Annotated in this window: 42 protein-coding genes, 1 tRNA gene and 1 riboswitch; of the genes, 29 read left to right on the top strand and 14 right to left on the bottom strand. The window is 63.5% G+C overall.

The window, feature by feature from the left end; genetic code table 11:
• Positions 1–173 precede the first annotated feature (173 nt).
• Positions 174–1,271: a branched-chain amino acid aminotransferase gene (locus tag ACFPWW_RS09350; RefSeq protein WP_112757278.1), complete on the bottom strand. Its 1,098-nt coding sequence runs from the start codon at positions 1,269–1,271 to the stop codon at positions 174–176.
• Positions 1,272–1,569: 298 nt separating this feature from the next.
• Here ACFPWW_RS09350 and ACFPWW_RS09355 point away from each other — a divergent pair, with 298 nt between their 5' ends.
• Complete coding sequence (locus tag ACFPWW_RS09355) at positions 1,570–2,787, top strand: PLP-dependent aminotransferase family protein (RefSeq protein WP_377311468.1); 1,218 nt, start codon at positions 1,570–1,572, stop codon at positions 2,785–2,787.
• Between the two features lie 125 nt (positions 2,788–2,912).
• Here ACFPWW_RS09355 and ACFPWW_RS09360 read toward each other — a convergent pair whose 3' ends face one another.
• From ACFPWW_RS09360 to ACFPWW_RS09370, 3 genes are all read right to left on the bottom strand, one after another.
• Positions 2,913–3,956 (bottom strand): DUF2278 family protein, encoded by a 1,044-nt coding sequence (locus ACFPWW_RS09360; RefSeq protein ID WP_377311469.1) that lies wholly within the window; start codon positions 3,954–3,956, stop codon positions 2,913–2,915.
• Between the two features lie 95 nt (positions 3,957–4,051).
• Complete coding sequence (locus ACFPWW_RS09365; RefSeq protein WP_377311470.1) at positions 4,052–5,110, bottom strand: aldo/keto reductase; 1,059 nt, start codon at positions 5,108–5,110, stop codon at positions 4,052–4,054.
• 264 nt (positions 5,111–5,374) lie between these two features.
• The gene (locus tag ACFPWW_RS09370) at positions 5,375–5,716 is read right to left on the bottom strand and encodes a hypothetical protein (RefSeq protein ID WP_113414226.1); all 342 of its coding nucleotides are present in this window, start codon (positions 5,714–5,716) and stop codon (positions 5,375–5,377) included.
• 239 nt (positions 5,717–5,955) lie between these two features.
• Between ACFPWW_RS09370 and ACFPWW_RS09375 the strand changes: the two genes are divergently transcribed.
• The 10 genes from ACFPWW_RS09375 to ACFPWW_RS09420 all read left to right on the top strand — a co-directional run bounded on the left by ACFPWW_RS09375 (position 5,956) and on the right by ACFPWW_RS09420 (position 14,817).
• The gene (locus ACFPWW_RS09375) at positions 5,956–6,933 is read left to right on the top strand and encodes an ABC transporter substrate-binding protein (protein ID WP_112569605.1); all 978 of its coding nucleotides are present in this window, start codon (positions 5,956–5,958) and stop codon (positions 6,931–6,933) included.
• 7 nt (positions 6,934–6,940) lie between these two features.
• On the top strand, positions 6,941–8,635 hold the full coding sequence (locus ACFPWW_RS09380) for an ABC transporter permease (protein WP_377311471.1): 1,695 nt from the start codon (positions 6,941–6,943) through the stop codon (positions 8,633–8,635).
• On the top strand, positions 8,623–9,642 hold the full coding sequence (locus tag ACFPWW_RS09385; RefSeq protein ID WP_377311472.1) for an ABC transporter ATP-binding protein: 1,020 nt from the start codon (positions 8,623–8,625) through the stop codon (positions 9,640–9,642). Before ACFPWW_RS09380 ends, ACFPWW_RS09385 begins: the two co-directional genes overlap by 13 nt.
• A 90-nt stretch (positions 9,643–9,732) precedes the next feature.
• Positions 9,733–10,842, top strand: coding sequence for an endonuclease/exonuclease/phosphatase family protein (locus ACFPWW_RS09390; protein ID WP_112753372.1), 1,110 nt, complete (start codon positions 9,733–9,735; stop codon positions 10,840–10,842).
• A complete protein-coding gene (locus ACFPWW_RS09395; protein ID WP_377311473.1) occupies positions 10,839–11,582 on the top strand; it encodes an NUDIX hydrolase in 744 nt (247 codons plus the stop codon). Before ACFPWW_RS09390 ends, ACFPWW_RS09395 begins: the two co-directional genes overlap by 4 nt.
• A gap of 64 nt (positions 11,583–11,646) precedes the next feature.
• Positions 11,647–12,558, top strand: a complete 912-nt coding sequence (locus tag ACFPWW_RS09400; RefSeq protein ID WP_112569615.1) for a PhzF family phenazine biosynthesis protein — start codon at positions 11,647–11,649, stop codon at positions 12,556–12,558.
• Positions 12,559–12,685: 127 nt separating this feature from the next.
• Positions 12,686–12,761 (top strand) — tRNA-Lys (locus tag ACFPWW_RS09405).
• Positions 12,762–12,789: 28 nt separating this feature from the next.
• The gene (locus ACFPWW_RS09410; protein ID WP_377311474.1) at positions 12,790–13,071 is read left to right on the top strand and encodes a hypothetical protein; all 282 of its coding nucleotides are present in this window, start codon (positions 12,790–12,792) and stop codon (positions 13,069–13,071) included.
• A 159-nt stretch (positions 13,072–13,230) separates the two neighbouring features.
• Positions 13,231–13,965: an isochorismatase family cysteine hydrolase gene (locus tag ACFPWW_RS09415; protein ID WP_377311475.1), complete on the top strand. Its 735-nt coding sequence runs from the start codon at positions 13,231–13,233 to the stop codon at positions 13,963–13,965.
• Between the two features lie 234 nt (positions 13,966–14,199).
• Positions 14,200–14,817 (top strand): O-methyltransferase, encoded by a 618-nt coding sequence (locus ACFPWW_RS09420; RefSeq protein ID WP_377311505.1) that lies wholly within the window; start codon positions 14,200–14,202, stop codon positions 14,815–14,817.
• Positions 14,818–14,833: 16 nt separating this feature from the next.
• On the opposite strand, the gene ACFPWW_RS09425 is transcribed toward ACFPWW_RS09420, so the two are convergent.
• Positions 14,834–15,523, bottom strand: a complete 690-nt coding sequence (locus ACFPWW_RS09425) for a methyltransferase family protein (RefSeq protein WP_112703254.1) — start codon at positions 15,521–15,523, stop codon at positions 14,834–14,836.
• Between the two features lie 191 nt (positions 15,524–15,714).
• Here ACFPWW_RS09425 and ACFPWW_RS09430 point away from each other — a divergent pair, with 191 nt between their 5' ends.
• From ACFPWW_RS09430 to ACFPWW_RS09470, 9 genes are all read left to right on the top strand, one after another.
• Positions 15,715–16,794 (top strand): glycosyltransferase family 2 protein, encoded by a 1,080-nt coding sequence (locus ACFPWW_RS09430; protein ID WP_112757432.1) that lies wholly within the window; start codon positions 15,715–15,717, stop codon positions 16,792–16,794.
• A gap of 165 nt (positions 16,795–16,959) precedes the next feature.
• Positions 16,960–18,405, top strand: a complete 1,446-nt coding sequence (locus ACFPWW_RS09435; RefSeq protein WP_377311476.1) for an MFS transporter — start codon at positions 16,960–16,962, stop codon at positions 18,403–18,405.
• A gap of 269 nt (positions 18,406–18,674) precedes the next feature.
• Entirely contained in the window at positions 18,675–19,730 is a 1,056-nt protein-coding gene (locus ACFPWW_RS09440; RefSeq protein WP_377311477.1) for a sensor histidine kinase, read from the top strand.
• 17 nt (positions 19,731–19,747) lie between these two features.
• Entirely contained in the window at positions 19,748–20,305 is a 558-nt protein-coding gene (locus tag ACFPWW_RS09445; RefSeq protein WP_377311506.1) for a DUF924 family protein, read from the top strand.
• 90 nt (positions 20,306–20,395) lie between these two features.
• Entirely contained in the window at positions 20,396–22,987 is a 2,592-nt protein-coding gene (locus ACFPWW_RS09450; protein ID WP_377311478.1) for a mechanosensitive ion channel family protein, read from the top strand.
• Between the two features lie 100 nt (positions 22,988–23,087).
• The gene (locus ACFPWW_RS09455) at positions 23,088–23,363 is read left to right on the top strand and encodes a hypothetical protein (protein WP_112703258.1); all 276 of its coding nucleotides are present in this window, start codon (positions 23,088–23,090) and stop codon (positions 23,361–23,363) included.
• 200 nt (positions 23,364–23,563) lie between these two features.
• The gene (locus ACFPWW_RS09460) at positions 23,564–26,077 is read left to right on the top strand and encodes a GcvT family protein (RefSeq protein WP_377311479.1); all 2,514 of its coding nucleotides are present in this window, start codon (positions 23,564–23,566) and stop codon (positions 26,075–26,077) included.
• Positions 26,078–26,224: 147 nt separating this feature from the next.
• A complete protein-coding gene (locus ACFPWW_RS09465; RefSeq protein ID WP_112569637.1) occupies positions 26,225–27,055 on the top strand; it encodes a response regulator in 831 nt (276 codons plus the stop codon).
• A gap of 204 nt (positions 27,056–27,259) precedes the next feature.
• Positions 27,260–28,591 (top strand): diguanylate cyclase, encoded by a 1,332-nt coding sequence (locus ACFPWW_RS09470; protein WP_112569639.1) that lies wholly within the window; start codon positions 27,260–27,262, stop codon positions 28,589–28,591.
• 161 nt (positions 28,592–28,752) lie between these two features.
• Here ACFPWW_RS09470 and ACFPWW_RS09475 read toward each other — a convergent pair whose 3' ends face one another.
• From ACFPWW_RS09475 to ACFPWW_RS09495, 5 genes are all read right to left on the bottom strand, one after another.
• Complete coding sequence (locus ACFPWW_RS09475; protein ID WP_112703260.1) at positions 28,753–29,775, bottom strand: GlxA family transcriptional regulator; 1,023 nt, start codon at positions 29,773–29,775, stop codon at positions 28,753–28,755.
• 301 nt (positions 29,776–30,076) lie between these two features.
• On the bottom strand, positions 30,077–30,280 hold the full coding sequence (locus ACFPWW_RS09480) for a hypothetical protein (protein WP_112569645.1): 204 nt from the start codon (positions 30,278–30,280) through the stop codon (positions 30,077–30,079).
• A gap of 116 nt (positions 30,281–30,396) precedes the next feature.
• On the bottom strand, positions 30,397–30,564 hold the full coding sequence (locus ACFPWW_RS09485; protein ID WP_377311480.1) for a hypothetical protein: 168 nt from the start codon (positions 30,562–30,564) through the stop codon (positions 30,397–30,399).
• A 216-nt stretch (positions 30,565–30,780) separates the two neighbouring features.
• The gene (locus tag ACFPWW_RS09490) at positions 30,781–32,685 is read right to left on the bottom strand and encodes a potassium transporter Kup (RefSeq protein WP_112757246.1); all 1,905 of its coding nucleotides are present in this window, start codon (positions 32,683–32,685) and stop codon (positions 30,781–30,783) included.
• Positions 32,686–32,804: 119 nt separating this feature from the next.
• On the bottom strand, positions 32,805–34,109 hold the full coding sequence (locus ACFPWW_RS09495; protein WP_112569649.1) for a hemolysin family protein: 1,305 nt from the start codon (positions 34,107–34,109) through the stop codon (positions 32,805–32,807).
• Between the two features lie 277 nt (positions 34,110–34,386).
• Between ACFPWW_RS09495 and ACFPWW_RS09500 the strand changes: the two genes are divergently transcribed.
• The 3 genes from ACFPWW_RS09500 to ACFPWW_RS09510 all read left to right on the top strand — a co-directional run bounded on the left by ACFPWW_RS09500 (position 34,387) and on the right by ACFPWW_RS09510 (position 37,611).
• Positions 34,387–35,814, top strand: coding sequence for a DUF882 domain-containing protein (locus ACFPWW_RS09500; protein WP_377311481.1), 1,428 nt, complete (start codon positions 34,387–34,389; stop codon positions 35,812–35,814).
• A 64-nt stretch (positions 35,815–35,878) separates the two neighbouring features.
• Entirely contained in the window at positions 35,879–36,820 is a 942-nt protein-coding gene (locus ACFPWW_RS09505) for a LysR family transcriptional regulator (protein WP_377311482.1), read from the top strand.
• Between the two features lie 98 nt (positions 36,821–36,918).
• On the top strand, positions 36,919–37,611 hold the full coding sequence (locus tag ACFPWW_RS09510) for a substrate-binding domain-containing protein (protein WP_377311483.1): 693 nt from the start codon (positions 36,919–36,921) through the stop codon (positions 37,609–37,611).
• Positions 37,612–37,644: 33 nt separating this feature from the next.
• Here the strand turns inward: ACFPWW_RS09510 and ACFPWW_RS09515 are convergent, their stop codons facing one another.
• Positions 37,645–37,797 carry a hypothetical protein gene (locus tag ACFPWW_RS09515; RefSeq protein ID WP_377311507.1) on the bottom strand — a complete coding sequence of 51 codons (153 nt, stop codon included), beginning with the start codon at positions 37,795–37,797 and terminating at the stop codon, positions 37,645–37,647.
• Between ACFPWW_RS09515 and ACFPWW_RS09520 the strand changes: the two genes are divergently transcribed.
• Positions 37,733–37,888 (top strand): entericidin A/B family lipoprotein, encoded by a 156-nt coding sequence (locus tag ACFPWW_RS09520; RefSeq protein WP_112569658.1) that lies wholly within the window; start codon positions 37,733–37,735, stop codon positions 37,886–37,888. The genes ACFPWW_RS09515 and ACFPWW_RS09520 overlap by 65 nt on opposite strands.
• Before the next feature lie 6 nt (positions 37,889–37,894).
• Here the strand turns inward: ACFPWW_RS09520 and ACFPWW_RS09525 are convergent, their stop codons facing one another.
• Together ACFPWW_RS09525 and ACFPWW_RS09530 are read right to left on the bottom strand one after the other, a co-directional pair.
• Positions 37,895–38,245 (bottom strand): hypothetical protein, encoded by a 351-nt coding sequence (locus tag ACFPWW_RS09525; RefSeq protein WP_112569660.1) that lies wholly within the window; start codon positions 38,243–38,245, stop codon positions 37,895–37,897.
• A gap of 33 nt (positions 38,246–38,278) precedes the next feature.
• Complete coding sequence (locus ACFPWW_RS09530) at positions 38,279–39,277, bottom strand: glycine betaine ABC transporter substrate-binding protein (protein WP_377311484.1); 999 nt, start codon at positions 39,275–39,277, stop codon at positions 38,279–38,281.
• On the opposite strand from ACFPWW_RS09530, the gene ACFPWW_RS09535 reads away from it, so the two are divergent.
• Both ACFPWW_RS09535 and ACFPWW_RS09540 read left to right on the top strand, forming a co-directional pair.
• On the top strand, positions 39,252–39,536 hold the full coding sequence (locus ACFPWW_RS09535) for a hypothetical protein (RefSeq protein WP_377311485.1): 285 nt from the start codon (positions 39,252–39,254) through the stop codon (positions 39,534–39,536). The two genes, ACFPWW_RS09530 and ACFPWW_RS09535, sit on opposite strands and share 26 nt — an antisense overlap.
• Before the next feature lie 401 nt (positions 39,537–39,937).
• Positions 39,938–41,395 carry a cobyric acid synthase gene (locus tag ACFPWW_RS09540; RefSeq protein WP_377311486.1) on the top strand — a complete coding sequence of 486 codons (1,458 nt, stop codon included), beginning with the start codon at positions 39,938–39,940 and terminating at the stop codon, positions 41,393–41,395.
• On the opposite strand, the gene ACFPWW_RS09545 is transcribed toward ACFPWW_RS09540, so the two are convergent.
• Positions 41,392–43,182 (bottom strand): chloride channel protein, encoded by a 1,791-nt coding sequence (locus tag ACFPWW_RS09545; RefSeq protein WP_112569793.1) that lies wholly within the window; start codon positions 43,180–43,182, stop codon positions 41,392–41,394. The two genes, ACFPWW_RS09540 and ACFPWW_RS09545, sit on opposite strands and share 4 nt — an antisense overlap.
• Before the next feature lie 207 nt (positions 43,183–43,389).
• Positions 43,390–43,784, top strand: a riboswitch (cobalamin riboswitch).
• Positions 43,785–44,135: 351 nt separating this feature from the next.
• Between ACFPWW_RS09545 and cobU the strand changes: the two genes are divergently transcribed.
• The 3 genes from cobU to ACFPWW_RS09560 form a co-directional block, all read left to right on the top strand.
• Entirely contained in the window at positions 44,136–44,645 is a 510-nt protein-coding gene (gene cobU, locus ACFPWW_RS09550) for a bifunctional adenosylcobinamide kinase/adenosylcobinamide-phosphate guanylyltransferase (protein WP_377311487.1), read from the top strand.
• A gap of 3 nt (positions 44,646–44,648) precedes the next feature.
• On the top strand, positions 44,649–45,695 hold the full coding sequence (cobW, locus tag ACFPWW_RS09555; RefSeq protein ID WP_377311488.1) for a cobalamin biosynthesis protein CobW: 1,047 nt from the start codon (positions 44,649–44,651) through the stop codon (positions 45,693–45,695).
• A gap of 9 nt (positions 45,696–45,704) precedes the next feature.
• Positions 45,705–48,137, top strand: a 2,433-nt coding sequence (locus tag ACFPWW_RS09560) for a cobaltochelatase subunit CobN (protein ID WP_377311489.1), incomplete at its 3' end; no start/stop codon positions are given.

The following is a 48,137-nucleotide window of genomic DNA, read 5'->3' on the forward strand; positions in this document are numbered from 1 at the left end:
TCCTTCGGAACCAGCTGATCGAGCGTCACCATCTCGAGCGCCGTCTGTTCAGGAGCGGGTTTCTTCAACATGTCCCAATGAATCACAAACCCCTGAACGAAGCCAGGGGTTTGTCAGCAGTCTGAACCGGGCACTTTGCCCGGTTTCGATTCTGTCGCATCCGAAATGTCAGATCACAGAACGCGGCGCGTCCAGCCGCGCTCGTCGTTCGTCACACCCTTCTGCAGGCTGACGAGCTGCTGGCGCAGGTCCGTGGTCAGCTTGCCGGTCTGGCCGTCGCCGACCTTGAACTCGCCGCCGGCGTGGCGGACGAGGCCGATGCCGGCGAGCACCGCGGCGGTGCCGCAGGCGAAGGCTTCGACGAGCTTGCCGCTGGCCGCATCAGCCTGCCATTCCTCGAAGGAATAGGGGCGCTGTTCGACACGCAGGCCCTTTTCTTCGGCCAGCACGATGACCGAGGCGCGGGTGATGCCCGGCAGGATCGTGCCGCCGAGCGGCGGGGTGACGACCGTTCCGTCGTTCATGACGAAGAAGACGTTCATGCCGCCGAGTTCTTCGACCCAGCGATGTTCCGCAGCATCGAGGAAGACGACCTGGTCGCAATCCTTCTTGGCGGCTTCCGCCTGCGCCACAAGGCTTGCCGCATAATTGCCGCCGCATTTGGCAGCACCGGTGCCGCCGGCGGCTGCGCGGGTGTAGGTGGTCTCGACCCAGAGGGAAACGGCCTTGGCGCCGCCCTTGAAATAGGCGCCGACCGGAGAGGCGATGATGCAGAAGATATATTCCTGGGCCGGGCGAACGCCGAGGAAGGCCTCGTTGGCGAACATGAAGGGGCGCAGGTAGAGGCTGGCGTCGCCTGCGGGAATCCAGTTCTTGTCGACGCGCACCAGCGCTTCGACCGCCTTCAGGAAGAGGTCTTCCGGCACTTCGGGCATTGCCATGCGGGCTGCCGACTGGGCGAAGCGGCGGGCGTTTTCTTCCGGGCGGAAGAGCAGGATGCGGCCGTCATCGGCCTTGTAGGCCTTCATGCCTTCGAAGATTTCCTGGGCGTAGTGCAGCACGGCGCTGGCCGGATCGAGCTCCAGCGGGCGGCGCGGCGTCACCTTCGCGTCGTGCCAGCCCTTGTCGGCGGTCCAGCGCGCCAGCACCATGTGATCGGTGAAGATCTTGCCGAAGCCGGGTGTTTCCAGTGCCTTGATGCGGTCGGCGTCGGAGACGGGAGACTTGTGGAATTCGATTGTGATTTCAGGAGAGGTCGACGTCGCGGTCATTGCTGGCACCTTGATAGTCCATTGAATAATGGCGCGCACACTACTGCCGCCGGGCCGGTTTTGGAAAGGTCTGATTGTGGCGATTTTTGTCGCGTGATCGGAGGAATAATCGTGCGATGCGGCGAGGTTCCATCGAGTGGGGCAACCGCGCCACGACGCCCGGCGCGAGAGCTTCAAGCCTGTTCCTGCAAACATGCCGATCCAAACTTGTCACGGGGACAAGAAAATAGGTCAGCATTGTTGACATAAATCGTGCTGCATGTTCAGCTGCCGATATTAGAAAATAAGAGGAAACCCCATGCTGAACTGGGACAACATGTTTGCGACGCGCTCTTCGCGGATGCGCGCTTCCGAGATCCGCGAGCTGCTGAAACTTCTCGACCGGCCGGAGATCATCTCCTTTGCCGGCGGCATTCCGGACCCGGCGCTGTTTCCGGACCAGGCGTTCAAGAAGGCCTATGCCGATATTTTCGACAGCGCGGCGGTCAATTCGGCCCTGCAATATTCCGTTTCCGAAGGTTACAAGCCGCTGCGCGAATGGCTGGTGGGGCAGATGGCGGGTCTCGGCATTCCCTGCGGGCTCGACAATGTCTTCATCGTTTCCGGTTCGCAGCAGGGGCTCGATTATCTCGGCAAGCTGTTTCTTTCGCCCAACGATACGGCGCTCGTCACCTGGCCGACCTATCTCGGCGCGCTGCAGGCCTTCAACGCCTACGAGCCCGCCTACGATCAGCTGACGCCGGGCGGCAACCGCACGCCGGGCTCCTACCGCGAGGCCGCGGCGCAGAAAGGCGGCAAGGTGAAATTCGCCTATCTCTCGGCCGAATTCTCCAATCCGACCGGCGAGACCGTCGACCGCGAGGGCCGCGAGAAGCTGCTCGACCTTGCCGACGAACTCGACATCGCCGTCATCGAGGATGCCGCCTACCAGTCGCTGCGCTATGACGGCGAGCCGATCCCGCCGATCCTGGCGCTGGAGATTGCGCGCAAGGGCCATATCAACGAGACGCGCACGATCTATTGCGGCAGCTTCTCCAAGACGCTGGCGCCCGGCCTTCGCGTCGGCTTCATCGTCGCCAACGCGCCCGTCATCCGCAAGCTGGTGCTGATGAAGCAGGCGGCCGACCTGCATTCCTCGACCATCAACCAGATGGCGATTTGCGAAGTCGCCGAGCGCGGTTTCGATGCGCAGGTCGCCAAGATCAGGGCCGTCTACAGCCAGCGGCGCAACTGCATGCTGGCGGCGCTTGAAAAATACATGCCTGCAGGCACGAGCTGGACGAAGCCGGAAGGCGGCATGTTCATCTGGGTGACGCTGCCCGAGGGCATGGACGGCGCCGAACTGCTCGCCAGGTCGCTCGAAAGCGCCAAGGTCGCCTTCGTTCCGGGCAAGGCCTTCTTTGCCGACGGTTCGGGCGCCAATACGTTCCGCGTCAGCTTCTCCTGCGCCAACGAGACGATGATCGAGGAGGGCATCAGCCGCCTCGGCAGGCTGATCGCCAGCGAGATCGGCTGATATAATTCAGGAACGGACGGCGATTGGAGAATTTCCGTTTTTCTTCGAAACACGGAAATGCTCTATCCCCTTGTTTTCGCGCAATTCCGAACGCAAAACCGCTGCACACTTTTGCTGGAATTGCTCTAGAAGATCGTCGTCCAGCCCTCGTTGGCGGTTTCGCTCTTGCCGTAGCCGACGCGGTCGGCAACCGCGCCGTCGGCATTGATGAGGATGATATCGCCGCCCTTGTTGGCGAGCTGCGGGCCGCCGTTTTCCGGGTCGAGCGTGATCGTGCGGAATTCGCCGGCGGCGAGCGAGCCCGACAGCGTCTGGCGGCGGCCTTCGCCGTCTTCCAGCGACCAGCCCTCGATCGAGGTCGTCACGTCGGAGCGGTTGACGAGGGTCACCGTTTCGTCCTCGGTGCCGTCAGGGTGGTTGACCGGGTTGATCATGGCGGCGACGATGCGCAGCGAGGAGGCGACGATCGGCTGCGGGCGTCGGGTGCCTTCGCCGCGGCCCTGACCGCCCCTGTTGTCGCCGACGGGATGGCCGGTATTGGCATCCGTATTCCAGTTCTGCGACTGGAAACCGAGGAAGATTGCCACCCAATGATCGTCGTCGGCGAAATGGATCAGCAGCGCGCCATCCTGATTGGGCGCGTTGGTGGCGCGGAAGCTGCCGCTGTCGCCCTGGTTCATGTGAATGTCGTGAATGCCCCGGCCGGGCTCGAAGCCGAAATATTCGTCCGGCTTGTTGTTCTCCGGCCCCCAGGCTTCGCCGAAGGCGTAGAAATGGATGGACTTGTCGGCAATGCCTTCCTGCACGATCGGTTCGATGAAATCGCGCAGGTCGTTCTTCGGGCCGTTGAGCTGGAAGGGGGCGACGTCCATGTCCTCGCGCTCGATCATGCCGCCGCGCACATAGTCGATCGCCAGATCCTGCCGGTCGCCCCTGATGTCGGTCAGGCCCATCGGCAGGGCTTCGAGCTCGGCCGTCAGCTCCGGATGCTGGAAGTTCATGACATTGGCGTAGAGCAGGTCGTGCGGCGATTCCTTCGAGCGCACGTTCATGGCGATGCGATAGCTGGCGCCATCGGCCTCGATGCGGATTTCGATATGCGGATCGTTGTCGTCGTCAAGGGCGAGCGCCGAAGCCGTACCCTTCAGCACCTTGTAATTCCGGAGCATGGTGAACCTCGTGGTGGGGGACGAAGCATCACGATAGCATGGCGGAAACGCATCTTTTGTGACGCCTGTTTCCGCCATGCAAGGCTTTGGAGAGCTTACTTCTTCAGGTGCGGGCCGAAGAGTTCCATGTCGGCTTCGCTCAGCCGCTCGTTGGCGGTGTTGAGCTGGTGCCAGTAGGGATAGATGACCGGCGGCACGCTGACATCGTCGAGGCGCTTGCGCTCCTCGGCAGTCAGTTTCAGGTCGGCGGCGGCGAGGTTGTCCTTGAACTGGGCTTCGGTGCGGCCGCCGATGATGACCGAGGTGACGGCCCTGCGGCCGATCAGCCAGGCGAGCGCCACCTGGGCCGCGGAAACGCCGCGTTCCTGGCCGATCGCCACCAGCGTCTCGACGATGTTCCAGAGGCGGTTTTCGTCGCGGATCGGCGGTTCGGTCCAGCCGGCGAACTGGCGGGTGCCTTCGGGGGCAGCGGCGTTGCGGCGGTGCTTGCCCGAGAGCAGGCCGCCGGCGAGCGGGCTCCAGACGAGCACGCCGAGGCCCTGGTCGATCGAGATCGGCAGCAGCTCGTATTCGGCGTCGCGGGCTTCCAGCGTATAGTGGATCTGCTGGCTGACGAAGCGCTGGTACTTGTATTCGTTGGCGATGCCGAGCGCCTTCATGATGTGCCAGCCGGAATAGTTCGAGCAGCCGACATAACGCACCTTGCCCTGTTTGATGAGCGTGTCGAGCGCTTCCATCGTCTCTTCGAGCGGCGTCTGGCCGTCCCATTCATGGACCTGGTAGAGGTCGATGACATCGGTCTTCATGCGCTTGAGGCTTGCCTCGCATTCGCGGATCAGGTGGTAGCGCGACAGGCCGCGATCGTTCGGGCCGTCGCCCATGCCGAAGCGGGCCTTGGTGGCGAGCAGCACGCCGTTCGGGCGCTTGCCGCCCAGCACTTCGCCGATGATGCGTTCGGATTCGCCCGCGGAATAGACATTGGCCGTATCGATCAGGTTGACGCCGGCATCGAGGCAGATGTCGACCATGCGGCGGGCTTCCTGCACGCCGAGATCGCCGACGGTCTTGGCCCAGCCGACGCCGCCGAAAGTCATCGTGCCCATGGTCACGGTGGAAACTTTAAGGCCGGATCGGCCGAGCAAACGATATTCCATTGAAATTCCTCCTCATGAAAATGGCCTGACTGACGTGCCGCAATGCGGCCGGCGGTCAACCGGCTGATGCATGTCGCGCAAAAGGGTGGGGCGGTTTTGCGGTCGCGACATGCAGACACAAATGCGTAGAGCGTGGCACGCGAATCGGAAAGATCGCAACGCGCCTCCGATCTTCACGCCTGCGTGAGCTTACGCCCTCCGTTCGTCCCGCGCGAGAACTTTCGGCCTGTAGCACAGCGTGCGGCGGGCCTGCCCGGACGGCAGTCATCTTCCGGATCGGACGGCGATCACCATTTCCGCGGCCACGGCTGGGCTTTGTCGCTCCATTTCCCTCGTCAGGACGCGCGTGTAGACCGGGCTTTCATCCCTGTCCACGGCATCGAGCAGGGCGCGCCGCTCGCCGGAACAGGAACTGCTGATGATGATGCCGAGTTCCAGTGGCGATCCCTGTTGCGAGGCATAGGCCCGTGCGCGCGAGCGAAGGCATTCGGTATAGGCCCGGCCCTCCGGGTAATCGTTCAGATCCTTGTGCGACCGGCTGCCACCGGCCGTCTGGCAGCTGGCAAGGCAGGCAGAGCAGAGCATCAGCAGGACAAAGCGCTTCATTTCATTCCAGACATACGGAAAGAGGGTGTTAGCGTGTAATTTCAATCTGTGGTTTAAACGATTCCGTCCGTTTGGCAAGGGGGCGGCATTGGGCGACGATCCCGGAGGAGGAGGGCAGAGGCGCATCGGGCGGGAACGCCGGGAGGGCCGGACGGGGCTTGCTGTCTGGGCGTGGCCCTGTCACACCGCTGTAAAACACCCCCAATAAGGAGGGGCATCACCATCCGAGGATACCTTCCATGAAAACTCTTGTTTCTGCCGCCGCACTGCTTGCAGCAAGCCTTCTCGCGATTCCGGCTTCCGCTGCCAACCTCGTTCTCTATACCAGTCAGCCGAACGAAGACGCGCAGGCGACCGTGGACGGCTTCATGGCCGCCAATCCCGATATCAAGGTCGACTGGGTGCGCGACGGCACGCCGAAGATCATGGCGAAGCTCCAGGCTGAAATCCAGGCCGGCAACCCGGTTGCCGACGTCCTGCTGATCGCCGATGTCGTGACGCTCGAGCGCCTCAAGGAAGACGGCAAGCTGCTGGCCTACAAGTCGCCGGAAGCTGCCCAGTATGACGCCGCCCTCTACGACGCCGACGGCTATTACTACTCCACGAAGCTCATTACGACCGGCATCATGTACAACACGTCTGCCGCCATGAAGCCGACGAGCTGGAAGGACCTGACCAAGCCGGAAGCCAAGGGCCTCGTCACCATGCCGAGCCCGCTTGCCTCGGGTGCCGCTCTCATCCACGCCCAGACGCTCGCCGCCGTTCCGGGCCTCGGCTGGGACTTCTACAAGTCGCTCGCCGATAATGCCGCCGTCGCTTCCGGCGGCAACGGCGTCGTGCTGAAGTCCGTCGCCTCGGGCGAAAAGGCTTACGGCATGGTCGTCGATTACCTGCCGATCCGCGAAAAGGCCAAGGGTGCCCCGGTCGAGTTCGTCTTCCCGAGCGAAGGCGTTTCGGCCGTGACCGAGCCGGTCGGCATTCTCGCCAGCGCCAAGAATGTCGATGCCGCCAAGAAGTTCGTCGATTACGTTCTCTCCGAAAAGGGCCAGGAAGGCTTCCTGAAGCTCGGCTACATTCCGGCCCGCAACGGCATGAAGCTGCCCGACGGTTTCCCGGCACGCGACACGATCAAGGTTCTGCCGGTCAATGCCGCCGAAGCCCTGAAGAACACCGACAAGGATCTGAAGACCTTTACGGATCTCTTCGGTTCGAAATAATAGACCCATGCAGGGCTATATACGTCCAGGAAACAGCCAGCCCGTCTGGCTGTTTCCTTTTATCGTTTGCGTGGTGCTTTTCCTGAGCGTGCTGCCTCTTGCGCGGCTCGCGGTCGTCGGCATTGCCGCTTTCGCCAATGGCGGCATCACGGTGGTTCTTTCCGACCCCATGGTCTGGTCGGCGGTCTATTACACCATCGTCACGGCGGTTCTCGGCACGGTGATCTCGCTCGCCATCGGCTGCGCCTTCGCCTATCTGCTGACGCTGACCGATATTCCGGCCAAGGGGCCGCTCAGCTTCTTCTTCGTGCTGCCGATGATGATCCCGCCGCAGGTCACGGCGCTCGCCTGGGTGCAGATGTCGGGGCCGTCGAGCCCGCTTCTGAAAGCGCTGCATATCGCGCCGCCGCTCGGCTCGCCGCAGCCGCTCTATTCGGTCGGCGGCATTGCGCTGCTTTACGGCGTGCAGCATGCGCCGCTCGTCTATCTGGCGCTGAGGGCAGGGCTGATGACCCTGCCGCGCGACGGGGTGGAGGCGGCGCGGCTTTCGGGGGCGTCGAGCCTGCGCGTCTTTCGCGATATCATCCTGCCGCTGTCGCTGCCGGGCGTGATTGCGGGGGCGGCGATCTCCTTCGTGTCCTGCACCGGCAATTTCGGCATTCCGGCGATCCTCGGCATTCCCGCCTCGATCTTCACGCTGCCGACGCTGATCTTTTCCAAGTTTACCGCCTTTACCGGCCGCACCTTCGGCGACGTGGCGCTGCTGTCCGCCATTATCGCGCTGATCTCGGTCGCTGGCCTTGCCATTCAGGATCGGGCGCTGCGCGGGCGCGACTATCGCGTCATCGGCCTTTCGGGGGCGACCGCCGCTTTCGAACTTGGCGGGTGGAAGCTTCTCTTCACGCCGCTCCTCTGGATCATCCTGTTCTTCATGCTGGCGGCACCCTTCTTCGCGCTGGTCGCGGGCGCGCTGGTGCCGGCCTATGGGGTGCCGCTCACCTTCAAGACGATGACCTTCCATGCCTTCGAGGAAATCCTCTTCCGGCAGGCGGTGACGCGCACGGCTTTCGTCAATTCGCTGTCGCTGGCGAGCGGGGCGGCCGTCGGGCTGCTGTTCGTGACGGTGCTGGCGGCCTATGCGCTGACACGGCGCCGGGACAGGCTCTCGCGCATCGTCGCCAGCCTTGTCGAAATTCCCTATTCGCTGCCCGGCATCGTCATGGCGGTGTGTTTCATCCTCGTCTTTGCCGCCCCCGTTCCGGTGCTCAACGTGACGCTCTACGGCACGGTCTGGATCATTCTCATCGCCTATTTCTCCTCCTTCTTCGCCGTCAGCCTGAAGCCTGTCGTCAGCGCCTTTCACCAGCTCGATCCGGCGCTGGAGGAGGCGGCGCGGCTTTCGGGGGCCGGCTTCTTCCGGCGGCTCAAGGATATCATCGTGCCGCTGGTCGCGCCGGCGGCCGGCGCCTCGGTCATCCTCGTCTTCCTGATTGCCTGCAACGAGCTGACGATTTCGGCGCTGCTCTGGTCGGCGGGCACGCAGACGCTCGGCGTGGCCATCTACAATCTCGACGACAGCGGCAGTTCCGACCTTGCCTCGGCGCTCTCCGTGCTTGTCGTCTTCATGGTCGTCGTCATGATGCTGCTTCTGGAGCTTCTGGCGAACCGTCTGCCCAAGGGAGTGGTGCCGTGGCGAAGCTGATCCTCAATCAGGTGGCCAAGGATTTCGGCACGGGCAGGGCGGCCGTCAGCGGCTTTTCGCTCGATGTGCGCGAGGGCGGTTTCCTGGCGCTGCTCGGCCCCTCCGGCTGCGGCAAGACGACGGTGCTGCGCATGATCGCCGGTTTCGAGACGCCGAGCGACGGTTCCATCCATCTCGGCGAGCGGCTGCTTGCGGACGCCTCGCAATCGCTGCCGCCGGAAAGGCGCAACATGGCGATGGTGTTCCAGTCCTATGCGCTCTGGCCGCATATGAGCGTCGCCGACAATGTCGGCTATCCCCTGAAGGTGCGCGGCATTTCGGGCGAGGCCTACAAGACCGGGGTGCGTGAGGCGCTGTCGACCGTCCGCCTCGTCGATTATGCCGAGCGACGGCCGGCAGAGCTGTCGGGCGGCCAGCGGCAGCGCGTGGCGCTCGCCCGCTGCCTCGTCACGTCGCCCGATGTCGTGCTGCTCGACGAGCCGCTTGCCAATCTCGACCGGCATCTCAAGCAGGAGATGGAAGAGACCTTCCGCGAGTTCCACCAGCGCTCGGGCGCGACGATGATCTATGTGACGCACGACCAGAGCGAGGCGATGGCGCTGGCGACCGATATCGCCGTCATGTCCGAGGGGCGCCTGCTGCAGGTGGCGCCGCCGGCGGAAATCTATGCGCGGCCGGAAGGGCGCACGGTTGGCGGCCTGATCGGCCGCGGCGCGATCGTCACGCTGCCGGTCATGGGCCATGAACGCGATCTGGAATGGCACGAGCTGGAGGATGCACTGCACGCCGCAAATACGGACGGTGCCGATATTCTCGTGCGGCCGGAAGATGTGGTCATCGGGGTCGAGGGGGCTGCCGCAACGGTCGAATCGGCCCTTTACGAGGGCGAGCGTTACGCGGTGAAGCTGATGCTCGGCAACGGCCAGGTGCTGCGCGCCTTCAGCCGCGTGGCCGTCGTGCCCGGCGAGGCCGTGCGCGTCATCATCCGGGCCGGCTGGCGGCTTTGAGGGACAGGCGGTTCGTCTGCCGCGCAAAACCGCTGCACACTTTTGCTGGAATTGCTTTACTAATGGCCTGATGCCAACCGGGAATGCCTGATGTCGCTTCGCCTTGCCACATTCAATGTCGAGAACCTGCTTACCCGTTTCGATTTCACCGGTTATCGCAACCAGCTCCGGCAGGACCGCGTCATCAAGCTGTTCGAGGTCAATAGCGAAGGTGTCTACCAGCAGCTGGAACAGGCGCGGGTGATCGCTTCCACCGACGACACGCGGCAGATGACGGCGCTGGCGATCGCGGATGCGGATGCCGACATTCTCTGCCTGCAGGAGATCGACAACATGGCCGCCCTGCAGGCCTTCGAATATGGCTATCTCTACCGCATGGTCGGCAACGGCTACCGGCAGAAATACCTGGTCGAGGGCAATGACAGCCGCGGCATCGACGTGGCGGTGCTGATGCGCGAGGAAACGCGCGACGGGCAGAAGATCGAGCTTCGGGACATCAAGAGCCATGCGATGGCAACCTACCGCGATTTCGATCTCTTCGACGAGGAACTCGCCACGACCAACCGGCCGGACGACAAGATCTTCAAGCGCGACTGCCTGGAACTGGACCTGCGGATCGGCGGCGTGCCGATGACGCTTTATGTCGTGCATTTCAAATCGATGGGCAGCCCGCGCGAAGGGCTGGACGGCCGGCAATCGACCCTGCCGATCCGCCGGGCCGAGGCGCGGGCGGTGCGCCGCATCATCGAGGACAGGTTCGGCGCGGGCCATACCGCCAGGAAGAATTTCGTCATCTGCGGCGACATGAACGACTATCAGGAGCGCGTCGACGTCATCGGCCGGCGCGGCGCGGGCTACCGGTTCGAGCATCAGGACGAGGCCGAAAGCGCGCTTGACGTTTTCAGCCATGACGGTTTTGCCGAAAATGTCGTGCGCCGGCGCGATCCGCTCGACCGCTGGACGCTCTATCATTCGCGCGGGCCGGAGGAGCAGTGGCTCTGCCAGCTCGATTATCTCTGGCTGTCGCCGGCGCTTGCCGCTTCCAATGCCACGCGCATCCCGGAAATCATCCGCCACGGACAGCCCTATCGCACCATCTTCCCGCCGGGGCAGGAGGTGGAGCGCTATCCGCGCACCGGCTGGGACAGGCCGAAAGCATCCGACCATTGCCCCGTCGTCATGACCCTGGATCTCTTATGACCGCATATTTTTCAGAAGACCTTTCGGCCTTTCCGCCGGAGCAGACGGTTTTTCCGATCGCCGGCACCAATCTGCGCGTGCTTGACGGCGAGCATCCGCTGCTTGTCGCCAACCGGGCGGCGATCCGCGAGAACTGGGAGCGCGAAATCGCCGCCAACCCGGCGCTCTTCGACGGCCGCATGGTGCTGCAGCACCGGCTGAAGCTTTCCGAGGAGGGCATTGCCAGCGAGGCGCATACCGTTCCCTTCTCGACCTTCATGTGGTGGCGCAGGCAGCCGCAGCGAGAGGGCGCCATCCATCTCTTCGCCTATCCGGTGCTGGAATCGTCAGACGGCGCGCTGGTCGCCATCCGCATGGGCGCGCATACGGCCAATCCCGGCCAGGTCTATTTCGCCGCCGGCTCGCTGGAGCCCGAGGATGTCGTCGACGGGCGTTGCGACATCGACGGCAACATGGCCCGCGAAGTGATGGAGGAGACGGGGCTGGATCTCGCCGATGCCGTGGCGGGCGAGGGGCTTCATGCCAGCCATATCCGCCGCTCGGTCTCGATTTTCCGGCTGTTCCGCTTCGGCATGACGGCCGACGAGATGGTGGATTTCATTGGCCGGCATATGCTTGTCGCCGAGGATAAGGAAATCTCCGGTGCGGTCGCGATCCGCTCGGCCGATCCGCACGCGCATCCCTACAATGCCTCGATGCTGCCGATCATCGACTGGTATTTTGGAGGCAAGCGGGTCTGAAGCTTGCACTTGTGCCGTCTGTCGGGCAGTTTGACGGTTCGATGACCGATTCAGGGAGGCCGATGTGGCGTTAAGCTACAGCGTCTATGACGTGTTCACCGACACCAAGCTTGCCGGCAATCCGCTGGCCGTGATCTTTGATGGCGAAGGGCTCGAGGACGAGGCGATGCAGGCGATTGCCCGCGAAACCAACCTCTCCGAGACGGTTTTCGTGCAGCCCGCCGACAATCCCGCCTATACGGCGCGCATCCGTATCTTCACCCCCGGGCGGGAGCTGCCCTTTGCCGGGCACCCGACCGTCGGCACGGCGATCGCCCTGGCGGAGCGCGCGCACGGGGCCGCGCGGCTCGATCTCGTTTCGGTGCTGGAGGAAAATGTCGGGCCGGTGCGCTGCGCCGTCAGGCTGCGCGAAGGCGAGGCGAGCTTTGCCGAATTCGACCTGCCGCGCAAATCCCAGCAGATATCGCTGCCGCTCGACAAGGCCGGCATCGCCGACGCGCTTTCCCTGAAGACGACCGAGATCGGCTTCGAGAATCATGTGCCGTCGATCTGGAGCGCCGGCGTGCCCTTCCTGATGGTGCCGGTCCACGACGTCGGCGCGGCCGAGCGCCTCGAGTTCGACCCGCAGCTCTGGGAGAAGACGGTGCCCTTCGTCGACGGCGCACTCGCCTCGGCCTATATCTACTGCCGCGGCGGCGTGAACCATGTCGCAAAGTTCCACGCGCGCATGTTTGCAAGCGGCATGGGCATTTCCGAAGACCCGGCCACCGGTTCGGCCGCCGCTGCCCTGTCGGGCGCGATCAACCATTTCGACCGGCTGACGGACGGGCATCATCCCGTGCTCATCGAACAGGGCGTGGAAATGGGCCGCCCGTCCTTCATCCACCTGCATATGGACATCGAAGGCGGGGCCATTTCGAACGCCCGGATCGGCGGTCAGGCGGTGCGGATTGCGAGCGGCACGCTCGACCTTTGATTTCATTGGATTTCCAGCGCCTGACAAAAAAACTTCGCAATTAACCAAAGAAATTTCGAGAGGGCGCTAGACAAGCCGGACGATCCTATTTATATGCCCCGTCACACCGCGCAGCCAAGCTCGGTACGGGTGATTAGCTCAGTTGGTAGAGCAGCTGACTCTTAATCAGCGGGTCGTAGGTTCGAGCCCTACATCACCCACCACTTTTCCTTTCCAGACGAAATGAATGCGATGTTCGCCACCGGATTGCCGGTCGCGATCCGCGATATGCCACCGAAGTTCAAGTCGCCGGGTTATCGTTCGAACCTGCAGGTGGCGCAAGAGAAAGCGCTCCGCTCGCCACGCCCGCGAAAGAATTCGCATCAAGGCACTCCCTGGAATGGCCGGGTGAACATCGGCCGCAGCCGGCATCCATCTGTCTTTTCCGAGGTTGTTGCAGGGTGCTCTTTGCTTTGCGGTAAAGAGATCAAACCAACGTTTAATTGCTGCTCCGGCGGGATTTCCGTAGTTTAATCCACGAAACATCGATGTATAAATCAATTATATATTGGGTTTTTCTGATTTTATTATTTCAATACTCGGATTCCAACCTCAACGGGAAGCGGAAAAATGTTAAATGTTCGGATGAGCAACTTGACGTCGGCTATTCTACTTTCGAGCCTGATGGCTTTTATGGCCCCTTGGACCCCCTCGAATGCACAGCCCGCCGTCGATCCGTACATGGACCCGGCCAAGCCGGCACTCACCAAGGGCAACATGAAACTGGACGTTTCAAAAGCTGCGCTCGTGGTCATCGATCCTCAGAACGACTTCATGAGCCCGAAGGGGCTTGCCTGGCCGGTCGTGGGCGAAAGCGTAACGGAGCATCAGGTTGTTCCGCATCTCGGCCAGCTTTTTGCCGCGGCGAAGCGGGCGGGGATGGTCGTCGCCATTTCGCCCCACCACTATTACAAGTGGGACCATACCTGGAAGGTGCAGGGTCCTCTTGAGATTTTCCAGCACGATGTCGGTATCTTCGACCGGGAAGGGCCTTATACGCTGGACGGATTCGAGGGGTCGGGCGCGGATTTCCTGCCGGATTTCAAGACGTATATCGAGGACGGCAAGACAATCATCGCCTCGCCGCACAAGCTTTACGGTCCGCAGGTGAACGATCTTTCGTTCCAGCTCCGCAAGCAGGGCGTGACGCAGATCATTCTCGCGGGAATGCTGGCGAATATGTGTGTCGAATCCCACCTGCGCGAATTCCTCGAAGAGGGATTTGAAGTCGCGGTCGTGCGGGATGCGGTCGCCGCTCCCAAATTGCCCGAGGGCGACGGGTATCAGGCGGCACTGATCAATTTCCGCTACATGGCGAACGGGCTCTGGACCACCGACGATGCGGTCAGGATGATGCTGACGCATTAGGCAGCGCGCGGACAAGAAAGAGAGGGCGGCCCCGTGCCGCCCTCTTGCTGTTGCGCATCACGATGCCATTCCCGGAGGAGGCAATTTCTGCCCTTGTGCGAAATTGCCCGCGGTATTTAACTCCTGAACCGGCAAAGCCGTTGCCGCGGTATCCGGTGCCGCCGGCGAGCGCAGGAGGACATGCCGATGAGCGACAATCAACAGGATCGTGCCGCCTTGGTCGGGGAGAGCAGGCTGGATGACAAGGTGCTCGATGTGCTCGGCGCCTATCACCGGCGGATGGACGAGGAGCGCCGGGCGCCGCGCCAGGAGGCGCCGGGCGGGCGCGACGGCGGGCAGGACCAGCGGATGCGGGCAGTGGGGCCGCAGACGGGGCGCTTTCTCAATATTCTCGTGCGCAGCCTGACGGCGCCGACGATTCTCGAACTCGGCACATCCTTCGGCTATTCCGGCATCTGGCTTGCGGAGGCGGCGCGCGCCACCGGCGGCAAACTCGTCACCATGGAAGTGCATGGCTATAAATCCGCCTATGCGCAGGCCATGGCGGAAAAGGCCGGGCTTGCCGAACATATCGATTTCCGGGTGGGCGATGCGGTTGCCATGATCCGCGAATTGCGGGGCAAGGTGGATTTCGTGCTCGTCGATCTCTGGAAGGATCTCTACCTGCCGTGCCTCGAAGCCTTCTATCCGAAGCTCAATGCCGGCGCGATCGTCGTTGCCGACAACATGATCTATCCCGCCACCGAGGACGTGAAGATCTATGCCCGGGCGATCCGCGCCAAAGCGGGAATATCGAGCGTGCTCCTGCCGGTCGGTTCGGGGCTGGAGGTGAGCCGGTACGAACCGGAGTGAAAATCCAAGGCGGAGTTCACCATAGGCCCGCAAACAGCCGGTATCTCACCTTGCGGCAATAATCCTCGTAGCCCGGCAGGTCCCGGCGCAGGTGGCGCTCCTCGTCGATAAGGCGAAGGATCAGGCCGAGGAAGATCAGCGGCACGACGATCAGCCCCCACAGGGAGGAGAGCGCCAGCGGAATGCCTGAGGCGAGCGGCAGGACGGCGGCATACATGGGGTGGCGCACAAGCGCATAGGGGCCGGTTGAGACGACGTGCTGGTCCGGCGCGACTTCGATGGTGGCGGAGGCGAAGCTGTTTTCCTTCAGGACGAAGAAGACGAAGAGGAAGCCTGCCGAAATCAGCAGGTTGCCGAGGACGATTGCCCAGACCGGAACGGCCGACCAGCCGAAGCGGTAATCGAGCGCCGAGAGGATGACGAGCGCGATCATCACCACGCTGGTGAAAAGCTGGATGCGCTTCTGCAGCGGTTCCGATTCGGCGGACGGGCCGGCGCGCATGCGCTTTTCCAGAAGCGCCGGGTCCCGATGGTAGAAATAGACCGAGGTGCCGGCCGACCAGGCGGCGAAGGTCGCCAGGAACAGCCAGCCCTGCCAATAGGCAAGCGTGCCCGCCGCCAGGAAGACCATGACGGCGAGGGCGGCGAGGAACTTGGCGTTGGCTTCGGCGGCCCTGCGGCCGAGATCGGGTGCTTTCTCCTGCATGACGCCTCCCTGCGGCCATGCCCCCGCAATCCATTTTGCGGCCGGGCCTTTAGAATATGCAAAGCAAGGCCATGATATCAAACCCCTTGCCGGCGGCGCAGGTTCCGGCCCTTCGGGGGCGAGGGGCTCTGTCCCAAGTGCCTTCCGGCAGTTGGTCATGCCGGCCTGGGGCGGCGAGGAGCTTGATGGATATGGGCAAATCCTTTGGTGGCGTCGATGTGCAGACGAAGCTTTCCATCGTCGCGCCCTGCTACAACGAAGCCGAGGGGCTGGACGAATTCTGCCGGCGGGCGAGGGCGGCGGCCGAGGCCGTTGCCGGCCAGTCCTTCGAGATCATTCTCGTCGACGACGGCTCCAGCGACGATACGTGGGGCGTGATATCGCGGCTTGCGGCCGCCATCCCGCAGGTGCTCGGCGTCAAGCTTCTGCGCAATCACGGCCACCAGCTTGCGGCCACCTCCGGCCTTGCCGTGGCGCGCGGCGAGCGCGTGCTGCTCATCGATGCCGATCTGCAGGACCCGCCGGAACTGCTTGCCGAGATGATGGCGATCATGGACCGGGGCGCCGATGTCGTTTACGGGCAGCGCAGCGAGCGCAAGGGCGAGACGAGGTTCAAGCTCATCACCGCCTCCGTCTTCTACCGGCTGCTGACGCGGCTGACGTCCATCTCGATCCCGCAGGATACCGGCGATTTCCGGCTGATGAAGGCGCGCATCGTGCATATCCTGCTCAACATGCCGGAGCGGCACCGCTTCATCCGCGGCATGGTAAGCTGGATCGGCGGCAGGCAGGTGGCGCTGCGGTATACGCGCGATGCCCGTTATGCCGGTTCGACGAAATATCCGCTGAAGAAGATGATCCGCTTCGCGATCGACGCGATCACCAGTTTCTCGATCATTCCGCTGCGGGTGAGCGCATGGATGGGGCTGATTGCGGCCGTCTTTGCGGTGGGGCTGTTGATCTACACGCTGGTGCAATGGTTCGAGGGCAACGTCATCACCGGCTGGTCGAGCATCATGGCCGCCATTTCGGCGCTCAGCGCCATCCAGCTGATTGCGCTCGGCACGCTCGGCGAATATGTCGGCCGGCTGGTGCAGGAGCACAAGCGCCGGCCGATGTTCATGATCGACTGCGTGGTGCAGGGCGAGGTCATGTCCGAATTGCCCGACGATTTTTCCGAACTCGATACGGCCAGCCGCCGATCGGAACTCGGCAAGCTTTCGGCCGCAGGCCTCGGCGCGCAGCCGGCCGGGAGCGCCGCCGGCCGCTGAGCGCGGATTGTTGCCGAACATGTTGACAAAAAATTCCGCTGCGGCGGCATTTGACCTTTCCGATCCGGGCCAAGGGGCGTATGCAGGTTGCATATCCCTCCGCGCGGCTTGCCTGTCGGTCTTCCCGCCCTTTCCCGCGCACCCGAAATTCGCATTGGCAGATCGATGACGGCAGTTCAGACCAGTGAGAAGGCAGACGAGGCGGCAGGCGCCCGCCAGGCGAAGATCGTGGCACTCGTCGTTGCCGTTTCCTTCTTCATGCAGATCCTCGACGGTACGATCGTCACCACGTCGCTGCCGCAGATGGCGGCAAGTTTCGGCGTGCAGCCGGTCGCCATGAGCATCGGCATCACCGTCTACATGCTCACCATGTCGGCCTTCATTCCGCTTTCGGGCTGGCTTGGCGACCGGTTCGGGGCGCGGCGCGTCTTTCTCCTGTCCATCGCCGTGTTTACCGGCGCCTCGCTGTTTTGCGGCCTGTCGGGAAGCCTTGCCGAATTCGTCATCGCGCGCGCGGTGCAGGGTATCGGCAGCGCGCTGATGACGCCGGTCGGGCGCATCATCGTCTTGAAGAACGCCCGCAAGTCCGAACTGGTGCAGGCGATTGCACTGATCACCTGGCCGGCGCTGACCGCACCCGTCGTCGGCCCCGTGCTCGGCAGCTTCATCACCACCTATGCCAGCTGGCACTGGAATTTCCTCATCAATATCCCGATCGGCATGATCGGCATCGCGCTGGTGCTGCGTTTCGTGCCGGAGCAGCGGGAAGAGCGTGTCGGGCCGCTCGACGTCAGGGGCTTTTTCCTGAGCGCGGCGGGCCTGACCTTCCTGCTTGCCGGGCTCGAACTGTCCGTCAAATGGCAGGGCGGTTTTCTGCCGCTCGTTGCGCTGCTTGCCGCCGGCATCGCGTTTTCGGTCATGGCGACGCGGCATTTCCTGCGGGTCGACAATCCGCTGCTCGATCTCTCCGCCTTCAAGGTGCAGACCTTCTCGATGACGACGCTTTCGGCGGGCACGGCCTGCCGGGTGGCGATCAATGCCACGCCCTTCCTGCTGCCGCTGCTCTTCCAGCTGGGATTCGGCCTGAGTTCGATTGCCGCCGGCACCTATCTGCTGGTCTATTTCCTCGGCAATCTCGGCATGAAAGTCGTGACGACGCCGCTGCTCAAGGTTTTCGGCTTCCGCAACGTGCTCTTCTTCAACGGCGTCATCGCTGCCGGCTCGATCGTCGCCTGCGGTTTCGTGACGCCGCAAACGCCTGAAATGCTGATATCGGCGCTGCTCCTGGTTGCCGGGCTTTCGCGCTCGATGGAATTCACGGCGCTGAACACGCTGTCCTTTGCCGATATCGGCCCGGCGCAGAGAAGTTCTGCCTCGACGCTGTCGAGCATGCTGCAGCAGATATCGATGCTGCTTGGCGTAGCCGTTGCCGCGGCCGTGCTCAACATCTCCTCCGGGCTCCGGGGAGCGGCCGATCCGGTGCTTGCCGATTTCCGCTGGGCCTTTTTCGTGGTCGGCATGATCGGCTTCCTGTCCTGCCTGCGCTTCCTGCAGCTTTCAGCCGATGCGGGTGCCGAAGTTTCCCACCACCGCCGCTTTCAAAAAAGCTGACCCGCCGCGGAACCATTTGCCCCAGCCGGCGTTAACGGCCTGGTTTTCAGTATGTGCCTGGCAATTTTCAGGGGGCTTCCGGCCGCGGCCGGGCAGGGATCGACATTATCGATGGCATTTTCCTTCGATCCGCCTGGCATCAGGCGTCATATCATACCAAAGGCTATGGGCTGTTTACGCGCGCCGGCCGATGCAATACGACAGTCTCGTGCAGAAAGACTCGGCGGCCTCACAGCCGATATCGCTGCGGGAAAACGCCCGGAGGCAGAATGAGCGAGTCCAACGGCGATACGGGCGAACCGATCCGTATCCTCTATATCGACGACGACGAAGCGCTGGCTCTGCTGATGCAGAAGAATCTCGGCCGCCGCGGCTTTACGCTCGAATGGGCAAGCGACGGCGAGAGCGGCCTTGCGCGGCTTGCCGAAGGCGGCATCGAGGCCATCGTTCTCGACCACTTCCTGAAGGCCGAAACCGGGCTCGATATCCTGCCGCGCATCACGGCGATGGCGGATCACCCGCCCGTCATCTATGCCACCGGTTCCGGCGATACGAGCATTGCGGTGGCGGCCCTGAAGGCGGGGGCGGACGATTATGTGCTGAAGGGCATTTCGCCCGATTATTTCGATCTTCTGGCCGCGGCCCTCGAACAGGGGCTGGAGCGGGCACGCTTCCGTCGCGATACGGCGCAGGCGCAGGAGGTGATCCGCCAGCAGCGCGACCATGCCGAAATGCTGCTGGCCGAAGTCAATCACCGCATCGCCAACAGCCTCGGCCTCGTCGGCGCCCTGATCCGCATGCAGTCGTCGATGACCAGGGACCAGGTGGCGATCGACGCGCTGCAGGAAACGCAGATGCGCATCAACGCCATCGCCAGCGTCCACCGCCGCCTCTACACCAACCGGCAGGTCGGCACGGTACAGGTGGACGAATATCTGAGCAGCCTGCTGACCGAGCTCGAAGCCTCGATGCGCGACGAGAAGCGGCCGCATCGCGTAGTGCTGACCGCCCATCCGGTCAATCTTTCGACCGACAAGGTCATCACGCTCGGCCTGATCGTCAGCGAACTCGTCACCAACGCTTTCAAATATGCCTATCCGGACGGCAGTCCGGGCGAGATCAACGTCATCGTCGAGCAGGACGGCGAGCTGCTGCGGGTTGTCGTGGAAGATGCCGGCGGCGGTTTCGACCCGTCGGGTCCGGCCAAGGGGACCGGTCTCGGCACGAAAATATTGAACGCCATGGCCGCCAGCCTGAAGGCCGAGCTTGCCTATGACCGGCAGCATGCCGGCACGAGGGCCATTCTCGTCTTTTCCGCCAACTGAGCTGCCGGGGAGGGATGATGAACACGGATATCGTCTGCACGCCCAGCGAAGTCCATGACTTCTGGTTCGTCCGCTGCAGCCGCAAGGACTGGTTCAGCTCGAATGCGGAACTGGATGCGGAAATCCGGACGCGGTTTGCCGCAACCCATCTTGCGCTTGCCCGCAACGTGCCCGGGGAGTGGCGCGCGAGCCCCGAAAGCCGGCTTGCCGCGGTGATCGTGCTCGACCAGTTTGCGCGCAATATCTACCGCGCGACGCCGCTTGCCTTTGCGACCGACGGCCTGGCGCTGCGCGAGGCGAAGATGGCGCTTGCCGCCGGTGCCGATCAGGCCGTCGAGCCTATCCGGCGCACCTTCTTCTACATGCCGTTCGAACATGCGGAAGACCTTGCCGAGCAGGACCGGTCGGTGGCGCTCTTTACCGCGCTCGGCGACGAGGAGTTCCACGATTATGCGCTTCGCCACCGCCAGGTGATCGCCACATACGGGCGCTTTCCGCATCGCAACGCCATTATCGGGCGGGAGTCGAACGAGGCCGAACGCGCCTATCTGGCGCTTCCCGGCGCCGGTTTCTGAGGCTGCGGCGAGATATTCCGCCTTTCTGTCGCCTTTCTTTCCTATAAGAAGCGGTCCATTACCTCTGAGACGAATCCACGCGGGGATCTCTTGCGCTTGACACATTGGCTCTTACGCACCGTTCTTCTGCTGTCGCTGGCTGTCGCCGGCCTGCATCTCGATGGGAGGAGCGCTTTCGCGCAGGCCCCGCAGCCGGCGGCCGAGCCCCAGACCCAGACGCAGGCGGCTCCGACGCAGGCAGCTCCGGCCGCCGAGGCGCCGCTTGCCAACGGCGCGCTCGATCAGGCGCTGAAGGATATCGACAAGGCCAAGAACGAGCTCGCCTCGCTGCAGGACCGCGTCAAGCAGAATGCCGACAATGACGACGCGCTGGTCGAGCTTGCCGGCAAGGCGGACGAACTCGGCCGCGGCGTCATCGCCACGTCCGTCAGCCTGCGCCCGCGCTTCGACCAGATCAAGAATCGCCTGGCCGAGCTTGGCGAGCCGCCGAAGGACGGGCAGCCGCCGGAGGCGCAGATCGTCACCGACGAGCGCAACGCGCTGACGTCGGAGCGTTCGCAGATCAATGCGGTCACGGGCGACGCCGAGAACCTGTCGATCGCCATCACCAAGCTTTCCAACGAGATCACCACGACGCGGCGCCAGCTTTTTGCCGATACGCTGCTGCGGCGGACCGATATTTCCATCTCGGTTCTCGACGATGCGGGCAGCGCCTTCCTGCATGAGGTGGACCAGTTCTCGCAGGCGCTGTCGAGCTGGATCACTTTCGTGTGGAAGTTCAAGCGCTTTCCGCTGTTTGCGGCGATCTTCCTGTCGCTTGGAACGGCATTGATCCTGCTTTCCGGCAGCTACCGGGTCTTCGGCCAGTATCTGCGGCGCAACGAAAGCGTCGAGCAGCCGTCCTATATCAGCCGCCTTGCCTTCGCCTTCTGGTCGACGCTGATCCGGACCGCGGCGCTCGACGTGCTGCTCGTCACATCCTTCATCTTCCTCGACGGTTTCAACGTGCTGCGGCCGGACATCACGCCGGTCATTGCCGCGCTCTTCGGCTCGATCGGCCTCGTCTATTTCGTCGGCCGCTTCGTCAACGCCGTCTTTGCGCCGAACGATCCGCCGTGGCGCCTGGTGCGCCTGTCGAACCTCGGGGCGCGCTCGGTCGGCTACTGCCTGATCGCCATGGCCGTGGTCAACGCGCTCGACTATCTGTTCGGCACCGTCAGCGAGGCGATGGGATCGCCGCTTGTCGTGACCGTGGTGCGCAGCCTGTTTGCGGCGCTGATTATCGGCCTCATCCTGATTGCCGTTTCCTTCGGCAAGCCGATGCTGGCGAAGAACGGCGATCCGGATGCGCCGGGCCGCCACTGGCCGCGGGGCATGGGCATCCTGCTGCGCGTGTTCGGCGCCGGGCTCATCCTGACGGCGCTTTCCGGCTATGTGGGGCTTGCCCGCTTCATCGCCACGCAGCTCATCATCACCAGCGCCATCATCGTCACCACCTATATCGGCCTGCTGCTCGGCAAGGCGATCTCGCGGCAGGACAATTTCGGCGACACGTTGCTCGGCCGCTTCCTGGAAACCCGCTTCAAGCTCGGGCCGGTGGCGATCGATCAGGTGGGGCTGGTGGTCGGCCTGCTGATCTATGCGGTGGCGCTTTTGACCGGCATTCCGCTGATCCTGCTGCTCTGGGGCTTCCATGTGCAGGACCTGCAGCTGCTTGCCTATCGGCTGTTTACCGAAGTGCGGCTCGGCGGCATCAGCATTTCGCTCGTCGGCATCTTCACCGGCATCCTGCTTTTTGCCGGCGGTTATCTGGCGACGCGCTGGGTGCAGAAGTGGCTGGACAGCAATGTCATGGCGCGCAGCCATGTCGATCTCGGCGTGCGCAATTCGGTCAAGACCGGCATCGGCTATCTCGGCGTCGGCGTGGCGGCGATCTTCGGCGTTTCGGCGGCGGGCATCGACCTTTCCAATCTCGCACTCGTCGCCTCGGCGCTATCGGTCGGTATCGGTTTCGGCCTGCAGAATATCGTCTCGAATTTCGTCTCGGGCCTCATCCTTTTGGTCGAGCGCCCCTTCAAGGTGGGCGACCATGTGGTTTCCGGCACGGCCGAAGGCATCGTCAAGCGCATCTCGGTGCGCGCCACCGAAATCGAGACCTTCCGCAAGCAGTCGATCATCGTGCCGAATTCGGAGCTTATCAACGGGCTCGTCGGCAACTGGACGCACCGCAACAAGCTCGGGCGTTCGGAAATCCCCGTTTCCGTGAGTTACGAGGCCGATCCGCGCAAGGTGATGGATATCCTGCTGGAGCTGGCGGCGGCCGTGCCGCTGATCCTGCGCAACCCGGAACCGCATGTCGAATTCCTGCGCTTCGGTCCCTATTCGCTCGATTTCGAGCTGCGCTTCTTCCTTGCCGACATGGGCGACGGGCTTGCGGTGCGCAACGATCTGAGGATCGAGATCCTCAGGCGCTTCAAGGCCGAAGGCATCGAGATCCCGCTGCCGCAGAGCGACCTGACCATCCACCGGCAGGCCAATGCGGAGGTGGAGAAGGCGCTTGTCGAAAAGCCGGCCCGGTCCGAGGCCGCCGAACCCGAAGCCGAAATCGATGAGGCGGAGGAAGAGGAACAGCCGGTCCGCCAGCTGCGCGGCAAGACGGCGGACGGCAAGCTCAAAGGCTGAACGGGGCATTCAGCGCTCGTTCACGGGTCTGCGCTATAAGCTGGAGCATCCGATCGCCGCCTTTGCGGCGACGAGCGCTCCAGGGGAGGGCGTGCAGCCTATGTCGCATGTCGTGGCACGATCCGCAGTCGCATTTCTTCTTCTCCTTTCCGCTGCCGCTCCGGCGCTTGCCGCCTCCGTCACCAACAAGGATGACGCGCCGGTGGTGCTGACCGTCACCGAGGGCGGCAACCGCGTGGAGGTCGTCGTGGATGCCGGCGCATCCGAGCGGATCTGCCCCTCCGGATGTTTCATGACGACGCCCGACGGCGACCGGATCGGGCTTTCCGGCGACGAGACGATCGAGATCGTCAAGGGCTCGGCCGTCGTCAAGTAACGGCGGTTCCGGCTGCGGCGCCGCTCGTTTTGCGATTTTTCGAGGCTCGCGGCTTTTGACGCTTGTCTATTTGCGCCTCGTCGCGGCAAGCTTTTCCCATGTCGTAAACAGGCCTCTTGCGGCGCATGCCTCGCGGCATAGTTCGCGACATGGTTCGTCCGGGCCGGGCTCGGACATTCGGTTGAAGAGGGTATTTCTCCATGAAGTCACATGCGCGGGCAGTGGTCATCGGCGGCGGCGTGGTCGGCGTTTCGACGCTCTATCACCTTGCGAAGAAGGGGTGGGGCGACAGCGTGCTCATCGAGCGCAAGGAGCTGACGTCAGGCTCGACCTGGCACGCGGCGGGCCTGCTGCCGCTCTTCAACATGAGCTATTCGGTCGGCCAGATCCATAAATATTCCGTGCGCTTCTATCAGGAACTGCAGGAAGAGACCGGCATGAATGTCGGTTTCAGCCAGGTCTCCAATATCCGTCTCGCCCGCACCAAGGACCGCTGGGACGAATATATGTATTATGCCGGCATTGCCGAGACGATCGGCGTCAAGGTCAATATCCTGACCCCGGAGCAGGTGAAGGAAATCTGGCCGCTCTGCGAGACCGACGGGCTTCTCGGCGCCATCCAGCATCCCGATGACGGCTATATCCAGCCGGCCGATCTCACCCAGGCGCTTGCCAAGGGTGCGCGCGACCGGGGTGCTGCGATCTACCGCAACACGACCGTCACCGCCATCCAACAGCAGCCCGACGGGCTCTGGAAGGTGACGACGGACAAGGGCGAGATCACCGCCGAACACGTCATCTCCTGCACCGGCAACTTTGCCCGCAAGACCGGCGAGATGGTGGGCATCAACATTCCGGTCATCCCGGTCGAGCACCAGTATATCGTCACCGAGCCGCATCCCGACATTCTGGCACGCAAGGCCAAGGGCCTGCCGGAAATGGGTGTCCTGCGCGAATCCGACAGCGCCTGGTACATGCGCGAGGAAAACGGCGGCCTGCTGCTTGGCCCCTACGAGCACGGCGCGCCGGCCTGTTATGTCAACGGTCCGTCCGACGACAGCGAATACGAGCTGTTCCAGGAGGACCTGGAGCGGCTGATGCCGCATATCGAAACGGCGATCGCCCGCGTGCCGGCCTTCGGCGAAGTCGGCATCAAGAAGGTCTATAACGGCGCCATCGCCTATACGCCCGACGGCAACCCGATCGTCGGCCCCGCGCCGGGGCTGAAGAACTTCTGGCTGAACGAAGGCCATTCCTTCGGCATTACGGCTGCCGGCGGCGCCGGCTGGCAGCTGGCCGAATGGATCGTCGACGGCGAGCCGACCGTCGACATGATGGGTGTGGACCCGCGCCGCTTCGGCCCCTATGCCAAGGAAGGCTATCTCATCGCCAAGAACGAGGAAGCCTATGCCAACGTCTTCACCATGCATTATCCGGACGAGGAGCGCGCGGCTGCCCGTCCGCTGAAGACGACGCCGGTCTACGACCGGCTGAAGAAGCTCGGCGCCGTCTTCGGCTCCGTCTACGGCTGGGAGCGCGCCAACTGGTTTGCGCCCGAGGGTTACGACCTGCCGAAGGACCAGATCGGCGTCGGCGCCGACGTGCTGACCAACCACAATCACTCGGCGCCGACCGAAGACGGCCGCATTCTGGAAAGATGGTCCTTCCGCCGCTCGAACTATTTCGAGCATGTCGGCAACGAGGTCCTGAACGTCCACAGACATGTCGGCGTGCTCGACATGTCGGCCTTCGCCAAGGCGCTGGTGACCGGCCCCGGTGCGCGCGAATGGCTGGAATCGATCTTCGCCAATGCGATCCCGAAGAAGCGCGGGCGCATCGCGCTCTGCCACATGCTGACTAAGGAAGGCGGCGTGCGCGCAGAGTTCACCGTCTATGAGAGCGCCCCCGGCACCTTCTACCTCGTCTCGGCTGGCGCCTACGAGGCGCATGACCACGACTATATGCGCAAGCTCCTGCCGGCTGACGGCAGCGTCAAGTTCACGCCGATCACCCAGGCCTGGGGCGTGCTGGTGCTTGCCGGCCCGAAATCGCGCGACGTGCTGAAGAAGCTGACGCGCACCAGCCTCGACAACAAGGATTTCCCCTGGCTGTCCGGCAAGGAGATCTCGGTCGGCGCGGCGAGCGCCCATGCGCTGCGCGTCAATTTCGTCGGCGAGCTCGGCTGGGAACTGCATCACCCGATCGAGATGCAGAACTACATCTTCGACAAGCTGATGGAAGCCGGCGCCGAATTCGGCATCAAGCCCTTCGGCATCCGCGCCATGCTGTCCATGTCGGTGGAGAAATCCTACCGCCTGATCCCGCGCGAAATGTCGATCGAGTACAATGCCTATGAATCCGGCCTCGACCGCTTCATCAAGCCGGAGAAGCAGTTCCTCGGCCGCGACGGCCTGCTGGCCTACAAGGAGAAGGGCCTGAAGTGGAACTTCGCGACGCTCGTCGTCGAGACCGGCAACGATGTCGATGCGCGCGGTTCCGAGGCGATCTACAACGAGGCGGGCGAGCTGGTCGGGCGCGCCACCAACGGCACGTTCGGCTTCCGCATCAACCGGTCGCTCGCACTTGCCATGCTGCGGCCCGACTATGCCAAGGAAGGCACAAAGCTGAAGATCAAGATCCTCGGCACGACCTATAATGCCACCGTCGTCGGCGAGAGCCCGTTCGACGCCGAGAATGCGGCCCTTAGAAGCTGAATTATTAAGCATATGAAGAAGAAATGGGCGGCCGATGCTTCGGCCGCCTTTTTCATAGCTGGCTATGGCTCGCCGATTAACAATTACTCAAACGAATTCATGTAACCGTTCCGTTCGGGGACAGAATTTCCACTTTAAAGGTTTGCCATGGCGTTTCTAGGTATTTCGGGAATGCAATATTCCGGAGAAATGTTTGCCGGCGCGCGTATTATCCTCGCTGAAGATTCGAACGTCTTCACCTCGATGATCGGAAAGCGCCTGAAGGAGCTCTTCGATATCGAAGTCGAGATCTGCCGCACCTTCGAGGAACTGCAGCTCTCCTACGACAAATCTTCCGAGCCGATCACGCTCGCGATCTCCAACATCAACCTGCCGGGCGCCGAAAACGGCGAGGCGCTGGAATATCTGGTCGATCTGTCGATCCCGACGATCGTCTTCACCGGCACCTTCCAGGAAGGCATGCGCGACAAGCTGCTGGCCAAGGATATCGTCGACTATATCCTCAAGGACAATGTCTTTGCCGTCGACCTGCTGGCGGAATCGATCTGCCGCTTCCTGACCAACCACCGCCACCACGTGCTGATCGTCGACGATAGCGCCACTGCCCGCGCGCTGCTGTCGAGCCGCCTGAAGCGCTATAATTTCCGCGTCAGCACCGCCGAAAACGGCGCCAAGGCGCTGGAGATCCTCAAGGCCAACCGCGATATCGGCCTGATGGTGACCGACTACAACATGCCCGATATCGACGGCTTCGAGCTGACGCGTCGCATCCGCGCGTCGATCGGCTCGCACGAGCTGCGCATCATCGGCGTTTCCTCCTCTTCCAACCGCCTGCTGTCGGCACGGTTCCTGAAGGCCGGCGGCAACGATTTCATGCTGCGCCCGTTCATCGACGAGGAGTTCTACTGCCGCGTCAACCAGAACCTGGACACGCTCCTGCAGATCCAGTCCATGCGCAAGGTGCGCGCGGTTGCCTGACCCGGCCGCACAGATAAGCGACAGGGGTGCCCCCCGATGATCGGCCTGCACCGGGGCGGCGCAAGGGCGGCGCATATTTATGCAATCACAAGTGTTGCCGTCGCCATTTGTCCCCTTCACGGAAGATGGGCTCTCGGTTATCGTCCCGCGCGTTACGAGAAAGGGCGAGTCGAGCCCTTCGGGCGTGTGGGGGGATAGGCTGCTGTGACGTTCCAGGGGGAGTTTCAGCGAGATGTTTCGGGTCCTCGGTTCGGGGGCGTTCGCATACTGCTGGTTGAAGATTCCCGGATGTTCTCGGCCGTGCTGTGCCACCGGTTCCAGACCGAGCTCAACCTCAACGTCAAATGCTGCCCTTCGCTGAAGGCGCTGCGCGAGGAGCTTTCGCAGGAAGGCCATGACTACAGCATGGCCGTGGTCGATCTGAACCTGCCGGATTCGCCCTATGGCGAGGCGCTGGACTGCGCGATCGAACACCATATTCCGACCATCGTCTTTACCGCCACGTTCGATCTCAACACGCGCGCCCGCATCCTGGAGCGCAACGTCATCGACTATGTGCTGAAGGACAACGAATTCGCGCTCGACAATCTGGTCGCGACGGTGCGCCGGGCACTGATGAACCGCAAGACACGCGTGCTCGTGGTCGACGACGTCGCTTCGGCGCGCCAGGCGCTGGTGGATCTGCTCAAGGCCCAGCAATATCTGGTCGTCGAGGCGAGTTCCGGGCTCGAGGCGCTCGCGACGCTGGAAACCTATAGCGACATCGAACTCGTCGTCACCGACCACCACATGCCCGACATGAGCGGCTACGAGCTGACGCGGCGCATCCGCCACCGGTTCGGCTCGGACAAGATGCGGGTGATCGGCGTATCTTCCTCGAACGACCGCATGCTCTCGGCGAGTTTCCTGAAGGCCGGGGCCAGCGATTTCGTCTACCGGCCGTTCGTGGCCGAAGAGCTGCAGTGCCGCATCGCCAACAATGTCGAGACGCTGACGCAGATGAAGCAGCTGCGCGCGGCCGCCGCCTGCGATTACCTGACTGGCCTCTACAACAGGCGCTACTTCTACGACAACGGCCCGAAGCTGGTGAACGAGTGCCTGCGCCTGAAATTGCCGAGCTCGGTCGCCATTCTGGATATCGACCATTTCAAGCGACTGAACGACACCTACGGCCACGAGATCGGCGACAGGGTGCTGAAGGCCGTCGCAGACAGGTTGCATGCGATCTTCGAAGGCAGCGACAATCTTCTCTCACGCCTCGGTGGGGAGGAATTCGCCATCCTCTTCCCGCAGATGGATTCGCTGGCCGCCACCAAGCTCTGCGACGAGATCCGTTCGGATATTTCCCGCCTCAGGGTGACGGCCGACGACGAGGACCTTGGCGTGACGGTATCGATCGGGGTCGCCGAGATTGCCGGCTACGAGACTTTCGAAAATCATCTGAATGCGGCCGACCAGTTTCTCTACATGGCCAAGCACAAGGGACGCAACCTTGTCTATTCCGATGCCAGGATGACGGAAGAGGCGGCGCAGTAGAACCGCTGCCGTCTTGTCGTTGTTGCCTCGGTCGCCCTTGCCTGTCGCCGTGCCCGGGCTTGTCCCGAACATGGCGGAGGAGGGGACGCCCTCGCAAACCAAAGAGATGCCCAGAGAAAAAAAGGCGGCCGCGACGCCGCCTTTCATGTTCGGTTATTGTCTCAGGCCGCAACCGCCTGCTGGCGGGCCGTTGCCATGGTCATCTTGCGGTCGGCGCGCTCCTGCTGCGGGGAGCGCTGGTAGAGTTCGCGATAACACTTGGAGAAGTGCGAGGCGGAGACGAAGCCGCAGGCGACGGCGACTTCGACGACCGGCATGGAGGACTGCACCAGCAGGTGGCGGGCGCGGTCGAGGCGGATTTCCAGATAGTAGCGGGCGGGGGACCGGCCCATTTCCTGGCGGAACAGGCGCTCGATCTGGCGGCGCGACAGGCCCGCCCCCTCGGCAATCTCCAGCAGCGACAGCGGCTCGGCGAGATTGCCTTCCATCAGTTCGATGATCGACAGCACCTTGGCGTTCTGGACGCCGAGGCGGGCGCGCAGCGGCAGGCGCTGGCGGTCGTGCGGGTTGCGCACGCGGTCGGTCAGGTGCTGCTCGCAGATGCGGTTGACGAGGCTTTCGCCGAAATCCTCGCCGACGAGGTTCAGCATCATGTCGAGCGAGGCGGTGCCGCCGGCGCAGGTATAGAGATTGTTGTCGATCTCGTAGAGATCGGCATAGACCTCGGCCTGCGGGAAGGCCTCGGAGAAGCCCGGCAGGTTTTCCCAGTGGATGGCGCAGCGCTTGCCGTTCAGCAGACCCGCCTGGGCAAGCACATGCGCGCCCGTACAGAGCGAGCCGACGGCCACGCCGCGATTGTAGGATTCGCGCAGCCAGGCGTTGACGGACTTGTTGTTGAAGGTCTCGACATCGATGCCGGAACAGACGAGCACCATGCCCGGACGGTTTTCACCGGCAAGATGGCGGCGCTCTTCGGCGAGCGAGGAATTGGCCTCCACGCCGATGCCGCAGGAGGAATAGACTTTTTCGCCGTCGACGGAACTCAGACGCCACGTATAGGCGGGATAACCGAGCATGCGGTTTGCGATGCGCAGCGTATCGACCGCCGCCGAAAAGGGCAGCATGGTGAATTGCGGCACCATGAAGAAGACTATGGAACGTTTCTTGAGCTGCATCTTGTTCATTGGAAAATCCATGCTCGAGGGCGACTGCATATTGGTCGCGTGGAATGCGTCGTTCCGATGTTCTAAAAGCGACACTGGCATGGATAAATGCGGCTAGGAAGAGCAAATCTGCGACATCGCCGGTGATCGGCGGCGTGAGCCGGGCAAGCGGTGCGGCTGCGGCGCGGCAGGGCCATGAAATCGGGCGGGAAAATGCGGGCTGCGGATATGAAGAAGGCGGTGCTGCTTGGGACAGGCACCGCCTTCAACCTGGGAGGTATGTCGCATTCATTGCATGGTCTTGCATTCACGAGCCCTGTCGTTAGTGAGCCCTGTTCTTGCCGGTTTCATCGGCGCTCGGCCAGCCGATATCCTTGCGGATGTCGAAGGGCATGGATTCGATCTGGCGCTCCGTCTGCCAGCGGCGCCATGCGCGCACGAGCTTGTTGGCATAGGAACCGAGCGAAGAATATCTGCCAAAGGATGACAGGCTCTTGCCGCCATCTCTGAAGGTTATCGTGGTCATTGCCGTTTCCTTTCCTTTGGGGACACGGGTCTGCCGTATCCTTGAGATGAAATATGGGGCCGCGGCACTCATCATTCAAACGAATAGATTTTATGAGTACCATAAGCGGTTTTGAACTATCGCTGCTGCTCGTCGAGGGCGGGCAGGGCGCGGATATCGGCCGCGAGATGCGGCGGATAGTGCTTCATTTCCTGCCTGATCCGCTCGCGGGGCGCCACCCGAAACAGGCGCGCGCGGAATGCGAAGAAAGCCTGGAGGATGTTGAAGCAAGCTGTTTGCGACATGATCGGCCTCCTTTTCATCAGCCTCATCGTCACAAGCTAAAATATAGGGATCGGGATCGATTCAAACAAATGAAATGATCTGGCTTTTACATTCAGATAAATTGAAAGCTGAAGGCGCGTGCGGAACCGCCGCGGCGGCTTGCCGCCGGCTCCGCTTCCGCCTGTCCGGGAGCATGGCGGCGAAGGGACGGGCGCGGACGATCCACGCCGGTACCGTCAAATCACCATCTGCTCTCCAAGTTCCACCACGCGGTTGCTGGGGAGCTGGAAATAGTCTGAGGGGTCGATGGCGAAGCCGGCCATGGCGATGAAGAGCCGGTCCTGCCAGGCCGGCAGGCCGGTATTCGGGTCGCCGACGAGCTTGCGCCGGCCGACATAGAAGGAGGTCGACATGATCTCGAAATCGAAGCCCGCCTTGCGGCAGAGCGGCAAGGCCCGGGAAACGTCCTGATCTTCCATGAAGCCGAACAGGAGCTGGATCTTGATGAACCGCTCCGAGAGCTTTTCGATCGTCACCCGCTCGGCCTCCGGCACATAGGGGCGAGGGGCGGTCTTGATGTTGAGGATCACGTTGCGGGCATGCAGGACGCGGTTGTGTTTCAGGTTGTGCAGCAGCACGCCCGGCGCCATGTCGGTCAGGCTTGTCAGGAAGATCGCGGTTCCCGGCACCTGGACGGGCGAATGGTCCGACTTGCGTTCGATCGAGGCGATGAAGGGCATCAGCGGTATCTCGCTGCGTGCCGCCTTCTCGCGCACCAGCAGCGTGCCTTTCTTCCAGGTCCACATCATGACCATCAGCGCGCCGGCGATGAGCACGGGAACATAACCGCCATCATGAACCTTCAGCAGGTTGGCGCCGAGGAAGACGCTTTCGAGCACGAAGAGCGGCAGCAGGACGGCGGCGGCCGACAGCATCGTCCAGCCCCAGACGACACGCAGGAACTGGAAGGAGAGGACCGTCGTGACGACCATCGCGCCCGTGACGGAAATGCCGTAGGCGGTGGCAAGGGCCTCGGACGAGCCGAAGGCGAAGATCAGGGCGAGCACGCCGAAGAGCAGCGCGATATTGACGGCCGGCACGTAGATCTGGCCGGTATTGGCGGCCGAGGTGAAGCAGATCTCCAGCCGCGGCAGGAAGCCGAGATGGATTGCCTGGCGGGCCAGCGAAAAGGCCCCGGTAATGACCGCCTGGCTGGCGATGATGGTGGCGGCGGTCGCAAGGATGACCACGGGAAGCAGCGCCCATTCCGGAAACATCAGGAAGAACGGATCGGAGACGGCCTGCGGATTGGCGAGCACCAGCCCGCCCTGGCCGAGATAGTTCAGCGCCAGCGACGGGAAGACGACGGCGAACCAGGCAGCCTGGATCGGCTTGCGGCCGAAATGGCCGAGATCGGCATAGAGCGCTTCCGCGCCCGTCACCGTCAGGAAGACGGCGCCGAGAACGACGAGACCGACAAGGCCCGCATGGGTGATGAAGTCGAAGGCGTAGAGCGGATTGAGCGCCGCGAAAATGGCGGGATCGTCGGCGAGATGGATGAGGCCGCCGAGCCCCATGACCACGAACCAGAGCAGGGTGATCGGGCCGAAAAGCTTCGAAACGGAAGCGGTGCCGACCGATTGCACCAGGAAGAGCAGCAGCATGATGGCGATGGCGACCGGCAGGATATAGGGCGTGAAGACCGGGGTCACGAGCTTCAGGCCCTCCAGCGCCGAGAGCACCGACAAGGCCGGCGTAATCATGGCGTCGCCGATGAAGAGGGCCGCGCCGATAATGCCCGCGAAGAAGAAGACCGTCGCATGCCGGCTGCTCTTCTTCATGAGCAGCGCCAGCAGCGAAAGGGTTCCGCCTTCGCCCTCGTTGTCGGCCCGCAGGAGAAACAGCACATATTTGAAGGTGACGATGATCGTCAGCGTCCAGATCATCAGCGAGATCAGGCCGATGACCTCGTTCGGCGTCACGCCGTCATGGGAAAAGGGCCGCAGCGCCTCGCGGAAGGCATAAAGCGGGCTCGTGCCGATATCGCCATAGACCACGCCGACGGCGCCGAGCAGAAGGGCCGCAAACTTCTGCTGGCCGTGATGGAACCGATCTGCATCCTGGGTCGTCGTGGCGGACATGGAGCTTCCCCTGATTGGCCGGATTAAGATATGGGGCCGGGCGATGAGAATGGCAGACCGAAATGCGCGCGCCGGGCGCGAAACTTACGCAGATTGCATTGGGACCGGCGATGCGCCGGTCATAGTTCCGCCCGCGCCTCGTCCCTGGCCAGGGCGCTGACGAGAACCTTGTCGACGCGCCGGCCGTCGAGGTCGATCACTTCGAATTTCCAGTCGTTCTTGACGAAGGTTTCCCCAAGTTCGGGCAGGTGCTTCAGTTCCTCCAGGACGAGGCCGGCGACGGTCTGATATTCGACGTCGTCGTCGAGCGGGAAGTTCATGAATTCCGAAAACTCGTCGATCGGCGTCCATCCGGAGACGAGGTAGGAGCCGTCGTCGCGCCGCTTGATCGCCGGCTCCTCGCCGGAGGCCGCATCGCCGAAAACGCCCATGATCGATTCCAGGATGTCGCCCGAGGTGATGACGCCCTCGAAGTGGCCGTATTCGTCGTAGACGAGAACCATATGCTGCGACGACCGCCGGATCGCTTCGATCACCGAGGAGGCGGGGGCGAGGTCCGAAATGATCGGAACGTCGCGCACCAGCGTCATGATGTCGACCGACCGGCTGGTGGCAAGCGCGTCGTAATAATCCTTGACGGCGAGAACGCCGAGAACCTCGTCGGAGCTGCCCTTGCGGGCCGGCAGCCGGGTCCGCGAGGTCGACTGGATGGCCTTGCGGATCTCCTCGGCGGAATCCTCGATATCGACCAGCTCGACATCGCGGCGCGGCGTCATCAGCGCGCGCGCCGTCCTGTCGGCAAGGCGCATGACGCCGGTAATCATGGCGGATTCGCCGCTTTCGATGACGCCGGCGCTCTGGGCCTCGGCGAGAACCGTCTTGATCTCCTCGTCGGTGACGCCGTCGGCGTTCTTTCCGGACTGGCCGAGCAGGGCGAGAACGAGCTTGCCCGAGCCGTCGAGCAGCCAGACGAGGGGAAGGGCGGCCTTGGACAGGTAGGTCATGGTCGGCGCGACCCTGGCGGCAACCGCTTCCGGCGCGCGAAGCGCCATCTGCTTGGGCACCAGTTCGCCGATGATGAGGGAGAGATAGGTGATCGCCACGACGACGGTGCCGACGCCGAGCCCGTCCGCCCAGGCATCGGGAAGGCCCTGCGCCAAAAGCCAGGAGGAGAATCGCGTGCCGAGCGTGGCGCCCGAGAAGGCGCCGGACAGCACGCCGACGAGGGTGATGCCGATCTGGACCGTCGACAGGAAACGGCCGGGGTCTTCAGCCAGCCGCAGGGCCAGTCGCGCTCCCCGGCTTCCCTGGTCCGACAGGACCTTGAGGCGTGCCGGGCGGGCGGAGACGATCGCAAGCTCCGACATTGCAAGGACGCCATTGAGAATGGTGAGAAGAACGACGATGGCTATTTCGGTATACAAACTCGGGCCTGTTCTGATGATAGTGATCCGTCGAAACTATTCGATCTCGCTCCGCTTTGCGAGGGTTCCGAGCGAAGATCATGGCGCCTGGAAGAGATAATTGTGGCAGAACTTGCCGCCGCCGGCGGGCCGGGCGCACCGCCCTGAAACGGCTCTCCACACAATCGGCGGCTCATAAACCCCCTCTTAAGGATCTGTTGACCATAATGAAGGCTTAACGCCGCCCGCCTGTGCGGTGCCTGTGATGTTTTCGTGTCTCGCACCAAGGACGAAGCCCGTGTTTCTTCACCATGCCATCGCCGCCATTCCGACGACCGCTTCCGCATGGCTGCTGTCTGTCGTTGCCCATCGCATGGCGATCGCGGCGGCCTTCGTTCTGGCACTCGTTGCGGGCGCGGGCGAGGCGGCGGCCGAGGACCGGGCGCTGAAACTCTACTTCACGCATACGGGCGAGCGGGCGACGATCGTCTTCAAGCGCAACGGCAAGTTCGACCAGCGCGGCCTCAACCAGATCAACCGCTTCCTGCGCGACTGGCGGCGCAACGAGCCGGCCAGGATGGACCCGCGCCTGCTCGATCTCGTCTGGGAGGTCTATCGCAAGAGCGGGGCGAAGGAAGCGATCCACGTCGTTTCGGCCTATCGCTCGCCGGCAACCAACAACATGCTGCGCAACCGATCGCGCAATACCGGCGTTGCCAAGCGCAGCCAGCACATGCTCGGCAAGGCGATGGATTTCTATATTCCGGGCGTCAAGCTGGCGACGCTGCGCGCGCTTGCCATGCAGATGCAGGTCGGCGGCGTCGGCTATTACCCGACATCGGGTTCGCCCTTCGTGCATCTCGACGTCGGCAATGTGCGCGCCTGGCCGCGCATGTCGCGCCAGGAGCTGGCGCGGCTGTTCCCGGACGGACGCACGATCCACCTGCCGGCGGACGGACGGCCGCTGCCGGGCTACCAGCTGGCGCTTGCCGAACGCAAGAAGGGCATCCGTTCCGCCCCGATCGAAATCGCCGCAAGCGAGGATGAGGATGACGATGCGCCGGCAAGGCCGAAGGCAGCCGCGCCGGCCGTGCTGACGGCGCGCGCCGCAGTCCCCGCCGGGGCGCCCGATCCCGTCGTGACCGGAAGCCTTGTCACCGCCATGCTGCCGACGCCGCAGAAGCGGGCCGAGGCCGGGCTGGCGCCGCAGCTTGCCACGCCAGGAGACAAGGCGATTGCCGACCGGGCCTTTGCCGATCTTGCTTCGCTTACCGTCCCGCTGCCGACGCTGCGGCCGGCGGAGAGCGAGGCGGTGACGGGCGGGATGCCGGTTCCGTCGCTTGCCGCGCCGTCTGCCCCGCCGGCTTCCCCTGCGCCTCTGCTTTCATCCGTCGAGCCGGCGCCTGCCGATTTCACGCGCTTCGTCGTCGGCCGCAAGCCCGCCAATGCCTCGGGCATTGCCGACCGGCTGGCCCATCCGGCACCGACGGCCGAGCAGATCGCGGTATTGCCGGTCTCCGCCTCCGGGCACGTCTCGGGCGGCGTCGGCAAGATGTCGGCGCGGGCGCTGATCGCCTGGGCGGTGCGCTCTCCGCAAACCTCGGTCGAACTGACCGCGCCCGCCATGATCGGCAGGTTCTATCCGGAGGGCGCTCGCGGCAGCACGGTGGCGGCGGGCGCGAGCGGGAAAACGTTCAATGCCGGGCGCTTCGGCCGGGAAGGTTGAGGGCAGGCCGCATGGCGCCACGGCCCCTGAAAGGCGGGGGCAGGTTGACTTTCAATCAAATAGAATGATAATGCCTTCTCATTCAGAAAAATTGAAAGATGTGACGATGACCATCCCGTTTCGCCGTCCCATTCCTCTGCTTGACAACGACGTGCTGCGCACGTTCGTCGCCATTGCGGAGACCGGTAATTTTTCGACAGCGGCCGAAGCCGTGTTCCGTACGCCCTCGGCCGTTTCCATGCAGATCAAGAAGCTCGAAGAGCAGCTTGGCGCGACGCTGTTTCGCCGCGACGCGCGCTCGGTGACGCTGACGCAGCATGGCGAAATGCTGCTGTCCTACGCGCGCAACATCCTGGCGCTTTCCAACGAGGCGGTATCGCGCTTCATCATGCCCGAACTCAGCGGCGTGGTGCGGCTCGGCGCGCCCGAGGATATCGGCGAGCGTCTGCTGCCGCAGATCCTCAAGAGCTTCGCGCAGATCTATCCCGGCATCATGGTCGACGTGACGATCGACATGAGCATCGGCCTGAAAAAGCGGATGGAGGAGCAGCGCCTCGATCTGGCGCTCATCAACTGCGCCACGCGGCCTTTCCCGACCAATGGCGAGGTCGTCTTTCGCGAGCGGCTCGTCTGGGCGGGCGCCAAATGCGGCTCGGCGCACCGGCGCGATCCGCTGCCGATCTCGATCTGGGAAGACGGCTGCATCTGGCGGCAGGAGGCGATCACCCAGCTGGAGCGCAACAAGCGGCCCTATCGCGTCGCCTATCTCAGCGCCCACACGATGGCGCAGCGCGCCGCCGTGGTCTCCGATCTCGCCATTGCGCCGCTGCCGCTCTCCTATGTCGGCGAGGACATGGCGATCCTCGGCATTCAGGAAGGGCTGCCGGAACTGGGGTCTTTCGACATCCAGCTTCTGACCGCATCGCAGATGACAGGGCCGATCGAGACGGTGGCCGACAGTATCCGCGCATCCTTCGCCGAAAGGGCAAAAGCGGCCGCGGCCTGACCGTATCCGAGCCTGTCTGAAAGGCGGTTCCCGGCGGGAACCGGCATGTTCGTCGCATCATACAGGTTTCGATACTGCCCTGGAGGGAAGGTCAGGTCATGGATCAGCACATCCGGCTTTTTGGCGCCATCGCGGTCCGGCCCGCGGTGCTTGCCGTTCTGCCCCGGTTCGAAACGGCCACGGGGTTGAAGGTCGCGGTGCGGTGGGAACTCAATCCGGCCGTCCGGCGGCAGATCGAAGCCGGCGAGCCGTTCGATCTCGTCATCACCAATCCGAACCACGTTGCGGATCTGACCGCGCTCGGAAAGGTGCGGGCGGGAAGCCAGGTCGCCTTCGGCCGCATTGCAATGGGCGTGGCGGCCAGAGCGGGCAGCCGGCCGCTCGACATCGGCTCCGTCACCGCGTTCAAACAGGCCCTGGCGGGCGCCCGGTCGATCGCCTATGCCTTTGACGGAACCAGCGGCGGCTATTTTTCCGGCCTCCTGGAGCGCCTGGGGATGGAAGACGAGGTGAAACCCAAGCTGGTGCCGACCGAGGGAGGGCAGACGGTGGCGGCCGTCGGCCGCGGGCAGTCCGAACTCGGGGTGGTTCCGATAACGTCCATCCTTGCCGCCGCTCCCGAAATCATGCTCGTCGGCAGGTTTCCGGCGGAACTGCAGAGCTATATCGACTTTGCCATCGGCATCGGCGCCGATGCGGGCGATGCGGAGGCAGCCGGGCGGCTGTCGGCATTTCTGGCGTCGGCCGCCATCGACGAGGCGCTGGCCGCGAAGGGCTTCGAGCGCGGCTGAACGGCAAGCGCCGGTGGCCTGGAGGAAAGGCTTTCAGCCGGTGAACTTTTCGCTCACGAATGCGTTATCCCGCCCGGGCGGCATCCGCCGTTCGGGTTGATTTAAAAAAGGGATTTCACACATGACGACCACGGGTAAAATCGCATCCGCCTTGATGATCCTTCTTGCGCTGTCTTCCTGCGCCAACACGATCCGCGGCATGGGCAGGGACACAGCGAATGCCGTCAATGCAACGCAGGATGCCGGCCGTAGCGTCGATCGCGCAGCGAAGAGGTAATTGTTTTCAGATTTTTGATGCCGGATAGGCTTTTTCGAGACCGCCGGATCGGGTCAGCCCGGTCCGGAACGCCGCATAGGCGGGGTGCTGGCTGGAACGGGCCGCCTCCATGAGCCTGATCTGCAGCCGGGCGGGCGCGGCTTCGCCGATCCACTTGCCAAGCGTTTCGAGCTTCAGCGAATTGAGAAGACGCGCGGAGGAGGCGAGATCGAGATGGCGATGCAGGCCGTCGAGCAGGTTGTCGTCCTGAGCCGGATTTTCCATCAGCAGCGACAGGTAGGATTTGTCGGTTTGCGAAAGCGCCGCGAGTTTTTCCGCGACGGTATCGCGATCGGGGAAGGGCACCGTGCCAGTCATAGCGAATCGTCCAGTCCTTGTTGTCGGGACGGTTTATAGACTGGCCTTGACCTTCTCGGCTACATCGGCCGGAACCCAGCGGCTCCAGAGTTCCTCGTAATTCTCCAGGAAATAGAGGGCTGCGTCCTCGTCGTCCTCGCCGTTTTCATCCTTCCAGGCCAGGACCTGGCTGATCGTTTCGTTGTCCCAGCTGCGGATCTTCAGGTAGTTCATGACCGGGCCGGCACGGTCGGCAAAAGCCCTGGTCGTCAGCGTGAAGGCCTGCGACACCGGATAGGCGTTCACCTTGGGATCGGCGCAATGCGGCACCGAGGTGCAGGCGTCCCATTCGGCCTGATCGTGCGGCACGCCGAAGCCGAGCTGCTTCATGTCGTATTTGCCGAGAACCGATGTCGGCGACCAGTAATAGCCCAGCCAGCCGACCTTGTTGTCGAAGGCGCGGGCAATGGAATCGTCGAAATCGTCGGGGCTGCGGCTGTTCACCAGCGTAAAACCCAGCTTGTCGGCGCCGAGCGCCCGGAAGAGGTTGCTGGTCGAGATCTGGCAGGCCCATTCTCCCGGGCAATTGTAGACCGCGGCATGCGAGGGATCGTCGGTATCGGGAAAGAGTTCGGGATGTTTGAGCGCATCCTGCACGGAACGGATATCCGGGTTGGCGTCGGCGATGAATTTCGGGATGTACCAGCCCTCGACCGCGCCGTCGGCCAGAATTTCGGCGCCCTTGACCAGCCGGCCGGCGCTGATGGCGGCATCGAGCTGCGGCTTGACGGCCTTCACCCAGAATTCCGAGGCGATATCGGGCGTGCCGCTGTCGTTCATGGAGGCGAAGGTGGGCAGCGTATCGCCGTCGACGATGGTGACGGAGCAGCCGTAGCCCTTTTCCAGGATGAATTTGTCGAAGCTCGCGGCAATGGCGGCGGAGCCCCAGCGCATCTCGGCAATCGAGACCTTGCCGCATCCGGCGGCCTGCGCCTCCGACATTCCGGCATACAGGCAGACGGCAAGAATGAACGACGTGAAAAATGTCTTCATTATACTTCCCCGGAATTTTCATGTGATCGAACGCGCATGCACCGGGCAATCAGCCGACAAATCTCTCCGCCGCTTCAGGGTGCCAACCGCCCGGCCGCAACTGGCTCTGCCGGGCTTTCCTGTCTGCGGCGCCGTTCGTCTCGCTTTCCGGCGGCTCGTCGCTGGCCATTTCTATCGATGGCTGATTATGAGCAAACCTATTGATTTGCGAGAAGAAATCAACTCTCTTTTCCGTGTAGGTCACGAACTAAATTATTGAATCCGAAGAATTTATACAGGCGCTCGGACGGAGGCGGCCGCATGTGCCGCCGGGCGAAATTCCCCCTGCGCGGCGCCGGCCGAAAGCGGTTCCGGCAGCAGAAAATTCGAAAAAGTTCAAAAAAGGTCGAAATTCGCCTCCCGGCGGGCGTTCACTAACCATCCGGTAAGAATGTGCCGTTATCTGTTGATGCGCGGCGGGGGACAACCGCTGCTTTTCCGGATCAGGTATTGCGTCCCGGAAAAAGCGAGCTTCATTGCGTATTGGTGAAGGCGCCAGCGTTTTTCGGCAAACCGCGTAGGGCCATGGCCCGATCGCGGTTTTCGCATTTCAGGCCCTCTGTTGACCTGGGATCGGCCCGCATTGTAGGCCTGCCGGAAATGCTTCACGGACAGGGGCCAATGACCAGAGCCATCATGCTGCAGGGAACCGGCTCGGATGTCGGCAAGACGGTGCTGGTGGCGGGGCTTTGCCGGCTGGCGGCCAATCGCGGCCTGAAGGTCAGGCCCTTCAAGCCGCAGAACATGTCGAACAACGCGGCCGTTTCCGACGACGGCGGGGAGATCGGCCGGGCGCAATGGCTGCAGTCGCTCGCGGCCCGCACGCCGTCTTCCGTGCACATGAACCCGGTGCTGCTCAAGCCGCAATCCGAAAACGGCAGCCAGATCATCGTGCAGGGCAAGGTGTTCGGGCAGGCGAGGGCGCGCGACTACCAGCGGCTGAAGCCGCAGCTCGTCGCTTCCGTGCTGGAAAGCTACGGCAAGGTCTGCGAAGGGGCCGAGCTCGTCATCGTCGAGGGGGCGGGTTCGCCGGCCGAAATCAATCTGCGGGCCGGCGATATCGCCAATATGGGCTTTGCGACGCGCGCAAACGTGCCCGTCGTGCTTGTCGGCGATATCGACCGCGGCGGCGTGATCGCCTCGCTCGTCGGCACCCATGCGATCCTTCCGGAAGAGGATCGCCGGATGATTTCGGGCTATATCATCAACAAGTTCCGCGGCGATGTCAGCCTGTTCGACGACGGGATCGCCTCGATCGGGCAATTCACCGGCTGGCCCTGTTTTGGCGTCGTGCCCTGGCTGACGGCGGCCGGCAGGCTGCCGGCGGAGGATTCCGTCGTGCTGGAGCGGCTGGCGAGGGGACGCGCCGGAGCGCTGAAGATTGCCGTGCCGGTGCTGCCGCGCATTGCCAATTTCGACGATCTCGACCCGCTGCGCGCCGAGCCCGATCTCGAACTCGTCTTCGTGCGGCCGGGCGAGCGGCTGCCTGCCGATGCGGGGCTCGTCATCCTGCCGGGCTCGAAATCGACCATTGCCGATCTGGCCGATCTGAGGGCGCAGGGATGGGACCGCGAGATCGGCGCCCATGTCCGGCGCGGCGGAAGGGTGATCGGCATCTGCGGCGGCTACCAGATGCTGGGCCGGCGGGTGCGCGATCCGCTCGGCATCGAGGGAGCGGCAAGCGAGATCGAGGGACTTGGGCTGCTCGATGTCGAAACGGACATGGCGCCGGAAAAGACGGTGCGCAACAGCCGCGCGCATTCGGCCGAATATGACGTGCCGCTGTCGGGCTATCAGATCCATCTCGGCGTAACGTCCGGGGCCGATTGCGAGCGGCCGGCGGCCATCGTCGACGACGAGCCGGATGGCGCGGTTTCGGCGGACGGGCGCATCATGGGCACCTATCTGCACGGACTGTTCGGCTCCGATGCCTACCGGGCGCGGCTGCTCGCAAGCTTCGGGCTTGCGGGCGAGCGGACCAATTATCGCGAAAGCGTCGACCGGGCGCTGGACGAGGTTGCCGCCGAGCTGGAGCGTCATCTCGACGCCGGTTTTCTTTCGGATCTCGTTGGCAGCTAGATCTCGCCCGAGACCTCGCGGCGGCGGCGGTCGAGCTCTTCGCTGTAGCGGCGCAGCGTATGGCTTTCGCTGAGCTGGCCGATCACCTTGCGCTCGATGAGGTTGTTGACGACGGCGAGCGCTTCGCTTTCCGTCTTGTCGAAGATCGCGGCGGCCTGTTTGGCGTTCATCTGCGGCTGCAGGAAATCGTTCCTGTAGCGGATGAAATCGGCAAGCTTCTGGCCCTCGTCCTGCGTGCTCGTCGGATTGGCGTAAACCTCCGGAACCAGCACGAGGCCGGCATATTTGTCGTGGTCGTCGACGAGGATGACGCGCTGCGTCGAGCCGATCGGGAAGGCCTGCCTGAACTCGTCGAGGGTGAGGCTGTTTTTCGCTTTCTTCACGTCCGAGCGCATCAGCCTGTCGACGGTGAGGTTGCGGATCCAGCCGACGTCGTGGGCGCTGCGGATGCTTTCGCCGCGCAGATGGAAGCGCCACGTGGCGAAGGAATAGCCGAAGGTGGTGCGCACCACGAGCGAGGAGGTGATGACGGCGGCGAGCACCAGGGCGGTGATCGGAAAGTCGCCGGTGATTTCCAGCGCCAGGAAGGTCATGGTCAGCGGCCCGCCGATGACGGCAACGGCAAGCGAACTCATGCCGACCACGGCATAGATGACGGGCGTCAGCGTCGCATCGGCGAAATAGGGGGCGCAATAGGCGAAGAGCTTGCCGAGCAGCGCGCCCATGAAGAGCGAGGCGAAGAACAGGCCGCCCCTGAAGCCGGAGCCGATGGAGACGGCGGAGGCCACCGATTTCAGCAGGAAGAGGCCGATGAGGGCCGGGATGGTCACCTCATGGGCAAGGTTGAGGTGCAGCGCCCCGTGGCCGGCGGCAAGCACCTGCGGCGAGACCAGCGCCAGCAGGCCGACGATGATGCCGCCGAGCGCCGGGCGGAAGGGCAGCGCGATGGAACTCTTGCGCGCCAGTTCCTCGACGAAGGAGACGCCCTGCATGATGAGAATGCCGATGCCGGCGCAGAAGGCGCCAAGCGCGATGGCCGGCACGTAATCGGCCGGCTGGACGGCGCCGAAGCTGCCGACGTCGATGACGAAATCGCTGCCGGCCAGCAGCCGCGCGACCAGCGTGGCGACGAGGGCCGCGACGACGACGGGTGTCAGCGAGACGATCGTGTAGGTGCCGACGATCAGCTCGAAGGCGTAGAAGGCACCCGTCAGCGGCGCGTTGAAGGCGGCGGCGATGGCGCCGGCCGCGCCGCAGCCGACGAGAACGCGCAGATCGGCGCGGCGCAGCTGCAGCTTCAGGCCGAACTTCGAGGCGATGCCGGCGGCAAGCTGCGTGTAGCCGGCCTCCAGCCCCACGGACGCGCCGAAGCCGTTGGACACGAGATTCTGGACGGCGACGAGGATGCTGTCGGTCAGCGACAGGCGGCCGCCATGCAGCGCGTTGGCCTCGATCGGATCGACCATCGGCTTCTTGCGCCATCTGGCGAGGATGAAGATCAGCAGGCCGAGGAGGGCGCCGCCGGCAATCGGGGCGGTCATCAGCAGGAACTTGCTGTCGATCTGCGAGGCGCTGAGCCTTGCCGTCCCGTCAATGCCGAAGATCAGCCTGTGCATCTGTTCCGAGACATAGCTCATGGCCGTGACCGCAAGCCCCGAGGCGATGCCGACGAGCGCGCCGGCAAAGACCATGCCCATTTCGCTGTGGCGCACGAGCGCCCGCAGGCGTCCCAAATCGAAAATGGTGGTGAGGGGCCGGAAACGGCGGATATCCATTCGGGAGAGCATCATGGGGAAACTAGGCGGCATGAGTGGGGGTCAAGGGCGGAGCCGGCATCCGCATGAGCGGCAATTGCGGCAAAATACCGGCTGGGCGGTAAAGTTTTTATGACGTAAGTTTTTGAATAAACTCGATAATCTTGGTAGTGTAAGTCGAGATGAACGGCTTTGGCACATCGGCCGGCAATTGACACGGGGATTGCGCGCGCCTAACCATGAAACCACATAATGGATGGTTCCGGATCGGCTTGCGCCTTCCGGATGAAAAGGGAATGTGACGGGGCGGACCCAAGCCGGGCGCCTTCATCACAGCCGACCCCGCGACTGTAGAGCAGTCAGGGTCTTCCGTCCGGCATGTGCGCCGCTGCGCCGACGGCCTCGCATTCCGCGGGCGGGCAAGGCGGAGCAGGTGCCGGAAAAGCCACTGGAAATGCATCGTGATCAGCCGGGGCAGGACGCCTCTATTTCTACGAATCGTCCGCCTTTTCACGACAGGCAGCCGGGAAGGCGAGGCGGATCCGCTGGCACGATCAGGGGCGACCTGCAGAGGTCGCCCCGGTCGGGGCCGATAGCTGCGAGCCAGGAGACCTGCCATCCGTGCCGGGCATAATGCCCAATCTGGGTATCTTGCCCGCTGCCAGCACGGAGGTTGTCTTGGCTGAAGAATGCGATTCGGCGCTGCCTCGTGTGGTGAGATGTGGGGGTGGTGTTTCGACGCCCGTCGGTAATGGGGTTCTGGCGCCTGACGGTGGTAGGCCCCTGGCGCGCGCTTTCCTCTCCTCCCTCATTCCTGTGCTTGTCACAGGAATCCAGCCACGGCGCGTCTGCGCCGTGAATGAATCTATGCCATCGTTGAACGAGTCTCTCGTGCCCAAGGACTTGGGCACGCTGGATTCCTGTGACAAGCACAGGAATGAGGGGAGGAGAGAGGGGCACGCCCTCTCTCCCAGGGCAGCATTATCATGACCGCCACCTTCATCCTCGGCGGCGCCCGTTCCGGCAAATCCCGCTTCGCCGAAAATCTCGTCACCGCAAGCGGCCTCGAGCGCCATTACGTCGCCACCGGCCGCGCCTGGGACGACGAGATGCAGGCGCGCATCGACCAGCACAGGGCCGATCGCGGCCCCGCCTGGACCACGCATGAGGAGCCGCTCGATCTTGCCGAGCGGCTTGCCGCCATCGACGGCGAGGGCCGGGCGGTCCTCGTCGATTGCCTGACGCTGTGGCTGACCAACCTGATGATGGAGGGGGGCGATATCGCCGCCCGGTCGGCCGCGCTTGCCGCCTTCCTGCCGCGGGCAAAGGCGCGGCTCGTCATCGTTTCCAATGAAGTCGGCCTCGGCATCGTGCCGGAGAACCGCATGGCGCGCGAGTTTCGCGACCATGCCGGACGGCTGCACCAGATGATCGCGGCGCAAGCCGACGACGTTTATTTCATCGCGGCCGGACTGCCGCTGAAAATGAAGGGTTAGACCATGCAGCAGAAAATTCCCGCAACCGTCATCACCGGCTTTCTCGGCGCCGGCAAGACGACCATGATCCGCAACCTGCTCACCAATGCCGGCGGCAGGAAGATCGCGCTCATCATCAACGAGTTCGGCGATCTCGGCGTCGACGGCGACGTGCTGAAGGGCTGCGGGGCGGAGAATTGCACCGAGGACGACATTATCGAGCTGACCAACGGCTGCATCTGCTGCACGGTGGCCGACGATTTCATCCCGACCATGACGAAGCTTCTGGAGCGCGACCAGCGCCCGGACCATATCGTCATCGAAACCTCGGGCCTTGCCCTGCCGCAGCCGCTCGTCGCCGCCTTCAACTGGCCTGACATCCGCAGCGAAGTGACCGTCGACGGCGTCATCACCGTGGTCGATAGCGCGGCGGTTGCCGCCGGGCGTTTTGCCGACGACCACGATGCCGTCGACGCGCGCCGCGCGGCGGACGAATCGCTCGATCACGAAAGCCCGATCGAGGAACTGTTCGAGGACCAGCTGACCTGCGCCGACCTGATCGTGCTCAACAAGACCGATCTGATCGATGCCGACGGGCTTGGCCGCGTGAAGAGCGAAGTCGCCTCGCGCATCGCCCGCAAGCCCGTGATGATCGAGGCCAGGAACGGCGAGGTGCCGGCCGGCGTGCTGCTCGGCCTCGGCATCGGCACGGAAGACGATATCGGCAACCGCAAGTCCCATCACGAGCTGGAGCATGAGGACGGCGCGCCGCACGACCATGACGAATTTGACAGTTTCGTCGTCGAGCTCGGTGCCGTCCCGGATGCGGCCGGCTTCGTCGAGAAGCTGAAGGGCATCATCGCCGAACATGACGTGCTGCGCCTGAAGGGCTTCGTCGATGTTTCCGGCAAGCCGATGCGCCTGCAGCTGCAGGCCGTGGGGGCGCGCGTCGACCAGTATTTCGACCGCGCCTGGGCGCCGGGTGAAACGCGCAATACACGCCTCGTCGTCATCGGCCTGCACGAGATGGACCAGGACGCGGTGCGCAAGGCGATCGAAGCGCTCGTCTGAGGATATTGAATGCATCTGCTTCTCGCCCAGCAGGGAACGATCAGCGACGGGGACGAGGCGATCGACCTCGGCCAGTCGCCGGGCGATATCCTGTTCCTGTCGGCCGCCGATACCGAGCTTGCGGCGGTTGCCGCGGCGCATGCCGGCGGGGCGGGCTATTCCCTGAGGCTTGCGAGCCTGATGAGCCTGAAACATCCGATGTCGGTCGATACCTATGTGGAACGCACGGCGCGGCATGCGAAGCTCATCATCGTGCGGGCGCTCGGCGGGGCGAGCTATTTTCACTATGCGCTGGAGGCGCTGCATGCGGCCGCCGCACGCAGCGGGGCGCTGATTGCGGTGCTGCCGGGCGACAGCAGGCCGGATGCGGGGCTGACGCCGTTTTCGAACGTGGCGCTGGAGGATCTGAACGCGCTCTGGGCCTATCTGATCGAGGGCGGGGATGCCAATGCGCGGGGCTTTCTCGCCTATGCGGCGGCGATGCTTTCGGGCGAGGAGAAGCCGGCGCCGGCCGCGCCGCTGATGAAGGCGGGGATCTGGTGGCCGGGGCGGGGGCTGGTTGGGGTTGAGGAGTGGAAGGAGTTTACCGGTTCGGTCTTCGCCCCAGCGGGGAGAAGATGCCCGACAGGGCAGATGAGGGGGGCGAGCGACGCAAGGAGTGAGCAACAGGAACACGATGCAGACGTTTGTGGGGTGGCCCCCTCATCCGACCCTTCGGGCCACCGACCGGGGTCGAGCCGCGGGTCTCGACCCGTCCTTCGGACCCCCGACGGGGAGAAGGGACGGTCGTTGCCCATCGTCGCCATCGCCTTCTACCGCGCCCTCGTGCAGAGCGGCGAAACCCGCCCCGTCGAAGCCCTGATCGAAGCCCTGCAGGCGCAGGGCCTGCGGCCGCTGCCGGTCTTTGCCTACAGCCTCAAGGACCCCATCTCCAAAGGTATCCTCGAATCTATCTTCGCCGAGCTCAAACCCGACGTCGTCATCAACACGACAGGCTTTGCCGTCTCTGCACCCGGCGCCGATCGCGAGCCGACGGTGCTGGAGGCCAATGACGCCGTCGTGCTGCAGGCGATCTTTTCCGCCTCGTCGCGGGAGGCCTGGGCCGGTTCCTCGCAGGGGCTGTCGGCCCGCGATCTCGGCATGAATGTGGCGCTGCCGGAGGTGGATGGCCGCGTGCTGTCGCGCGCCGTCTCCTTCAAGGCCGCCGCCCGCTACGATGCTGATGTCGAGGCCAATATCGTGTCCAGCGAGCCGGATGGCGGGCGCATGGCCTATGTCGCGGCCCTTGCCGCCAGCTGGGCGCGGCTGCGGCAGCGGCCAGTTTCGGAGCGGCGGATTGCGCTTGTCATGGCGAACTATCCGAACCGGGACGGACGGCTCGGCAACGGCGTCGGGCTCGATACGCCGGCCGGGACGATCGAGGTGATGCGGGCGATGGCGCAGGCGGGTTATCCGCTTGCCGATATTCCCGCCGATGGCGACGCGCTGATGCGGCACCTGATGGCGGGGCCGACCAATTCCGGCTTCGACGGCAAGGTGGTGCGCGAGACGCTTTCCTTGAGTCGATACAAGGGCTTCTTTGGCTCTCTTCCCAATCAGATTCAGGATGAGGTGACGGCGCGCTGGGGGGATCCGGAGGCCGATCCCTATCTGCGTGACGGTGCTTTCGCTCTGCCATTCGCGCGTTTCGGCGGGCTGCTTGTCGGCATCCAGCCGGCGCGCGGCTACAATATCGATCCCAAGGAAAGTTATCATTCGCCGGATCTCGTGCCGCCACACGGCTATTTCGCCTTCTATGCCTTCCTGCGCGAAGAGTTCGGCGCCGATGCGATCATTCACATGGGCAAGCACGGCAATCTGGAATGGCTGCCGGGCAAGGCGCTGGCGTTGTCGGAAACCTGCTACCCGGAAGCGATCCTCGGGCCGCTGCCGCATCTTTATCCCTTCATCGTCAACGATCCCGGCGAGGGCACGCAGGCCAAGCGCCGCACGGCCGCCGTCATCATCGATCACCTGACGCCGCCGCTGACGCGGGCCGAGAGCTACGGGCCGCTGAAGGATCTGGAGGCGCTGGTGGATGAATATTACGAGGCTTCGGGTGGCGATCCCAGGCGTATCCGGCTCCTGTCGCGGCAGATCCTCGAGCTTGTTGCCGATATCGGGCTCGACCGGGATGCGGGGATAACCAAGGGCGAGAGCGAAGGCGAGGCGCTGAAGAAGCTCGATGCCTATCTCTGCGATCTCAAGGAGATGCAGATCCGCGATGGCTTGCATGTGTTCGGGGTATCGCCGGAAGGACGGTTGCTGACGGATCTCACCGTGGCGCTGGCGCGGGTGCCACGCGGGCTGGGCGAGGGCGGCGATGCGAGCCTGCAGCGGGCGATTGCGGGGGATGTGTTGCAAAACCCCTCCCCAACCCCTCCCCACAAGGGGGAGGGGCTT

The sequence above is a fragment of the Rhizobium sp. GCM10022189 genome (assembly GCF_042656325.1).
Lineage (GTDB): Bacteria > Pseudomonadota > Alphaproteobacteria > Rhizobiales > Rhizobiaceae > Rhizobium.

Excerpts from the sequence above, each read along its gene's own strand:
- ACFPWW_RS09460 (WP_377311479.1), top strand. The coding sequence starts at position 23,564 with ATGAAGTCACATGCGCGGGCAGTGGTCATCGGCGGCGGCGTGGTCGGC.
- ACFPWW_RS09465 (WP_112569637.1), top strand. The coding sequence starts at position 26,225 with ATGGCGTTTCTAGGTATTTCGGGAATGCAATATTCCGGAGAAATGTTT.
- ACFPWW_RS09445 (WP_377311506.1), top strand. The coding sequence starts at position 19,748 with ATGAACACGGATATCGTCTGCACGCCCAGCGAAGTCCATGACTTCTGG.
- ACFPWW_RS09360 (WP_377311469.1), bottom strand. The coding sequence starts at position 3,956 with ATGCTCCGGAATTACAAGGTGCTGAAGGGTACGGCTTCGGCGCTCGCC.
- ACFPWW_RS09510 (WP_377311483.1), top strand. The coding sequence starts at position 36,919 with ATGGATCAGCACATCCGGCTTTTTGGCGCCATCGCGGTCCGGCCCGCG.
- ACFPWW_RS09480 (WP_112569645.1), bottom strand. The coding sequence starts at position 30,280 with ATGACCACGATAACCTTCAGAGATGGCGGCAAGAGCCTGTCATCCTTT.
- ACFPWW_RS09390 (WP_112753372.1), top strand. The coding sequence starts at position 9,733 with ATGTCGCTTCGCCTTGCCACATTCAATGTCGAGAACCTGCTTACCCGT.
- ACFPWW_RS09425 (WP_112703254.1), bottom strand. The coding sequence starts at position 15,523 with ATGCAGGAGAAAGCACCCGATCTCGGCCGCAGGGCCGCCGAAGCCAAC.
- ACFPWW_RS09365 (WP_377311470.1), bottom strand. The coding sequence starts at position 5,110 with ATGGAATATCGTTTGCTCGGCCGATCCGGCCTTAAAGTTTCCACCGTG.
- cobW (WP_377311488.1), top strand. The coding sequence starts at position 44,649 with ATGCAGCAGAAAATTCCCGCAACCGTCATCACCGGCTTTCTCGGCGCC.
- ACFPWW_RS09475 (WP_112703260.1), bottom strand. The coding sequence starts at position 29,775 with ATGAACAAGATGCAGCTCAAGAAACGTTCCATAGTCTTCTTCATGGTG.
- ACFPWW_RS09520 (WP_112569658.1), top strand. The coding sequence starts at position 37,733 with ATGACGACCACGGGTAAAATCGCATCCGCCTTGATGATCCTTCTTGCG.
- ACFPWW_RS09540 (WP_377311486.1), top strand. The coding sequence starts at position 39,938 with ATGACCAGAGCCATCATGCTGCAGGGAACCGGCTCGGATGTCGGCAAG.
- ACFPWW_RS09440 (WP_377311477.1), top strand. The coding sequence starts at position 18,675 with ATGAGCGAGTCCAACGGCGATACGGGCGAACCGATCCGTATCCTCTAT.
- ACFPWW_RS09535 (WP_377311485.1), top strand. The coding sequence starts at position 39,252 with ATGAACGACGTGAAAAATGTCTTCATTATACTTCCCCGGAATTTTCAT.
- ACFPWW_RS09410 (WP_377311474.1), top strand. The coding sequence starts at position 12,790 with ATGTTCGCCACCGGATTGCCGGTCGCGATCCGCGATATGCCACCGAAG.
- ACFPWW_RS09545 (WP_112569793.1), bottom strand. The coding sequence starts at position 43,182 with ATGCTCTCCCGAATGGATATCCGCCGTTTCCGGCCCCTCACCACCATT.
- ACFPWW_RS09375 (WP_112569605.1), top strand. The coding sequence starts at position 5,956 with ATGAAAACTCTTGTTTCTGCCGCCGCACTGCTTGCAGCAAGCCTTCTC.
- ACFPWW_RS09395 (WP_377311473.1), top strand. The coding sequence starts at position 10,839 with ATGACCGCATATTTTTCAGAAGACCTTTCGGCCTTTCCGCCGGAGCAG.
- ACFPWW_RS09530 (WP_377311484.1), bottom strand. The coding sequence starts at position 39,277 with ATGAAGACATTTTTCACGTCGTTCATTCTTGCCGTCTGCCTGTATGCC.
- ACFPWW_RS09370 (WP_113414226.1), bottom strand. The coding sequence starts at position 5,716 with ATGAAGCGCTTTGTCCTGCTGATGCTCTGCTCTGCCTGCCTTGCCAGC.
- ACFPWW_RS09505 (WP_377311482.1), top strand. The coding sequence starts at position 35,879 with ATGATAATGCCTTCTCATTCAGAAAAATTGAAAGATGTGACGATGACC.
- ACFPWW_RS09415 (WP_377311475.1), top strand. The coding sequence starts at position 13,231 with ATGGCCCCTTGGACCCCCTCGAATGCACAGCCCGCCGTCGATCCGTAC.
- ACFPWW_RS09435 (WP_377311476.1), top strand. The coding sequence starts at position 16,960 with ATGACGGCAGTTCAGACCAGTGAGAAGGCAGACGAGGCGGCAGGCGCC.
- ACFPWW_RS09490 (WP_112757246.1), bottom strand. The coding sequence starts at position 32,685 with ATGTCCGCCACGACGACCCAGGATGCAGATCGGTTCCATCACGGCCAG.
- ACFPWW_RS09350 (WP_112757278.1), bottom strand. The coding sequence starts at position 1,271 with ATGACCGCGACGTCGACCTCTCCTGAAATCACAATCGAATTCCACAAG.
- ACFPWW_RS09525 (WP_112569660.1), bottom strand. The coding sequence starts at position 38,245 with ATGACTGGCACGGTGCCCTTCCCCGATCGCGATACCGTCGCGGAAAAA.
- ACFPWW_RS09455 (WP_112703258.1), top strand. The coding sequence starts at position 23,088 with ATGTCGCATGTCGTGGCACGATCCGCAGTCGCATTTCTTCTTCTCCTT.
- ACFPWW_RS09485 (WP_377311480.1), bottom strand. The coding sequence starts at position 30,564 with ATGTCGCAAACAGCTTGCTTCAACATCCTCCAGGCTTTCTTCGCATTC.
- ACFPWW_RS09380 (WP_377311471.1), top strand. The coding sequence starts at position 6,941 with ATGCAGGGCTATATACGTCCAGGAAACAGCCAGCCCGTCTGGCTGTTT.
- ACFPWW_RS09430 (WP_112757432.1), top strand. The coding sequence starts at position 15,715 with ATGGGCAAATCCTTTGGTGGCGTCGATGTGCAGACGAAGCTTTCCATC.
- cobU (WP_377311487.1), top strand. The coding sequence starts at position 44,136 with ATGACCGCCACCTTCATCCTCGGCGGCGCCCGTTCCGGCAAATCCCGC.
- ACFPWW_RS09355 (WP_377311468.1), top strand. The coding sequence starts at position 1,570 with ATGCTGAACTGGGACAACATGTTTGCGACGCGCTCTTCGCGGATGCGC.